The 57,671-nt window shown below is 32.1% G+C and carries 54 protein-coding genes (2 of these 54 running past the window's edge); 31 read left to right on the top strand and 23 right to left on the bottom strand.

Translation table 11 applies throughout. The features are described 5' to 3' along the window. From QBK95_RS15290 to QBK95_RS15270, 5 genes are all read left to right on the top strand, one after another. Positions 1 to 495 carry the 3' portion of an L-threonylcarbamoyladenylate synthase gene (locus QBK95_RS15290; RefSeq protein WP_280935340.1) on the top strand. It extends 75 nt beyond the left edge of the window, so only the last 495 of its 570 coding nucleotides appear in the window; the start codon falls outside the window, past its left edge; its stop codon occupies positions 493 to 495. 8 nt (positions 496 to 503) lie between these two features. Beyond that, entirely contained in the window at positions 504 to 1,928 is a 1,425-nt protein-coding gene (locus QBK95_RS15285) for a CCA tRNA nucleotidyltransferase (protein WP_280935338.1), read from the top strand. 25 nt (positions 1,929 to 1,953) lie between these two features. Next, positions 1,954 to 2,982: a COX15/CtaA family protein gene (locus QBK95_RS15280; protein ID WP_280935337.1), complete on the top strand. Its 1,029-nt coding sequence runs from the start codon at positions 1,954 to 1,956 to the stop codon at positions 2,980 to 2,982. 56 nt (positions 2,983 to 3,038) lie between these two features. Then, positions 3,039 to 3,548, top strand: a complete 510-nt coding sequence (locus QBK95_RS15275; RefSeq protein WP_280935334.1) for an IS1096 element passenger TnpR family protein — start codon at positions 3,039 to 3,041, stop codon at positions 3,546 to 3,548. 62 nt (positions 3,549 to 3,610) lie between these two features. After that, entirely contained in the window at positions 3,611 to 4,669 is a 1,059-nt protein-coding gene (locus QBK95_RS15270; RefSeq protein WP_280935333.1) for a nucleoid-associated protein, read from the top strand. A 25-nt stretch (positions 4,670 to 4,694) separates the two neighbouring features. Here the strand turns inward: QBK95_RS15270 and QBK95_RS15265 are convergent, their stop codons facing one another. Together QBK95_RS15265 and QBK95_RS15260 are read right to left on the bottom strand one after the other, a co-directional pair. Further along, positions 4,695 to 5,390, bottom strand: a complete 696-nt coding sequence (locus QBK95_RS15265; protein ID WP_280935331.1) for a hypothetical protein — start codon at positions 5,388 to 5,390, stop codon at positions 4,695 to 4,697. 94 nt (positions 5,391 to 5,484) lie between these two features. Beyond that, complete coding sequence (locus tag QBK95_RS15260; protein ID WP_280935329.1) at positions 5,485 to 6,552, bottom strand: hypothetical protein; 1,068 nt, start codon at positions 6,550 to 6,552, stop codon at positions 5,485 to 5,487. A 160-nt stretch (positions 6,553 to 6,712) separates the two neighbouring features. Here QBK95_RS15260 and QBK95_RS15255 point away from each other — a divergent pair, with 160 nt between their 5' ends. The 11 genes from QBK95_RS15255 to QBK95_RS15205 all read left to right on the top strand — a co-directional run bounded on the left by QBK95_RS15255 (position 6,713) and on the right by QBK95_RS15205 (position 18,590). Further along, positions 6,713 to 7,612: an ABC transporter ATP-binding protein gene (locus QBK95_RS15255; protein WP_280935327.1), complete on the top strand. Its 900-nt coding sequence runs from the start codon at positions 6,713 to 6,715 to the stop codon at positions 7,610 to 7,612. A 4-nt stretch (positions 7,613 to 7,616) separates the two neighbouring features. Beyond that, on the top strand, positions 7,617 to 8,456 hold the full coding sequence (locus QBK95_RS15250; protein ID WP_280935325.1) for an ABC transporter permease: 840 nt from the start codon (positions 7,617 to 7,619) through the stop codon (positions 8,454 to 8,456). Between the two features lie 26 nt (positions 8,457 to 8,482). Beyond that, complete coding sequence (locus QBK95_RS15245) at positions 8,483 to 11,896, top strand: T9SS type B sorting domain-containing protein (protein ID WP_280935323.1); 3,414 nt, start codon at positions 8,483 to 8,485, stop codon at positions 11,894 to 11,896. A 79-nt stretch (positions 11,897 to 11,975) separates the two neighbouring features. After that, positions 11,976 to 13,982: an excinuclease ABC subunit UvrB gene (uvrB, locus tag QBK95_RS15240; protein ID WP_280935321.1), complete on the top strand. Its 2,007-nt coding sequence runs from the start codon at positions 11,976 to 11,978 to the stop codon at positions 13,980 to 13,982. A 20-nt stretch (positions 13,983 to 14,002) separates the two neighbouring features. Continuing rightward, positions 14,003 to 15,022 (top strand): adenosine deaminase, encoded by a 1,020-nt coding sequence (locus QBK95_RS15235; protein WP_280935319.1) that lies wholly within the window; start codon positions 14,003 to 14,005, stop codon positions 15,020 to 15,022. Continuing rightward, positions 15,022 to 15,603, top strand: a complete 582-nt coding sequence (locus QBK95_RS15230) for a pyridoxine/pyridoxamine 5'-phosphate oxidase (RefSeq protein WP_280935317.1) — start codon at positions 15,022 to 15,024, stop codon at positions 15,601 to 15,603. Before QBK95_RS15235 ends, QBK95_RS15230 begins: the two co-directional genes overlap by 1 nt. A 375-nt stretch (positions 15,604 to 15,978) precedes the next feature. Then, positions 15,979 to 16,212 (top strand): thioredoxin family protein, encoded by a 234-nt coding sequence (locus tag QBK95_RS15225; RefSeq protein ID WP_280935315.1) that lies wholly within the window; start codon positions 15,979 to 15,981, stop codon positions 16,210 to 16,212. 66 nt (positions 16,213 to 16,278) lie between these two features. Beyond that, positions 16,279 to 17,010 (top strand): hypothetical protein, encoded by a 732-nt coding sequence (locus tag QBK95_RS15220; protein WP_280935313.1) that lies wholly within the window; start codon positions 16,279 to 16,281, stop codon positions 17,008 to 17,010. A gap of 55 nt (positions 17,011 to 17,065) precedes the next feature. Continuing rightward, positions 17,066 to 17,329, top strand: coding sequence for a DUF2024 family protein (locus QBK95_RS15215; RefSeq protein ID WP_280935312.1), 264 nt, complete (start codon positions 17,066 to 17,068; stop codon positions 17,327 to 17,329). 54 nt (positions 17,330 to 17,383) lie between these two features. Then, positions 17,384 to 17,989 carry a MarR family winged helix-turn-helix transcriptional regulator gene (locus QBK95_RS15210; protein WP_280935310.1) on the top strand — a complete coding sequence of 202 codons (606 nt, stop codon included), beginning with the start codon at positions 17,384 to 17,386 and terminating at the stop codon, positions 17,987 to 17,989. A 112-nt stretch (positions 17,990 to 18,101) separates the two neighbouring features. After that, complete coding sequence (locus QBK95_RS15205) at positions 18,102 to 18,590, top strand: class I SAM-dependent methyltransferase (protein ID WP_280935308.1); 489 nt, start codon at positions 18,102 to 18,104, stop codon at positions 18,588 to 18,590. 61 nt (positions 18,591 to 18,651) lie between these two features. Here the strand turns inward: QBK95_RS15205 and QBK95_RS15200 are convergent, their stop codons facing one another. Both QBK95_RS15200 and QBK95_RS15195 read right to left on the bottom strand, forming a co-directional pair. Next, positions 18,652 to 19,194, bottom strand: a complete 543-nt coding sequence (locus QBK95_RS15200; protein ID WP_280935306.1) for a DUF1569 domain-containing protein — start codon at positions 19,192 to 19,194, stop codon at positions 18,652 to 18,654. A gap of 24 nt (positions 19,195 to 19,218) precedes the next feature. Then, positions 19,219 to 21,603 carry a TonB-dependent receptor gene (locus tag QBK95_RS15195; protein ID WP_280935304.1) on the bottom strand — a complete coding sequence of 795 codons (2,385 nt, stop codon included), beginning with the start codon at positions 21,601 to 21,603 and terminating at the stop codon, positions 19,219 to 19,221. 245 nt (positions 21,604 to 21,848) lie between these two features. Between QBK95_RS15195 and QBK95_RS15190 the strand changes: the two genes are divergently transcribed. The 5 genes from QBK95_RS15190 to QBK95_RS15170 all read left to right on the top strand — a co-directional run bounded on the left by QBK95_RS15190 (position 21,849) and on the right by QBK95_RS15170 (position 26,124). Continuing rightward, the gene (locus QBK95_RS15190) at positions 21,849 to 22,925 is read left to right on the top strand and encodes a sensor histidine kinase (RefSeq protein WP_280935302.1); all 1,077 of its coding nucleotides are present in this window, start codon (positions 21,849 to 21,851) and stop codon (positions 22,923 to 22,925) included. A gap of 1 nt (position 22,926) precedes the next feature. Next, complete coding sequence (locus QBK95_RS15185) at positions 22,927 to 23,685, top strand: LytR/AlgR family response regulator transcription factor (protein ID WP_280935301.1); 759 nt, start codon at positions 22,927 to 22,929, stop codon at positions 23,683 to 23,685. Positions 23,686 to 23,708: 23 nt separating this feature from the next. Then, complete coding sequence (locus QBK95_RS15180) at positions 23,709 to 24,734, top strand: SDR family oxidoreductase (protein ID WP_280935299.1); 1,026 nt, start codon at positions 23,709 to 23,711, stop codon at positions 24,732 to 24,734. A gap of 10 nt (positions 24,735 to 24,744) precedes the next feature. Next, on the top strand, positions 24,745 to 25,362 hold the full coding sequence (locus QBK95_RS15175) for a DUF2306 domain-containing protein (RefSeq protein ID WP_280935297.1): 618 nt from the start codon (positions 24,745 to 24,747) through the stop codon (positions 25,360 to 25,362). Positions 25,363 to 25,653: 291 nt separating this feature from the next. Then, positions 25,654 to 26,124: a hypothetical protein gene (locus QBK95_RS15170; protein WP_280935295.1), complete on the top strand. Its 471-nt coding sequence runs from the start codon at positions 25,654 to 25,656 to the stop codon at positions 26,122 to 26,124. A 74-nt stretch (positions 26,125 to 26,198) separates the two neighbouring features. Here QBK95_RS15170 and QBK95_RS15165 read toward each other — a convergent pair whose 3' ends face one another. After that, the gene (locus tag QBK95_RS15165) at positions 26,199 to 26,630 is read right to left on the bottom strand and encodes an Hsp20/alpha crystallin family protein (RefSeq protein WP_280935293.1); all 432 of its coding nucleotides are present in this window, start codon (positions 26,628 to 26,630) and stop codon (positions 26,199 to 26,201) included. A 208-nt stretch (positions 26,631 to 26,838) separates the two neighbouring features. After that, positions 26,839 to 27,240, bottom strand: a complete 402-nt coding sequence (locus QBK95_RS15160) for a TerB family tellurite resistance protein (RefSeq protein ID WP_280935291.1) — start codon at positions 27,238 to 27,240, stop codon at positions 26,839 to 26,841. A gap of 107 nt (positions 27,241 to 27,347) precedes the next feature. On the opposite strand from QBK95_RS15160, the gene QBK95_RS15155 reads away from it, so the two are divergent. Together QBK95_RS15155 and QBK95_RS15150 are read left to right on the top strand one after the other, a co-directional pair. Continuing rightward, complete coding sequence (locus tag QBK95_RS15155) at positions 27,348 to 27,599, top strand: DUF1456 family protein (protein ID WP_280935289.1); 252 nt, start codon at positions 27,348 to 27,350, stop codon at positions 27,597 to 27,599. A 187-nt stretch (positions 27,600 to 27,786) separates the two neighbouring features. Continuing rightward, complete coding sequence (locus QBK95_RS15150) at positions 27,787 to 29,400, top strand: class I SAM-dependent methyltransferase (protein ID WP_280935284.1); 1,614 nt, start codon at positions 27,787 to 27,789, stop codon at positions 29,398 to 29,400. 42 nt (positions 29,401 to 29,442) lie between these two features. Here the strand turns inward: QBK95_RS15150 and QBK95_RS15145 are convergent, their stop codons facing one another. The 8 genes from QBK95_RS15145 to QBK95_RS15110 all read right to left on the bottom strand — a co-directional run bounded on the left by QBK95_RS15145 (position 29,443) and on the right by QBK95_RS15110 (position 38,337). Next, positions 29,443 to 29,955, bottom strand: a complete 513-nt coding sequence (locus QBK95_RS15145) for a PAS domain-containing protein (protein ID WP_280935282.1) — start codon at positions 29,953 to 29,955, stop codon at positions 29,443 to 29,445. Positions 29,956 to 30,029: 74 nt separating this feature from the next. Next, entirely contained in the window at positions 30,030 to 32,444 is a 2,415-nt protein-coding gene (locus QBK95_RS15140; RefSeq protein ID WP_280935280.1) for a TonB-dependent receptor domain-containing protein, read from the bottom strand. Next, positions 32,425 to 33,786: an HTTM domain-containing protein gene (locus tag QBK95_RS15135; protein WP_280935278.1), complete on the bottom strand. Its 1,362-nt coding sequence runs from the start codon at positions 33,784 to 33,786 to the stop codon at positions 32,425 to 32,427. Before QBK95_RS15135 ends, QBK95_RS15140 begins: the two co-directional genes overlap by 20 nt. Positions 33,787 to 33,805: 19 nt before the next feature. After that, positions 33,806 to 34,993, bottom strand: a complete 1,188-nt coding sequence (locus tag QBK95_RS15130; RefSeq protein ID WP_280935276.1) for an imelysin family protein — start codon at positions 34,991 to 34,993, stop codon at positions 33,806 to 33,808. Between the two features lie 20 nt (positions 34,994 to 35,013). Next, on the bottom strand, positions 35,014 to 36,246 hold the full coding sequence (locus tag QBK95_RS15125; RefSeq protein ID WP_280935274.1) for a DUF4856 domain-containing protein: 1,233 nt from the start codon (positions 36,244 to 36,246) through the stop codon (positions 35,014 to 35,016). Between the two features lie 181 nt (positions 36,247 to 36,427). Continuing rightward, the gene (locus tag QBK95_RS15120; protein ID WP_280935271.1) at positions 36,428 to 36,889 is read right to left on the bottom strand and encodes a heme-binding domain-containing protein; all 462 of its coding nucleotides are present in this window, start codon (positions 36,887 to 36,889) and stop codon (positions 36,428 to 36,430) included. An 84-nt stretch (positions 36,890 to 36,973) separates the two neighbouring features. Continuing rightward, a complete protein-coding gene (locus QBK95_RS15115) occupies positions 36,974 to 37,771 on the bottom strand; it encodes a hypothetical protein (protein WP_280935269.1) in 798 nt (265 codons plus the stop codon). Beyond that, entirely contained in the window at positions 37,771 to 38,337 is a 567-nt protein-coding gene (locus tag QBK95_RS15110; RefSeq protein WP_280935266.1) for an RNA polymerase sigma factor, read from the bottom strand. The genes QBK95_RS15115 and QBK95_RS15110 overlap by 1 nt, the downstream gene beginning before the upstream one ends. Positions 38,338 to 38,412: 75 nt before the next feature. Here QBK95_RS15110 and QBK95_RS15105 point away from each other — a divergent pair, with 75 nt between their 5' ends. Continuing rightward, on the top strand, positions 38,413 to 38,835 hold the full coding sequence (locus QBK95_RS15105; RefSeq protein WP_280935264.1) for a hypothetical protein: 423 nt from the start codon (positions 38,413 to 38,415) through the stop codon (positions 38,833 to 38,835). Beyond that, a complete protein-coding gene (locus QBK95_RS15100) occupies positions 38,825 to 41,674 on the top strand; it encodes a CHAT domain-containing protein (RefSeq protein ID WP_280935262.1) in 2,850 nt (949 codons plus the stop codon). The genes QBK95_RS15105 and QBK95_RS15100 overlap by 11 nt, the downstream gene beginning before the upstream one ends. Before the next feature lie 104 nt (positions 41,675 to 41,778). Here the strand turns inward: QBK95_RS15100 and QBK95_RS15095 are convergent, their stop codons facing one another. From QBK95_RS15095 to QBK95_RS15085, 3 genes are all read right to left on the bottom strand, one after another. Continuing rightward, positions 41,779 to 42,024 carry a hypothetical protein gene (locus QBK95_RS15095; protein ID WP_280935261.1) on the bottom strand — a complete coding sequence of 82 codons (246 nt, stop codon included), beginning with the start codon at positions 42,022 to 42,024 and terminating at the stop codon, positions 41,779 to 41,781. A 63-nt stretch (positions 42,025 to 42,087) separates the two neighbouring features. Further along, positions 42,088 to 42,315, bottom strand: coding sequence for a hypothetical protein (locus QBK95_RS15090; protein ID WP_280935260.1), 228 nt, complete (start codon positions 42,313 to 42,315; stop codon positions 42,088 to 42,090). Between the two features lie 483 nt (positions 42,316 to 42,798). Continuing rightward, positions 42,799 to 43,665, bottom strand: coding sequence for a hydroxymethylglutaryl-CoA lyase (locus QBK95_RS15085; protein WP_280935259.1), 867 nt, complete (start codon positions 43,663 to 43,665; stop codon positions 42,799 to 42,801). Positions 43,666 to 43,881: 216 nt separating this feature from the next. On the opposite strand from QBK95_RS15085, the gene QBK95_RS15080 reads away from it, so the two are divergent. After that, positions 43,882 to 44,061: a hypothetical protein gene (locus tag QBK95_RS15080; RefSeq protein ID WP_280935256.1), complete on the top strand. Its 180-nt coding sequence runs from the start codon at positions 43,882 to 43,884 to the stop codon at positions 44,059 to 44,061. Positions 44,062 to 44,116: 55 nt separating this feature from the next. On the opposite strand, the gene QBK95_RS15075 is transcribed toward QBK95_RS15080, so the two are convergent. Next, entirely contained in the window at positions 44,117 to 44,743 is a 627-nt protein-coding gene (locus QBK95_RS15075) for a LysE family translocator (RefSeq protein ID WP_280935254.1), read from the bottom strand. A 162-nt stretch (positions 44,744 to 44,905) separates the two neighbouring features. On the opposite strand from QBK95_RS15075, the gene QBK95_RS15070 reads away from it, so the two are divergent. Continuing rightward, complete coding sequence (locus QBK95_RS15070) at positions 44,906 to 45,817, top strand: spondin domain-containing protein (RefSeq protein ID WP_280935253.1); 912 nt, start codon at positions 44,906 to 44,908, stop codon at positions 45,815 to 45,817. Position 45,818: 1 nt separating this feature from the next. On the opposite strand, the gene QBK95_RS15065 is transcribed toward QBK95_RS15070, so the two are convergent. The 5 genes from QBK95_RS15065 to QBK95_RS15045 all read right to left on the bottom strand — a co-directional run bounded on the left by QBK95_RS15065 (position 45,819) and on the right by QBK95_RS15045 (position 52,107). Then, positions 45,819 to 46,847 carry a quinone-dependent dihydroorotate dehydrogenase gene (locus QBK95_RS15065; protein WP_280935250.1) on the bottom strand — a complete coding sequence of 343 codons (1,029 nt, stop codon included), beginning with the start codon at positions 46,845 to 46,847 and terminating at the stop codon, positions 45,819 to 45,821. Between the two features lie 120 nt (positions 46,848 to 46,967). Beyond that, positions 46,968 to 49,166, bottom strand: coding sequence for a PepSY domain-containing protein (locus QBK95_RS15060; protein WP_280935249.1), 2,199 nt, complete (start codon positions 49,164 to 49,166; stop codon positions 46,968 to 46,970). A 13-nt stretch (positions 49,167 to 49,179) separates the two neighbouring features. Continuing rightward, entirely contained in the window at positions 49,180 to 49,668 is a 489-nt protein-coding gene (locus tag QBK95_RS15055) for a DUF2271 domain-containing protein (protein WP_280935247.1), read from the bottom strand. 29 nt (positions 49,669 to 49,697) lie between these two features. Beyond that, positions 49,698 to 51,194 (bottom strand): ankyrin repeat domain-containing protein, encoded by a 1,497-nt coding sequence (locus QBK95_RS15050; RefSeq protein WP_280935245.1) that lies wholly within the window; start codon positions 51,192 to 51,194, stop codon positions 49,698 to 49,700. Between the two features lies 1 nt (position 51,195). Continuing rightward, a complete protein-coding gene (locus tag QBK95_RS15045; RefSeq protein WP_280935243.1) occupies positions 51,196 to 52,107 on the bottom strand; it encodes a DUF6607 family protein in 912 nt (303 codons plus the stop codon). A gap of 117 nt (positions 52,108 to 52,224) precedes the next feature. Here QBK95_RS15045 and QBK95_RS15040 point away from each other — a divergent pair, with 117 nt between their 5' ends. The 4 genes from QBK95_RS15040 to QBK95_RS15025 form a co-directional block, all read left to right on the top strand. Continuing rightward, positions 52,225 to 54,330 carry a TonB-dependent receptor plug domain-containing protein gene (locus QBK95_RS15040; RefSeq protein WP_280935241.1) on the top strand — a complete coding sequence of 702 codons (2,106 nt, stop codon included), beginning with the start codon at positions 52,225 to 52,227 and terminating at the stop codon, positions 54,328 to 54,330. Between the two features lie 10 nt (positions 54,331 to 54,340). After that, on the top strand, positions 54,341 to 55,090 hold the full coding sequence (locus tag QBK95_RS15035) for an HmuY family protein (RefSeq protein WP_280935239.1): 750 nt from the start codon (positions 54,341 to 54,343) through the stop codon (positions 55,088 to 55,090). 385 nt (positions 55,091 to 55,475) lie between these two features. After that, positions 55,476 to 56,711, top strand: a complete 1,236-nt coding sequence (gene pepT / locus QBK95_RS15030) for a peptidase T (RefSeq protein ID WP_280935237.1) — start codon at positions 55,476 to 55,478, stop codon at positions 56,709 to 56,711. Positions 56,712 to 56,840: 129 nt separating this feature from the next. Then, a protein-coding gene (locus QBK95_RS15025) for a mechanosensitive ion channel family protein (RefSeq protein WP_280935235.1) crosses the window boundary here: on the top strand, positions 56,841 to 57,671 show its 5' portion. Its footprint extends 48 nt past the window's final position; only the first 831 of its 879 coding nucleotides appear in the window; its start codon is at positions 56,841 to 56,843; its stop codon lies beyond the right edge, outside the window.

The following is a 57,671-nucleotide window of genomic DNA, read 5'->3' as shown; positions in this document are numbered from 1 at the left end:
GATACGGTTTGGGGAATTGGTTGTGACGCTACGAATGCAGAAGCTGTTGATAAAATATATGCGCTAAAACAAAGAGCTGATAGTAAAACTATGATCTGTTTGGTAAGCGATTTTAAAATGTTACAACAATATGTAGAAGAAGTTCCTGAAGTAGCTTATGATATCTTGAAATACGCTACAAAAGCAACTACAATAATCTATGACAGACCGCTAAGAGTAGCCGAAAACCTTATTGCAGCGGATAATACCTTAGGACTGCGAGTCGCTCGTGATCCTTTTTGTAGTAAGTTAATTCGAAAATTTAAGCGCCCTATCGTTTCAACTTCCGCTAATATCAGTGGAAAATCGACACCTCGAAACTTAAAAGAAATAAGCAAAGAGATTTTGGAAGGCGTGGACTATGTTGTAAATTTGCCACTGAAAAACAAGGATGCTAAGCCTTCCTCTATTATAAAAATTGGAGGCGATAGTACAGTGAAAATTATCAGGAAGTAAATTGATTCATGTCGGAAGTCAAAAATTATAAAGAAGCATTACAACATTCTGTTTTTAATACTATAACCAAAGCGGCAGCAAATCTCCAATTAGAAAGTTATGTAATTGGGGGATTTGTAAGAGATTTCATATTGCAAAGAGGTACTGCCAAGGATATTGACATTGTAGCAATTGGCAGTGGTATCGCCTTAGCAAAAGAAGTTTCAAAATTACTACCTAATAATCCAAAAATTCAAATATTTAAGACTTACGGTACAGCTATGTTAAAAGCTGATGATATCGAAGTAGAGTTTGTAGGTGCCAGAAAAGAATCTTATCAAGAAAATAGTAGAAATCCTATTGTAGAGAACGGAAGCTTACAGGATGATCAAAATCGACGAGATTTTACTATAAATGCGTTAGCTTTGAATCTTTCCAAAGAAAACTTTGGTGACATTCTTGACCCTTTTGATGGATTAGAAGATTTAAGGTCCAAAATTATCCGTACTCCATTAAATCCAGATATCACATACTCTGATGACCCTCTTAGGATGATGCGAGCCATACGTTTTGCTACACAACTGAATTTTAAAATTGAAGAGAAATCGTTAAAAGCTATTACCAAAAACAAAGATCGTATTAAAATCATCACTAAAGAGCGTATTGTTGATGAGTTACATAAAATTTTGCTCAGTGAAAAACCATCTATAGGGTTTTTGCTGTTAGAAAAAACAGGATTATTACCATATATATTGCCCGAATTAGAAGCCTTAAAAGGGATTGATGAAGTAGAGGGTCAGAAACACAAGGATAATTTTTACCATACCTTAGAAGTAGTTGATAATATTTCCCAAAATACAGATGACTTATGGTTGCGCTGGGCAGCTTTATTACATGATATCGGAAAAGCTCCTACAAAACGATTCAGTAAAAAAGTAGGATGGACATTTCATGGTCATGAGTTTGTAGGTTCTAAAATGGTATTTAAATTATTTAAGCGCCTTAAAATGCCTTTGAATGACAAAATGAAATTTGTGCAAAAAATGGTATTAATGAGCTCTAGACCTATAGTTATCGCATCTGATGTCACGGATTCTGCAGTTAGAAGATTAGTATTTGATGCTGGTGATTATATCGAGGAGTTAATGACGCTTTGCGAAGCAGACATTACCACAAAAAATCCAAAGCGTTTTAAAAAATATCATAATAATTTTAAGGTAGTTCGCCAGAAAATGGTAGAAGTAGAGGAACGAGATCATATTCGTAATTTTCAACCGCCAGTAAGTGGGGAAGAAATTATGAAAGCCTTTAATATAAAACCTTCGCGCGAAATTGGAATTATAAAAGAAGCAATAAAAGAAGCTATTCTTGAAGGAGAAATATCCAATGAACATGACGAAGCTTTTCAGTTTATGATCAAGAAAGGAGAAGAATTAGGGTTAAAGAATGATTAACATCTAGAATTTATACAATCATCATATGAAAAAATACTTCAGGCCACTTGTAATAGCATCTATTGTCCTTATCTATCTAATTATAATTGCTGGCGCTGTAGTTAGAATGACTGGATCTGGAATGGGATGTCCAGATTGGCCTAAGTGCTTTGGATACTACATCCCTCCTACTGAAGAGGCACAAATTCAATGGAAACCTAATCACGAGTATCAAAAAGGTTTTATCGTTATTTTAAATAAAGAATTAAGAATTGCCACCAACGATTTCACCTCTTCTACGGCATATAATTCTAGTAACTGGGAACCCTACACCAAACACGATTATGCCAAATTTAATGTGTGGCACACTTGGATCGAATATATCAACAGATTAACTACTGTACTTTCTGGAATACCTATTTTATTGATGTTTATTATATCATTATGGTTCTGGAAAGAAAAAAGAAAATTACCATTGCTCGCTGGTTTAACGATAATAGCTATGGGGTTTCAGGCTTGGCTGGGAAAAATTGTGGTAGATTCTAATTTACTTCCACTTAGAATTACTGTCCATATGCTAGTAGCCTTCATTATTCTGGCAATATTGTTATACATACTTTTCTTAACTCGAGAACGGATTACGTCTGTTAGATTCAATACCACATTCAAGAATGTTCTGTTGTTTTCGGCAATTTTTACTTTAATTCAAGTAGCCATAGGAACTCAAGTACGACAACATATTGATGAGCAACTAAAGATTGTGGCTGATTTGGCAAAATCCCAATGGTTAGATCCTCCTACCCTTACGTTCTATATTCATAGATCATTTTCTATTTTGATTGTAGTAATCAATGTATGGCTTCTATGGTATAACAAAAAAATGCAACTTGGCTTATCAAAACTAAATTGGGTCATAGGACTCATAGCCTTAGAAGCTTTAACAGGGATATTGATGTACTATTTTGATTTTCCATTTCTATCACAACCCCTACATTTGGTATTATCATCTTTATTGTTTGGAGTACAGTTTTATATCATACTAGAAGTGTTTAAAAATAAAGTTATTGAAGCTTGAAAATTCAAAATAGTCACAAACAAGTTTGTATCTTTGCCAATCCAAATTAATCAAGAATGATTTACCGCTTCAGAATTATCCTGGATACAGAAGAGGATGTGTTTAGAGATATAGAAATTGAACAAGACGCTACCTTAGAGCAGTTCCACAATGTTATTAACCAATCCTTTGGGTTTGATGGTATGGAAATGGCTTCTTTTTATACCAGTGATGAACAATGGAATCAAGGAGAAGAGATTTCTTTATTTGATATGAGTGATGGCAGCCAACCCGTTAGATTGATGAATGAAACTTCTCTCATTGACGTAGTTCATGAAGCTTCTCCCAGATTAATTTACATTTATGATTTTCTTAGTATGTGGACTTTTTTGGTAGAATTAGCAGAAATCGCAGAGTACGAAAACGGAATGGAGTATCCAAATGTGATGTTCGTGCACGGTCAAATACCTGACAATGCTCCAGATAAAGAATTCAAAGCTGATAATCTAGAAGAAAACGATGAAGAAGACGGCTTTCTAGATCTTGATGATTACGATGAATTAGGATTTGACGAAAACTGGAATTAAATCTAATAAGAATACATTTCAAAAGATCTTTAGTAGCAGTTTCATAACTTTAAAATAAAAACATGATTAACTTATATAGCACCCAAATAGAATCCCTTTCTATCCATAGAATCGGAAATAAAAGTAGAAATGAAAACATATTTCTTTCTGATTCTCCTTATGCGCTGAATGATGAGTTAACAGCTTTATTAAAAGAATATTTCTTTAAATCATTTAGAGAAAAAGAAGAGAATTATTTTCAATTCGTAAACGAGGTTGATGTAGAGTTCAATCCGCTATATAAAATTGTCACTGAAATATTTAATAATCCTGCATCGGCACACGAAAAATCTAAAAGAATTGCTTCTTTGTTGTACGAGCAATCACAACACCCGCATATCAAAAGTGGTGAAGTATATGTTACTTACTTAGAAAACCTTACGATTGACAATGAAAAAGTTGAAGCTGTAGGGATTTTTAAATCAGAATTAAAATATGATTTCCTTCAGTTTGAAGAAAAAGGAACTGATTTAGAATTATTACATCAACAAGGTGTTAGTCTTAACAAACTAGATAAAGGCTGTTTGATTTTTAATCACAAAAAAGAAGAAGGTTATAAAATACTTTCAGTAGATTCTAATCGATATGACACCAAATATTGGTTAGAACATTTTTTAGGAGTAGAAGCCTTTGAAGATGAAAACTTTTATACTAAAAAGTATATGAAGTTCTGTGAAGATTTCTCTAAAGATGTTGTATTGCCAGCAGAAGATAAGAAAGAACAAGTGATGTTTATGAATAGAGCAGTAAATCATTTTGCTAAAAACGATACGTTTGAAGAATCTGCTTTTTTAAACGAAGTAATAGACAATCCTGACTTAATCCCAGAGTTTAAACATTATAAGGTTGAAAAAGCTCCCAAATACCACATTGAAGATCTTACAGAATTCCCTATCGCCAATACTGCAGTATCCGCAGCTAGGAAAAAAATGAAAAACACTATTAATCTAGATACAAATATCCAGATCAAAATGGACTTCATTAATCCTGAATCTGCAGAGAAATTTGTGGAAAAAGGTTGGGACGAAGAAAAACAGATGTATTACTATCTAGTATATTTTAATAAAGAGCAGAAAGATTAATTTCACACTCAATTAGTTCATCACTTTATTTTTTACCTGTTATATCAAAAATAAGATTTGTGTTTACTTCTATTATTGATCCATTAGGATTTATAATAAAATTACTTAAGAAGATTTTTTCTTCATCTGTATTAATTGGTTTTGGTTCTTCTATTAAAGAATCCCCAACCTTTCTATTTTGATAATAAATTAATGGCGATAGTTTAATTATATTATCCTCTATTATGTATGTTCCTGTAGTTTTTATCAAGCGTTCACCATATTGAGCATAGTCTTCATATGTAAATATATTCTCTTTTAAATCTAGCGCTTTGTATCCGTTCGGTTTAGTATGTAAAAAACTTTTGGAAAAATTGGCCCAACGTTTTTTACTCGATACATTATGATAATAAATGATGGGATCTGTTCTTTGAGGATCATTCTTACTATATGTAACTAATAGCGAATCTCCAGTAATTTGAAATTGTCCAGTTTTATGAGCTCTATATTTTGAAATATAAATTACCTCATCAATTTCATATACAAAATTAACTATTTGATCAAAACCCCCTGCTCCAAAACCTGGTAATCTTGGTACAACTAATTTTGATTGAAATACTATAGCTTCAACCTTACCAACTCTTTCAAAAGGGTAAAATTTTGGGAGCTCAAAATTATTCCACATCCAAATACCAGATATCAATAAAAATAAGCCGCCAAAAGCCCAAGGATTTATTTTCATTCATTAACTTTATTTATTGGTGTAAAACATTGGAAAAAAGTTACACTTCTTAGAACGTAAAATTACTTTGGTTATTGATACTTTTGTACCATAATCAACCTTCTAACAACCGCTTCATATTTACATTTTCATAATTTCTTTTTACAAAATCCAATGCGGTTTTCAACACTTCTCCCATGGATTTACTTCTTCTAAACTTTAAGTCTAAAGTAAAATTATAGAGATGTTCTCTTAATTCTTTCAGATTTTCTTCTGTAGAAATAGTATCCTTACACATGCAATCTACAAGGGTCTCATAACGAGACCTAGAGTTCAATATTCGTTTGGCTAGAACCGAACGTTCTTCTTTTTTGTACTGCTCGATAGAACTTGGTTGTAGTTTATGCATTACTACATCCACCATATCAAAATTCTCTTTAAAGAATTGTGGTTGGTAAACTTTTAACTTTCCTTCGAAACATTGTTGATCAAAATCGATGGCTCTGATCTTATATTCTACATGATCAAAATCATGGATTGGAATGATTACATAATTATATGATCTCATATCTCCTAATAAACGCATCTGACAACGCTCATTAAATTTCACAAATTCTTTGGCAATCTGAGATTTTGCCTGATCACTAAGATCTGGCAAAAAATCTTTTATGAATACATCTCCAGGAATACCCGCAATATGCTCTTCAATCAATGTATTTTTATATACTAAAAAGTTAATCCGGTTTGGAGAAAACATATGCTCTAATTCCAATCCATAAATTCGTGAAGCATCTGCTTTTTTTACATAAATATAGGTGTAGTTATCATTCAGGATATTACGAACTCGCACTCTAAACGGTTTTGAATTTCCAAAAGTACAGTAATCAATGGCATCAATATTCAAGAACTCAATTGCATCTTCATTACCATCAGAATGTAATATCGTATATACTTTCTTTAAGCTAGATTCAATTTCTGGTCGCTCATGTTCTTCATAATACACACGTACCCATAACGTATCCTCATCATTACTATCATAGACAACTATAGAACCAGCAAATCTCAGCAAATCATCATAAAACACAGGGATTTTAATTTTTCGATTGCATTCTTTTAAATAAAGATCCAGACTATCATTAATCGGATATGTTGGTTTCTTCTTAGACATTAACTTTTCTTCCATATGCAGCAACTTTCAGATAGCAATTTACAAAAGAAAAAATTCCAAATAACAATATCCAAATATTAAAAACCTGAACGATCTTACTCCAAACACTAACTTTATTGTAACAAAAACCCATACTACTCGTCTAGTTTAATATAACCACCAAAAAAATATACAATTGGAAACCATTCTAACTTTGAAGAATCTTACCAAAAGATTCGGATCTCTAACAGCCGTCAGTGACCTTTCCTTTACTATTAATAAAGGAAACGTATATGGTATTTTAGGGCCTAATGGAAGTGGTAAATCAACCACCTTAGGTATCGTATTAAATGTAGTTAACAAAACCTCAGGAGATTTTACTTGGTTTGATGGCTCTACCTCAACTCATGAAGCACTAAAAAAAGTAGGAGCGATTATCGAGCGCCCTAATTTTTATCCATATATGACAGCTGCACAAAATCTAAAATTGGTTTGTCAGATCAAAGAGGTTCCTACAGATAAAATAGAAGAAAAGTTAGAACTTGTCGGGTTATTAGATCGTAAAGACAGTAAATTCAGAACATTTTCTCTTGGAATGAAACAACGTTTAGCAATTGCGTCTGCATTATTAAATGATCCTGAGATCTTAATTTTAGATGAACCAACAAATGGATTAGATCCACAAGGAATTCATCAAATAAGAGAAATCATCAAAGTAATTGCCGCTAGAGGAACGACCATTCTTCTCGCTTCACATTTACTAGACGAAGTAGAGAAAGTATGTAGTCATGTAGTTATAATTCGTAAAGGAATAAAATTATATTCTGGTCCAGTTGATGAGATGAATGCAAGTCATGGTTTCTTTGAACTCAATAGCAATCAAAACAGTGTGCTGAAAAAATGGTTAACAAATCATAGTACTTTTGGTAATATTAAAGAAGAAGACGATAAACTTATTGCTTTTCTAAATCAAGAATTAGATGCTGAAAGCTTAAATAAGCAACTACAGGAAGCTGGTATTACACTCACGCATCTAGTAAAACGAAAAGAAAGTCTTGAAGAACAGTTCTTACAATTAACCAACAACTTAAACTAAAGCAATGTTACGATTACTCAACATAGAATTTCAAAAATTACGATATAACAAGTCTGCCAAAGTACTAACTATCACGTATTTTGTATTAATCCTGCTCATTTCACTTATAGCATCTTATGAGTTTAGTTTTGGAGGTGTTAATTTTAGATTAGCGGATCAAGGGATTTTTAATTTTCCATATATCTGGCATGTTAACTCTTGGATTGCTGCTTGGTTGAAACTTTTTTTAGCCATTGTCATTGTTTCAATAATGGCCAATGAATATTCTAACAGAACATTAAAACAAAACCTGATAGATGGATTGAGTAAAAAAGAATTTCTAGCTTCTAAGTTTCTCACAGTTATTGTATTTTCATTAATATCTACCATATTTTTGTTTGTGGTTTCTTTGATATTAGGACTTATATTTTCTGATTATAATGAGGTATCAATCATTTTCTCGGATTTAGAATTCATCCTTGCATACTTTGTAAAACTCGTTGGATTTTTCTCTTTCTGTATGTTTTTAGGAATACTTATAAAACGTTCTGCTTTTGCATTAGGATTCTTAATATTCTGGCAACTCATTGAAGGCGCTTTCAGATTATTGTCTGGTTTGATTAAATGGAAATTTGATTCTGATATCATAGACAAATTCATCCCATTTTTACCATTAGACAGTATGTCTAATCTAATTAATGAGCCAATAACTCGATTAAATGTGATCCAATCTGCTGCAAACCAATTAGGAGAAAGTTTTCAGAGAGATTATGCTGTGCACTGGTATGAGATACTAATTGTATTAGTTTGGACCGTTATATTTGTAAGACTTTCATATTATCTTCTTAAAAAGAGAGATTTATAATATATTTGAGCTTTTGAACTCAGCTCATGAAATACATATCGATAATCCTTTTCCTTTTATTAGGTTCTTCAGTATTTGCTCAAGGAGAAGCTAATAATTGGTATTTTGGACAAAATGCAGGAATAAACTTTAGTACAACACCTCCTACTCCTCTTACAGACGGAAGAATAAATACATTGGAAGGATGTACTACAATCTCTGACGCCACTGGAGGTCTTTTATTTTACACAGATGGTTCTACTATTTTTACTAGAAACCATATTATCATGCAAAATGGAACAGATTTAAGAGGAGATACCTCTAGTACTTCATCTGCTTTGATAGTTCCACAACCTAATACTCCAAACATTTATATTGTTTTTACCGTAGATGAACCACATCATTTTAATGCGGATAACGATCCTGGAACGAATGATGGAGATGGAGTTAATGATGGTCTATTATATTCTATAGTAGATATGTCTCTTGATGGAGGAAATGGTGCTGTAATTTCTGGTCAAAAAAATCTTCCATTAATTACATATAATACATCTGATACATTAGAAAGTTTATATAAATGCTCAGAAAAAATAACCGCAGTAAAAAGTGATGATTGTGATTCTTTTTGGGTAATCACTCATTTTTCTGATACTTTTTATGCTTTTAGTGTAGATCAAACTGGAGTAAACACTACTCCTGTAACATCACAGGTAGGTGTAACAGTTCCTGTTTCAGGATATAGACGTAATGCTTTGGGATATCTGAAAGCATCACCTGAAGGAGATAAATTAGCAATTGTACATTTTGGGTTGACAAATGTAACCGCTGGTGATGGTCCAGGTAAAGTTTTATTCTATGATTTTGACAATACCAATGGAACCGTTAGTAATGAAATAGAGCTTTATAATGGAGATGCTCCATATGGAATAGAATTTTCACAAAGTGGTCAACGACTTTATACCACTATTGGTCTAGGAAATGGTGGTTTTGGAGATGGGATATTACTACAATTCGACCTTTCATTACCAGATCCTCAAATTGCAGCTAGCGGAACAAGAATTCTTAATGAGAACGGACAAGACAGTTCATCTTTTAGTGCTGGAGCATTACAATTAGGACCAGATGGTAGAATATATAGAGCGTTATATGATTTTAATGCAAACCAAGGAAACTATCTAGGGGTTATTGAAAATCCAGAAGAATTAGGAACTAATGTTACGTATAATGAACGAGGGCTGCTCGTTAATGTAGATGGTAATAGAGGTTCAAGAATTGGTTTACCTCCTTTCATACAATCTATTTTTGCTCAAACCATTGATATTATTAATGGTAGTGATCCTAATAATGTAAATCTTGTTTTATGTGATGGAGATACTTTTAGGCTAGAATACCTGGATATTCCCACAGCAACCTACACATGGTTTCTGGATGATGTTCTCATTGCGAACACCTCTTTCTTTCTAGATATAACTTCTACAGGAAACTATCGCCTTGAAGTTGATCTTAATGATGGTAGTTGCCCTTTAACTGGTGTTGCTAACGTAACTTTTTTCGAAGTACCTGTATCAAACACTCCTCCAGACGAGCGTATCTGTGATGATAATAATGATGGAATATCTGACCTGGATTTATCGGTATATGATCCTGTAATTATTGGAGCACAAGATCCAAATCAGTTTCAGGTTCGTTATTTTAGATCAATTGCAGATGCTAACGCAGATATGAATGTGTTACCTCAAAATTTCACTACAGAAAACAATCCACAAACTATAGCTGCAAGAATAGAAAATGTCGGAAATATAAACTGTTATGATACAACTAGTTTTCAGATTGAAATTTTCAATACCCCAACTGCTTTTACAACTAATTCGATAGTAGAATGTGATAATGCAGATGATGGTGATGACACCAATGGTATGATCACTTATGACTTATCAATGGCTACTGCGGATATTTATAACGGGCAAAATATTGCAGATTACACTGTGAGTTACCATCCTACATTAATTGATGCTCAAAATAACACAAATGCAATTCCAGACCCCACAAATGCAGTGTTATCAAATACAATAACTGCCATATATGGTAGGATTGAAAATAATATTAATACAGATTGTTTTGACACCATAGAAATCCCTGTTACTATTAACTTACTGCCTGTTGCCAATGCAGTATCCTTATCACAGTGTGATGAATACATGGATCCTAATGATAATATTACCTTATTTAACCTAAATGAAGCTATAGATCAAATTACAGGAGGAGTCGCAGATCGCTCCGTATTGTTTTTTGAAGACCTAGCTTTAGCTAATTTGGGAGTTTCTCCAATTACAGGAATAACTACATATCAAAATACATCTCCAACTCAACAGATTTTTACAAGAGTGATAGATGATCTTACTGGATGCTATAGAATTTCAACCTTAGATCTTATGGTAAGTACTACCAACGCTAGTGATGCTGTGTTAAATTTATGTGATGATGATGGTACTGAAGATGGTTTTAGAGAGTTTGATCTTACCCAAGCTAATGCTCAGGTTCTTCTAGGAATTGCCAGTCCTAATTTATCCGTTGTCTATTACGAAAGTATTGATGATGCTTTAGGTGAAATAAACCCAATAACTACATACACAAATACAACTCCAGGAACTCAAGGACAGGATATTGTATATGCTAGAGTAGAGAATTCTAATAATCAATGTTATGGAATAAATCAAGTAGCTTTATTTGTAAACCCTTTACCAGATATTGAAGAATTAGATGAAGCCTTTTTATGTGAAGGTGCTAATGTAACCATTAATGCTGGACTTCAATCGGGTAACCCTAATGATTTTAACTACCTCTGGTTACCAAATGGAGAAATTACAGAAAACATCGGTGTCACTCAAGAAGGAACATATACTGTGACTGTCACAAATCAATTGACAGGATGTATTAAAGATCGAACTGTCACAGTTACGCTTTCTGCACCTGCTATAATCCAAAGTATTGATATTAGTGATGCTTCAGATAATAATGTGGTTACTATAAATGTTACTGGACCTGGAGATTATGAATTTGCAATTGTTGTTAATGGCAGCAGTATCAGAACATATCAAGATAGTCCTACGTTTACAAATGTTCCTCCTGGATTTCATACGGTATATGTAAGAGACAAAAATGGATGTGGCCCTGAAGCAACAGAAGATATTTCAGTAGTTGGATTTCCCAAATATTTCACCCCTAATGGAGATGGTTTTCATGAAACTTGGAATGTAGGAGGAATATCCTCACAAGTATTAGGTAATTCTATTATTTATATCTTTGATCGAGCTGGTAAACTCATTAAGCAATTGGTGCCATCTGGAAATGGTTGGGATGGAACGTATAACGGTCAATTATTACCATCTAGTGAATATTGGTATCGTGTAGAATTAGGAGATGGAAGATTGTTAACTGGGAGTTTTTCTCTTATTCGATAAACTTTCCCTAAAACTTCCATTCAGTTTTAAAATCTATAGTAGTATTCTGTATCTTTATTCGGAAAAGAAAGAGAATACAATGAAGTTCGAACTTAAGTCAGATTTCAAACCTACAGGAGATCAGCCTGAGGCTATAAAACAGCTTGTGCATGCTATAAATGATGGTGAAAGATATCAAACGCTTTTGGGTGTAACGGGATCAGGAAAAACGTTCACAGCAGCGAATGTAATCACAAAGGTCCAAAAACCTACTTTGGTGCTTGCACATAATAAGACATTGGCAGCACAGTTATATTCTGAGTTTAAACAATTTTTTCCCGAAAATGCGATTGAGTATTTTGTCTCTTATTATGATTACTACCAACCAGAAGCTTATATCCCAACAACTGGAACCTATATAGAAAAGGACTTATCTATTAATGATGAAATTGAAAAGTTGCGATTAAGTGCCACTTCTTCGCTACTTTCTGGACGAAGAGATGTATTAGTAGTAGCCTCTGTTTCTTGTTTATACGGTATCGGAAATCCTGTTGAATTCCAAAAGAATGTAATTTCAATTGAACAAGGGCAATTTGTTTCTAGAACAGCCTTACTACACAAATTAGTGCAAAGTTTATATTCCAGAACCGAAGCAGAATTTAATCACGGTAATTTTAGAATTAAAGGAGATACTGTGGATATTTATCCTAGTTATGCTGATGATGCTTTTAGAGTACATTTTTTTGGTGATGAAATCGAAGAAATTGAAGCTTTTGATGTACAAACCAATGCAATCATTGAAAAATATGATCGACTAAATATCTACCCTGCCAATATGTTTGTTACCTCTCCAGAGGTATTACATGGAGCTATTGATCAAATTGCATTAGATTTAGGAAAACAAGTCGAATATTTTAAAGAAATTGGCAAGCATCTAGAAGCCAAAAGATTACAAGAACGTACTAATTTTGATTTAGAAATGATCAAAGAATTAGGGTATTGTTCTGGAATTGAGAATTACTCTCGTTATCTTGATGGCAGAGAACCTGGAACAAGACCTTTCTGTTTATTGGATTATTTCCCAGATGATTATCTAATGATTGTTGACGAAAGTCATGTAACCATTCCTCAGACACATGCGATGTATGGAGGTGATCGTTCCAGAAAAGAAAATCTGGTAGAATATGGTTTCAGACTTCCTGCAGCGATGGATAATAGGCCATTAAAGTTTGAAGAGTTTGAAGCACTTCAAAATCAAATAATTTATATCAGCGCCACACCTGCTGATTATGAGTTACAAAAAAGTGAAGGGACATATGTAGAACAGATCATTCGGCCAACTGGATTACTAGATCCTGTAATAGAAGTACGTCCAAGTCTTAATCAGATTGATGACTTGATAGAAGAAATCCAGAAACGTATCGAAAAAGATGAAAGGATTCTGGTCACTACTTTAACCAAAAGAATGGCAGAAGAACTGACCAAATATCTTACTAGAATCGATATTCGATGTAGATATATTCATAGTGATGTTGATACGCTAGAACGTGTAGAAATTATGCAAGATTTGCGAAAGGGGCTTTTCGATGTATTGATCGGTGTAAATTTACTTCGTGAAGGATTAGATCTTCCAGAAGTATCCCTTGTTGCTATTCTGGATGCTGATAAAGAAGGTTTTTTACGTAATAACCGATCCCTTACTCAAACTATCGGGAGAGCAGCAAGAAATGTAAATGGTTTAGCAATAATGTATGCTGATAAAATAACTAAAAGCATGCAATTGACTATTGATCAAACCAATTATAGACGCGAAAAACAAATTGCATATAATACAAAACATGGAATTACACCTACAGCGATCAAAAAATCTCTGGACAATGCCTTAGCGGGAAAAAAAGTAGAACCTTATCAGTTTGAAACGGCACCTTCGCTTCAGGCAGCAGAAGAAGAAACGGCATATTACACTAAAGATCAACTAGAAACCCGAATCCGAAATGTACGGAAGGAAATGGAAAAAGCAGCTAAAGAATTAGACTTTATTACTGCTGCACGGTTACGTGATGAAATTAAGATGTTACAAGCTAAAGTTCAGGATCAGAAAGTATAAAACACTAAACGCTCATTATTATGAACACTGTTTCCATAGAAAAATTTATAGAAGGCATTCCTAAAACGGAGCTGCACTTACATATTGAAGGAACTTTTGAACCCGAATTGATGTTCGAGATTGCAAAACGAAACAATAAAAAAATTCCTTATAATTCTGTCTCTGAATTAAAAAATGCATACAAGTTCAATAACCTTCAAGAATTTTTAGACATCTATTATGCGGGTGCTAATGTATTGATTACAGAACAGGATTTTTATGATCTCACTTGGGCATATTTAACCAAAGTACATGAGCAAAACGTAATACACGTGGAAATTTTCTTTGATCCGCAGACACATACAGATCGCGGTATTTCTTTTGACACAGTTATCAAAGGAATTCGTAATGCGCTAGAAGATGGAAAATCTAAGCTAGGTATTACATATAAATTAATCATGTCTTTTCTAAGACACCTAGATGAAGCCTCTGCTTTTAGAACTTTAGAACAAGCATTACCATATAAAGATTGGATTAGCGCAGTAGGACTGGATTCATCTGAACTTGGTAATCCTCCTTCTAAGTTCGAACGTGTGTTTGCCAAATCAAGAGAAGCAGGTTTTATTACCGTAGCACATGCTGGCGAAGAAGGACCTGCAGCATATATATGGGAAGCACTAAATGTATTAAAAGTAACAAGAATCGATCATGGCAATAGATGTTTAGATGATCAGAAACTAGTGGATCATCTGGTCGATTTACAGATACCACTTACACTATGCCCCTTATCTAATCTTGAGTTAAAAGTTGTACTTGACCTAAAAGATCACCCTATCAAGAAGATGATGGATAAAAACTTATTAGTTACTGTCAATTCTGATGATCCTGCTTATTTTGGAGGTTATATGAATGAAAATTATTTAGGAATTGCACAAGCGCTGAACCTTTCTAAGCAACAAATTACTACACTAGTAAAAAATAGTTTTAAAGCTAGTTGGCTATCCACAGAAGAAAAAGAAAAAATAACAACAAAACTTGATAAATATTTTCAGGAGAACTAATGAACATAGACCCTTTTCAATTATTTAATGACTGGTATGCTGAAGAACTCAAACAAAGTAAGGTTAGAATACCTTCTGCTTGCTGTATTTCTTCTATCGGACTTGATGGATATCCTAATGCTCGATTTGTATCCCTAAAAGAAGTAAAAAATAATACTTTTATTATCACAGGACCATCAAAGTCAAGAAAAGGGCTAGAAATAGAACAATCATCCAAAGTGTCTTTGACTTTTTGGTGGGAAACCACAGAAAAGCAAATACGAATTCAAGGTGATGCTATTAAAATTTCAGATACAGAAGCTATCAGGTATTTTGACCAACGAGGAAAAGATTCTAAAATTATTTCAATTATTAGCGAACAAGGAGCTCCTATTAAAAATATAGATGTTTTAAAACAGAAGTACATTGAAACTGAAATAATATATAAAAATAAAGACATTGCCAAACCTGAAAATTGGAGTGGGTATGCAATCCAGCCCATTAGAATAGAATGCATGGAATTCGAAAAAAGCAGGTTTCATAAAAGAACCTTATTTCAACTAGAAGGAAAAGATTGGATTACCTCCACATTACAACCGTAACTAATAACCTACTAATCTCTTAAACAGAGATCATATTTTATCATAGGCTGTTCTGAACAAATTTTAGAACAAAAAACCCTCAAGCAATTATACAAGAAGTATGTAAAACTGCTGTCGTAACTTATTTATTTACTAAAAGTGATACTTGCACCCTATCTACCTGAATACAGAGAAACACTAAAAAAATAGTAAAAAATGGATATCCACTTCCCTATCCTTAATAAGGCTAAAAGTAAGCTATAAAGGAGCTTAACGCGTTATTTTTTTGTTTTCTATTAAAATAACAATTAAAAAAAAACTTTGAATATTTTTATTAGTTAGGATTCCTTACTATATTTGCTTTGCAATAATGCAAATAAATCAAATTATAACACAATGAGTAAATCAATTTTCTATCACGCAGGTTGTCCAGTTTGTATCAGTGCAGAGCACGATATTATAAACCTAATAGGGCAGAATAATATCGAAGTGGTAAACATCGGTGAAGATCGCAAACGTATTAATGAAGCAGAAAACGCGGGAGTAATATCTGTTCCTGCATTACTAACTCCTAATGGTAATGTATTACATATTAATTTCGGTGCTTCTATGGTCGACGTAAAAGGCTAATTTTTTTTAATAATATAGTTAGGATTCCTTTCTAAATAAAGGAATCCTTCTAAAAATTTTAATAACATGAAAACAATATTTACAACTGTATTTACAATGATGACGGCTATCCTTGTCTATTCACAAGGTAATAACGAAGGTTCCTCTTTTAAAACTTCACCCGATTTGATCATAGAGCAGACTTCTGTTATCTACTCACAAGAACTCGATCAATTAATTTTTACAATTCAGGTAAAAGGTATTGCAGGAAACACAAAACCTAAAGCTATAGGTCAAATGGACGGAGCACCTGTGTTAGGATATGTATTTCCGACTTCTCTTTCACCTACAGATGTAGGTTTTAATGACACAGCTGGAATTGTTGCTATGGCATTAACCTCTCATCCAGATTTTGATGACACCCCTTTATGGGATGAAAATTCAGATAAGAATTACTTAAACGACGGAATTGTTTGGCATGCGCATTGGGTAATTCTCGTAGAAAACACTTCTGTTCCAGGTGGATTAGCAGTGAAACAATTTAAAACTAACGACCCTTCGGTTATACTACCTCCAACAAATCCTGGAATGCCAATGTATATGGATTCTCCTGGACATTCTGTAGTGACAAAAAAGAATACAATAAAAGTAATTGTACCTGCATATCGAATGAATAATAAGAAAAATTTCAATTTTGATGCTGTCACTGCTTATATGGAAGTTAATCCATCCAATCCGAACTTACCATTGTTAGGAGTATACGCAGTATATAGTATCGCTTCTGGAAATTTATCACTACCATATACTGTTAAAAAATAATTACAATAAAACAGTGTATGGATAGTCTATTAATAAAATTTATAAAAAAACAATTATGAAAGTATCCGTTTGGGACACCTATGTAAAACGATCAGATGGCAAAACAATGCATTTTGACATTCTGGTTCCAAGTGAATGTAATGATGAAGCACAGGTTTTTATCTATGGAAAAAACTACCTGTCTGGTAAATCCTTTAACACTGGAGCTTTATCTGCTAAAGAATGTAATTTTTGCCATATAGCTGTAGCACCAGAAAATGTAAGAAACGAAATAGAACAAAAGGGATATTCTATCATCGAAATGGAAAATTGTAATTAATTTAATTAGGATCACTAACTTTGTCTGCCGAACAAATTTCGGCAGATTTTTTCTATGATACACAAAAGTGATTTCAATCCAAACCAACAGCAAAAAGACATTTCAAGTAAAATTGTAACTGGTCTTGAACGGATTTCTGAAGTGTTTAAAGTATTACTTTGGGAAAAAGCTAAATTGGTTGGTCTAAGTCCTATCCAAATTCAAATATTAATCTTTATTACGTTCCATAAACAAGAATTATGTAATGTAAGCCATCTGGCAAAAGAATTTAATGTTACTAAACCTACGATAAGTGATGCTATCAAAGTTTTAGATAAGAAAGCAATGATTATTAAAGATTATTCTTCTTCGGATAATAGAAGTTATACCATCCAATTATCAGAATTAGGAAAAGAAATAGTTTCGAAAACTAGTGATTTTACGCATCCATTAAAAGATCAAATCGATCATATTGAACAAACTGATTTAAATAATTTGTTCCATAGCTTGAGTGAATTAATCTATAAATTAAATCGAAAAGGAATTCTTACTGTGCAACGAACTTGTTTTGGTTGTAAATTTTATAAAAAAACAAGTACCGCTGATTATTGTAATTTACTGGAAAAAGAATTATTAAATGAAGATATCCGATTAGACTGTCCAGAATATGAAGAAAGGTAATCTTCATCCTAAAAATAGTTTAAGAAAATACAGATACCCCTTTTCCAGAACATTACCACAACGCATTGGTTTGCTTATTCGAAATAGATTTATATCTTTAAGAATATAAATTATGATGCATAATTCCTTTATACCTGTCAACGATCCTTACTACCCTACTCCTAATGAGGTTGTTCTACATAAATTAGATCTATTAGCATTAAAAGATGGAGAGACTGTTTTTGATCTTGGCTGCGGAGATGCCATACAATTAATTATGGCATGTACAAAGGCTAATGTGCAGTGTATTGGCTATGAAATCTTTCCTGAAGCTATTAAAGATGCCAAGATCAATATCCAAAAGGCAGATCTGTCAAATCAAATAGAAATCAGAGAAGAAGATATCTATAAGGCGGATATTTCTAATGCTAATGCTTTGATTCTATATTTTTCCAGAAGTGTCCTTGGCGCATTATCACTAAAATTAGAAAAAGAACTACCTGTAGGAGCTAGAATTGTAACACATCAATTTGATATACCAGGATGGACAGAAGAACTAAAGAAAGAGGTTATGCAAAAAAACGGTGCATTAGAAACAATTTACCTCTATCGTAAAATCTAGTCTGTCACGAATTATCAAAAAGTATATATAAGCTTGACAAATAACTTAGATAGTAAGCACTCTATTCTTTCCCTAAAATATCCCGTATAATTTTTAAATGATGCTTTGTATGTACCTTTAAAAAACGTTTAGATTGTCTTGTATTTAATTGTCCAAAAACAGGGTGAACAAAATTAGAGTTTGGGTCAAGAACTTCTAATTCTTTAATATTATTTCTAGCCTTTTCCAGTTGCGCTAATATATCTTCTGTTCGAATTTCTTTTGGAGGTAAAACGGCCGCTGGAGATCTTGCTTTACCTCTAGGTATGTAGCCCAAAGTAAACGAAAAACTGCGTGCTAAATTAAAACGTTTTTCATACACCATAGGATCCGAGTTTTTTAATATATCATGGATTCTATTAATGACTTTAAGACTATGATCAAGATGCCAAGCAATCGGTACTTCAGAAACATGAGTTTTAATACTGTCTCTAAACTGAATTAAATATGCGATATCATATAATTGGCTTTCCATAAATGCTTTCTTACTATCATTATCACCTTGCCCATATCCCCAGAAAGCCAAGTTGCAGATAACAAACAACGTAGATAACCCTCTTCTCATTGTGTTCAAACCTTTTTTTTTATGTTAAAATTCAAAACGATATCCAAAATCAGGGAAAAATCCAATCTGATTTACTTCATCAATATTATTTGTCAATCTATTATATCGTCTGGCAAAAAGATTTTCGTTACCCGTTACATTCTGCAAATCCACATAGAATTGATGAGATCTTTTCTTTTTGCGACTATTGATCTTATATCCAAACTTAACATCCCATCTAAAATATCCATCATTCTGCTCACTAAACGCAATATCTTCTTGTAATACTTCAAATCCTGTAGCTTGAGATGCAGCCAAATCAACGGGTGTATAATATCTTCCTCCAGAAAAAGTTAATCTTGTATCAAAAAACAACACATTCTTTCTAGTTTTTCCTATAGCAAATTCTTTCCCAGCTAATAGATTGACCACATATCCATTATTAAAAGGTGTATTACGTTCGATGCCATCACTCCCTTCATATTTACTCTCGAATAATGAAGTCGTTAATAATCCATAATATCCCTTATTAAAAAACCTTTCTAGAGTAAACTCAATTCCTTGATTGTATCCAGTTCCCTCATTAATCAATGAAATTCGATCATTATCAAATCCAAAATCTGCACCTTCTGTCAAAGATGAATAACTTGACGGAAAGGATTCTACTGCTGCATTATCAATATCCTGGTAATAGATTTCTACCTTACCTCTCCAACTGGTACCAAGTTTCACATCATACCCCAAAACATAGTGATTACTTCTCACAAAATCCAAAGTTTTATTGGTTTGCACCAACTCCCCATTCACTTCTTCATTTAGGAATAAGAGGGGTAGCGGAACAGGTTGATGATGCAAACCATACCCAAAACTCAACCGGTGATTTTGAGATATTTTATAATTTAGCCCAGCTCTTGGTTCTACCACAAATTGTTCATTAAGAGAACTATATTGACCATGAACTCCTGCATTTAATGTAAGTTTTTCAGTTATTCTAAATTGTCCCTGCACAAAGGGCTGTATCACGTTTAGATTTTCATCTATATCCCTAAATGTAAATAAGTCAGGATCACCATCACCATCAAGATCAGGTTGCTGTTCTCTATCTTTTTCAAGAGATTTCACACCAATATTTTCCCATAACACCCCTGTTCTTATTGTACTTTTACTACTTAACTTAGCATTATAAAGGGTAGAAAAAGTAAATCTATTTTCAGTATTATCAGCCTCAGTATATCGAATAGTACGTTCTTGTGAAGTATTTTTATCGATAAAACGATCCGCCATAAAATCATTACCTGTAAATGAACTTGATACAATTGTTCTTATATATGATTTATTGGTAATATTAATTCTATGTTTTAAACCGACAACACCAAATCTGGATTCTACAAAAGTGTTTTCATCTTCTGCTGCAAATAGATCATCTTCGTCAATATCGTCTCCTAAAAAATCTATATCAGAAAATCCAATAATCCCAAACAAAGAAAAATTACCTAGCTTGCTTTTACCAAAATCAAGATTAAAAGAAACATCACTATAATTTGGAGCAGCTGAAGTGCCTCCTGCTCCAACACCCAATAAACCAACCAAAGAGTATCTTCCTGCAATAAGAAAAGAACCATTATTTTTACCTACTGGACCTTCTGCCATAGCTTCGATCCCTGTAAAAATTCCTACTTGTGCTGTATATTCGTAATCATCTCTGTTTCCTTTTCTAAAACCAAGATCAAAAACTCCTCCAATGGCATTTCCATATTCTGAAGGAAAAGCAGATGTAATAAAATCTGAATTCTTTAATAGATTAGGATTCAGCGCAGATACAGGCCCTCCAGTGGTTCCTAATGTACTATAATGATTAGGGCTAGGGATTGGAATTCCTTCTAATCTCCATAACAATCCAGTTGGAGAGTTCCCTCGAATCACCACGTCATTTCTACTATCATCTGGAGCTGAAACTCCCGCAAAATTGGCAGCCAATCGCCCTACATCACTCCTACCTCCAGAAAAACGAGTTACCTCTTCTAAACTAAATTGTCGTGCTGACACAGAAGCTAGTTTATTTATTGCCTTTGCTTTATTGGTCTCTGAAGTGATAATTACTTCATCTAGTCGATCAAAAGCCTCAATCAATTGAACATTCACTACAGCGTCTTTACCAGAAGTAACAACAACGTTAGGTAAGGTAATAGATTCAAATCCAATATAACTCACTCTAATTGTTTGCCTTCCAAATGGAACCTTTTTTATAGTAAAATATCCATCTATATCTGTAATCACTCCATTGACCTGATCCATATTTAATAATTCCACAGTAGCTCCAACTAAAGGAGTTTCGGATTGCTTATCAATGACAATTCCCTTTATAATACCAGTTTGAGCATTTCCGATGCTAATACATACTAATGCTAATAGCAGAACATATTTCTTCATAAGATTGTAGATTTTATCCAAATCTGCGACCTTCATTCAAACCCTCAAAATCAAAATAGAAGAGTTGTTTAATTTACTATTGAAGTGTTTAAAATTGTATTTGAATCTTAATTGAGCATTTTTAGCAGTTATTTTCAAGTAAAACAGCCTATGATACAATTCAAATCATAATTCGACAATTGAGGGAAATCCAACCTGCAAATTGCCTCTTAGTTATGTATCTTTATCAATACGATTCACTATATATGTTTAAAAAAGCTACTTTAAAAAAATTAGGGATACGTATTATCATTATCAATGTGGTATATCTCTTAATAAAACTTACCATCGCTCATGATGAAGATGATAATCTTCTTGATGCGACTAGTATCTTTTATTATTGTAGTGCCTTTTTTCTATTTATGCTTGCTTGGGAGAGTAATGATTGGTTGGTAAGATGGCAACAATCAAAAACTAATGGTGGTCTTGATCTTGCCAAAGGAGTAAAGATTTTAGTAATAAACATGGCAATTTGTCTTCCAGTTTCAGCATTGGTATATTATTTAGCAATTTTTCAATTTGATCATATCTGTCAAATTGATGTAAATGATCCCTGGTTACGTTTTAGAATTGATTTTTTTAGAGCTGGTATACTAGGTTTTGCCGTGATCATCTTCAATTTATTTTATCATTCTTTACAACAGAAAAAAGAAATAGAGAATAAATTAAATGATATGCAAAAAGAAATTATGACTTCTAAGTATAAATCTCTTAAAAATCAGATAAGTCCTCATTTCCTTTTTAATAGTTTAAACACACTAACTGCTTTAATGTATGAAGATAGAGATTTGGCGTCTGATTTTGTCTCTCGATTAGCAACTTGTTATCGATATATTTTAGATAATCGTGAGGAAGATTTAGTGAGTTTGGAAAAAGAGTTAAGCTTTCTAGATTCTTTTATTTTTATGATGAATATCAGGCATAAAGGTGCATTAAGCATTACAACTCATATTTCTGCAAATCCTGAGGATTATGTTATTCCTACACTTTCTCTACAAATGCTGGTAGAAAATGCATTAAAGCATAATTACTACTCTAAAGAAAAACCTTTAGAGATTAGCATTCTTTCTGTGGATGAAAAAAGTATAATAGTTCAGAACAACTTGCATATAAGAAAACAAAAAGAAAGCTCCACCAAACTGGGGCTTAAAAACATTGAGAAAAGGTATTCTTTTTATTCGAATCAAAAAGTAACTATAGCTACAGAAAATGGATATTTTAAGGTAACAATTCCGTTGCTTCCTAAGAATATAAAAGAAATTACAATTGTAAAAGTATCATAAGATGACAGCAGTAATTGTAGAGGATGAAAATTTTGCTTCCAAGCGCTTAGCTACTCTTATTAAGGAGCTTGCTCCTGAGATAAAAATAACAGGACAAATTACCTCTGTACAAAATGGACGACAATGGTTTGATAACAATCCAATACCAGATTTAATATTTCTAGATATCCAACTTAATGATGGATACGGGTTTGATATTCTTGACACATTAGAAGATCACCCTCCAGTTATTTTTACTACCGCATATAATGAATATGCCATCAGAGGTTTTAAATATAATGGCCTTGATTATTTATTAAAACCGATTGACAAAAGTGATCTTAGAAATGCATTAAGTAAGTATCGAAAATCTAAAGTAAGCTCTGATACAATTCTGGATGAACAAAAATTAAAAAAGATTAAAAACCTGTTTACCAAAGAATATAAAAAACGATTCATGATCAAAGTAGGGAATCAGTTCAACACTTTTAATGTAGAAGATATTGCATATTTTAAATCTAATGAAGGACTCATTTTTTTATATACTCATGCAGGCCAACAATATCCAATTGAATATTCTATTGATCAATTAGAGGATATACTAGACCCTGTTCATTTCTTTAGAATTAACAGAAAGTTTATGGTATCTGTTAAATCTGTCATAGAAATTCATAGTTATTTCAATAGCAGATTACTATTAAAATTAAAACCACAAGAAGAACAACAAATTATTGTTTCCAGAGAACGCACCTCTAATTTTAAGAAGTGGTTGGATCTCTAAAATTGTAAAAATCATCTCAAAAAATGGAAAATAAAAAAGTATTACTAACTGGAGTTACGGGTTTTTTAGGCTCTCACACTGCAATTCAATTACTTAACAAAGGATATGAAGTTATTGGTACCCTAAGAGATTTAAATAGAGTCAAAGAAATCAAGCAAGTTATTACCAAAAATACAACCAACATCGATAAGCTAACGTTTGCTCAAGCGGATTTAATGGATGAAGAAGTATGGAATGATATTATAAGCGAAGTTCAGAATGTAATACATATCGCCTCTCCTTTTCCACGAGAATTACCAAAACACGAAGATGATCTCATTATCCCAGCAAAAACAGGAACTTTAAATATTTTAAAAGCAGCTGCTAGACATGGGCTTAGAAGAGTAGTAATCACTTCTTCTTCTGGTGCGATCGCATATGGAAAAGAGAAATCAAATCGGATCGGTATTTTTGATGAAAACGACTGGACTGATGTTACAAACACTAAGGATTCTACTCCTTATTTCAGAAGCAAAACAATTGCCGAAAAAGCAGCTTGGGACTTTATTAAAAATGATACCAGTGGATTAGAATTAACCACAATTTGTCCTGGAGCTATTTTAGGACCTATATTGGAAAAAGATTTTGGTACTTCTGCCAATATCATAATCAAAGCTATGGATGGAAGTTCTCCTGCTATTCCAAAGATCGGTTTTGATATGGTTGATGTTCGTTCTGTTGCTGATTTACATATTCGCGCAATGGAAGCTCCCGAAGCCGCAGGTGAAAGGTTTGTAGGATCTTCGGGATATATGACTTTTAGAGATGTTGCATCTATTCTAAGATCTCATTATCCTAATAAAAAGGTTCCAAAAATTTCACTACCTGACTTTGCAGTTCGTCTATTCTCCAATATTGATAAAACAATAAAACCAATTTTGATTGATCTTGGAACAGAAAGAAAAGTAAGTAATAATAAAGCTATAAAACTACTAGATTGGAAACCAATCCCTGTAAAAGAAGCCATATTAGCTTGTGCAGAAAGTGCTATTAAATTAAGTTTGATTTAACTGCTATCTTATGAAAAAGATAGGCAAAGTTATAGTAGCTATACTTAGTATCTTAATAGGTTTGTACCCTTTTGTATATTTTTTAGTCGATGAAAAATTTGGGTTGCTCAATTCTAAAAGTAATGACCTTCTTACTAATACTGTATGGAATACTGCTTTTTATACTCACATCACATTAGGAGGTATTGCACTATTAGTTGGCTGGACACAATTTAGCAAACGTATCCGTTCTACTAGATTAAAGTTGCACAAATTACTTGGAAAAGTATATGTAATCACTGTTTTAATTAGTGGTGTTTCTGGAGTTTACATTGGATTATTCGCTACTGGCGGGATAATAGCTTCGTTAGGCTTTATAGGCCTAGGTATGACATGGTTATATTCAACTATAGCTGCCTACAGACAAATAGTAAAAGGTCAAATTAACAAGCATCAAATTCTAATGCATTATAGTTATGCTGCATGTTTTGCTGCCGTAACATTAAGAATCTGGTTGCCTGTACTAACAGTTTCCTTTGGAGATTTTATAATTGCATATAGCATTGTGGCCTGGTTATGTTGGATTCCAAATCTTATCGTTGCTTATTATTTGACAAGAAATATTAGATCTAGTACAAGGTATCTATAACACTTCAAAAACAACAAAAAAACACCTACATACAAATCATTATCAATAAGTTATTGAATTTTATTCTAAAAAATTGAGGGGGAATTCTCACAAATTTATCTAGATAAAAAACGTACAACTTTAGAATTAAATTCTTAAATTCGTGTTCTTCACAATTCATCTGGACTATAATTTGGAATAACTTGTTATAAGTAATCCAGTTTCTTGTCATCTTATTAGGGCTAAAAAATCTTAATTCAACATTTCTATAATTTGTTGCAATGTTGATATAACTTTAAAATAACGCCCTAAATGAGAATAATATTACTATCCTTATTCACTAGCGTATTTGCTATGGATACATCAAAAATCAAGTCAGAAGTTAGTACCGATGCTATTTTTATAACCTCGACAGATCCAATTTCTGGTAGAACATTAATGATTGAAGAAGATGAATACTCTGTATGGGTATACCTCTTAAACCCAGATATGCAAGGAATTGATTTTGACGGTTTTCTTTGTTCTGTAGTTGACCCTGAATCTATAACCATTAGTCCAAAGGAAGCTACAAAAAATGGAAATTCACCACCACTTACTGCTGCGTTTTCTAATAAATACAGCTACATCAAAGATCTTAAACCAAAGGACATTAAGGTATCTTGGAAACAAAATAGGATAGAAATAAAACTTAAAAAAGAAATGTACCTGATTATGGATCTAAAATCTAAAACTAGCTATTCTAAGGCTCTTTCTGAAGATTGTTATTACGGTAATACGTTATAGATATATAAAAAACGCCCTTTATTAAAAGGGCGTTTTCGTAACATTAACTAACTAACTCAAATCTCACAATCAGCTTATGAAATTTCTATCGATCGCTTAGGCTGCACTTTTGCTTCTTCTTTTTTAGGAAGTTTTACGGATAAAATTCCATGATTATAAGAAGCTAAAATATCAACACTGTTTACAGTATCTGGTAACGTAAATGAACGCTTAAATGTACTGTAGCTAAATTCTTTTCTAGTATAATTATCTTTTCCTTCTTTACTTTCTTTTTTAACTTCAGAAGAAATAGTTAATACCTCATTATCTAATTCTATTTTAAAATCTTCTTTAACCAAACCTGGTGCAGCAAGATCAATCACAAAATCATTATCGTTCTCTTTTACATTAACCGCTGGTGTATTAAAGCCTATTTTACTTTCTCCACTAATCCCTCCAAACCAATCGGTATTAAAAATATCATCAAGAATAAAAGGTAATCTGTCTGTTCTTTTTACTAAACTCATTGTATTTATTTTTTTGTTATTTATAATTCAAATTCAATGAGTATATAGCAATTAGGATTCCAATGTTATTTTTATGACATTTTGACATTACCATACTGTTATTTAATGACATTTTGTCAATAACATCCGTTTTATAATGACAAAATCGCACAAAAAAGAACCCCTAAAGATTTACTTAGGGGTTAAATTTTCGGATCGTATTTCTATATTAATTATAAAATCTAGTAAAAATAGCTATCAATTCCTTTGGCGGAATCACTTTATTCGGATAGTTATGCATTTCTTTCAAAACAACGTCTATTGCTTCTGGACGTAATCCCATCTGCAATCCCATTTCTCTAATTTTATGAATTTCTGATTGTGCAGTTTCCTGATCTACATTCATCAACAAAACCAATCTATGAAACTGAAGTATTCTTTGAGATTCTGGCTGAAGATTTTTCTTCTCTGCGGTATTTCTTACCAAATGACCGATTTCCTCTTCTGTAATACGAAGTTGTGAAGCTACTGCAAGGATAAAATTATATTCTTCATCTTTTATGGTCTTATCAGCCTTTGCAAATTCAATCATCTCTGAAAGTAAACTTAACTTTTCTTCTTTTGTATACATCGATTTATTTTGAAATTTTAAGTATGCAAATATCTTATAAACATCTTAGCTACGGAACATAAACGGTATTTTTTTCTTCAAATCATTTAAAAAAGTACCTTTGTCATATGGGACTAACCAATAACGACATTTTCAAGAAATTACGAGTGGCACACAAATTACGTGATGACGAAATCGTAAAAATTTGTGCACTAGTAGATTTTAAAGTAACTAAAAGTGAACTAGGGGCTATTTTTAGAAATGAAAATCATCCTAAATACATGGAATGCGGAGATCAAATTCTACGTAATTTCTTAAACGGATTGATTATACATTTAAGAGGTCCTATGCCAGCTAAAAAAACTCCTCCTAAAAAATAACAAATTCTCAATTTTTGGTATTTCGATATTTACAAAACATACGCTTTGTAGTTATTCGATTGTCATAAAATTAAACTGGTAAAATAATTGTATTGGATTTAAAACTATAGTTCTCTTCAAAAATAAATGCTTATTTTGGGAGGACTAATCAATTTGTTCACTCAACAACCAAATCAATTAAGTATTCATGCTTACAAAACAGGAAAAAAAAACCTTCCGAGAAGAGTTATTTAGACATTTAGATGGCATTGTAATAGCTCCTGTAGCTTATGCTCTTTTCAACAAAAAAATAACTAACTACCTTCTTCTGCATAAAACTGCATCCATATCAGAAATCGCTAAGGAGTTTCAAGCAAATGAAGGTTACCTTAATGTGGGGCTAAGAATGTTATCTTCTCAAGGATGGTTAGATTATTCTATAAAACAAAAAACAGCGAGTGTCTCTATAAACGAAAAGACAAAAGTAGCTTTTGATCATTTCCATCTCTATGAAGGTGTTGTACATCTTCTCGAATATTCAGGTAAATTTCATCCAAGAAAATTCGAACTAGAACCCTTTCAAAAGTTAGAAAAACTATTTATTCCATACCTGAACAGGTTTGATATAGAAAATCCTGAGAATCAATTAACAAGTATCATACAAGAGCAAATTTTAAAACATATAGAAGGAATACTTGTAGGACCTACTATTGTTCATTTAGGAATGGGTGGTATGTTTCATAAGTATTTTATGGAAGCTTCATTTAGTGCAGATGAATATCATCGTTTTCCAAAAAGTTTTGATGCTATTCTAACATTCTTAAGTCATTTAGGATGGTTTAGTAAAAACAATGAAAATTATACTTTTACTAATAAAGGGTTGTTTTTTGCAAAAAGGGCGACAGCATATGGAGTAACCGTTTCTTATATTCCAATGTTTAGGCAAATGAATGAACTCTTATTCGGCAATTCAAACATTTTATGGAATACCGAAAACAATACAGACGAAACTCATGTAGATAGAGAAATGAATGTTTGGGGAAGTGGTGGTGCGCATGCTACATATTTCAAAAAGATTGATGAGATTATTATTAGAGTATTCAACAAACCATTGGATGAACAACCTAAAGGAATACTTGATATGGGTTGTGGTAATGGTGCTTTTTTAATTCATCTTTTTGAAATTATTGAATCTAAAACACTAAGAGGAAAACACCTTGACGATCATCCTTTGTTTCTTGTTGGTGCTGATTACAATAAAGCGGCACTTAAAGTTACAAGAGCGAATCTAATTCAGGCTGACATTTGGGCTAAAGTAATCTGGGGTGATATTAGCGATCCCGATCTCCTAGAAAAAGATTTAAATGAAAACTATAGCATTGAACTTAAGGATCTATTATCCGTTCGAACTTTTCTTGATCATAATAGAATATGGAGCGAACCAATAACGACATTAGAAGCACCCAGTAATTCTACAGGAGCATATGCATATAGAGGAAAATTACTAAACAATGATGATGTAGAACGTAATTTAAAAGATCATTTCAAAAAATGGGCTCCACATATTGCCAAATTTGGATTGATAGTTATAGAATTACACACCATTCCACCAGAATTAACCGCAGAAAATATTGGAAGCACCGCCGCAACGGCATATGACGCTACTCATGGCTTTTCTGATCAGTACATTTTAGAAATTAGTTCATTTCTGAAGGTGATTAAAGAAGTAGGCCTACAGAGTGATCCTAATTATTTTTCTAAATTTCCAGATTCTGAATTAGCAACGGTAAGTATTAATTACATTACTGGAAAAGCAACTTAATAAAATTTTCGGCACTTTATTCAATGAAGTGGGTACGTTGTATTATGCCGCCTTCTCGAATGCAATATAATTAATCAGTTTCCCACGTTTATCACAAACAGGAAAGCCTTTAATCTCACATATATACGTAGAATTATCTTTTTTATAATTTAGAATAGAAGCTTCAAAGGGTTGTTTTTTGTTGATCGCATTTCGAATAGCCTCTGATGTTTTAGGATCAGTGTCTTTTCCTTGAAAAATTTTTGGTGAACTCCCAATTACTTCCTCAGGAGCATATCCCGTCATTTTCTCAATATTATGACTGGCAAATACTATTTTTAGATCCGCAGAAGTAATCACAATCACCGACTTTTTATTCACAAGTTCATGATGATAATCATTATTAAAGTTCCATTTTTTGGTAATCTTTTGTAATGAGTCGAGGTCTTGCTTAGAACTATGCAAGAACGCATTATGTTCTCCGTAAAACTCCCAAGAGGAAAGTGGTAAAAATTGTGTTGTAATGGATTCGTAATATTCCGCCATCATTGTATCATACACTTCTAACTCTTTCATCTTTTAGGTTTTATTCAAATGTATAGATTAAATTCTTAATTCGTAATTGAACAAAAGTTAAATCCTTATATGATCTACCACTTAAATTGCAAAGTTGTATACCACGTTAAAGGATCTGAAGGTATAATTCCTGGTCCAGGATATCCGCTTGCTCTTTGAGTAAAATAGCTTTCATCCAATACATTATTAATTCCTGTTTCTAGTTTAAACTTTTTGTAAGAATACGACAAAGAGAGGTCTAGAATAGAGTATGCAGGAATTTCTCCAATAATACCGCTAGCACTAGGAGTTGTAGAATTTTCAGCATCAGAAAACTGATCAGATAAATAAGAATACTGTATGGATCCTAAAAGGTTTTTCCATCCAAACTTAAGGCCTGTTTTAATATTAACATTAGGAACAAATTCTACTTCTCGCTCAGTCCCGTTATATTTAGAATCTACTAACGAAGTGTTTAAAAACCAGTTAAAACTTACATCAGAATTATTTTTAAGAACTAACTTATTCAGGTTTATATCAATTAGAGATTCTAAACCATACATCGTTGCATCTCCCACATTGGTTCTAAAATTCTTAACACTACCATCATCTTGTGCTTGCTGTATCACTCCGATTCGATCATTATAAAACAATCCAAAAAACCCGATATCATATGAAATCAAATCGTTGATTCTTCCTCTAAACCCAATATCAGCTGTAAAACCTGATTCATCTGTAATATCAGGATCAACTCTAAATGATGGGTTAACAATATTAATATCAGAAAACGTAACTGATCTATAATTTTCGGATATATTACCATAAATCTCCAACCCATCTAAAGGCTTATAACTACTTCCCAAACCTAGTAACACAAACGACCTCTCGAAGGTACGATTATCAGGAGTTATCTCGTCTCTAATCACATTACCTGCCAAGTCGGTAACGATTGTTCTTGATGCTCCTGCTACTTCAGTTTTTATATACTCGAATCTAAAACCAGGTGTAATAGAGAATTTATTAGAGAGCTTAAATATATTTTCTCCAAAAACCGCAATATTTTGATTAGGATAGTCAAAATCAGATTGATTCGGATATGTAGGGAATTGATCATTCACAAACTCAAAATCAGGTCCTGTTCCATTCGATCCTGGTCCTTGTCGCTCTCCATTTTCAGCTTGATAATACTTTGCTCCTATCAAAAAAATTGACTCTTCACTAAATAAATTATATCTTGACAATAATCTAGCTTCTGCTCCAAAATTTCTAAATTTTCCTTCTATCAAGTCTCTTGGAGCATCTAGTTGATCTGGTTGATCTACTCTATTGGTTCTAAAACCTAAAGCTGTTCTTGAGGCATCTAACCCAAATACATTTAGACTTAGATCTGTTTTTTCTGAAAATGTATGATCAAGACGTAATGAAAACAATTTCCAATCTACCTTAAACCAATTACGCGTTCTATTACTTTGACTAGGATCTTCTTCAAATCTGGTATCAGAAAGTCCTCCTGGTTGTTGCGCCAAATAATTAAGGTACGTAAACTCGCCTGTTAACTTAGTGTTTTTGGTAAGTTGGTATCCCAAATGGCCATAAAAATTTCTTGAATCGAATTGAGAGTTTGGACGAAAACCATCACCTTCTTTATAATTGAAATAGGTGTAATAACTAAACTTTCCTACTGTACCACTTAGACTATTAAAACTATTAAAGAGATTGTATGAACCGATAGTTTGACGAGAAACTAATTCTATTTTCTTATTTGGATTAGGTTGCTTCATTTTGAAATTAATTAACCCACCAAACTGTGTTCCGTATTGCAAAGAAGCTGCTCCACGAACTACCTGTATTTCCCCCAACGCTTCTGCTGGAGGTGTATAATAACTTTCTGGATATCCTAACACATCAGCACTGATATCATATCCGTTCTGACGTGTATTAAAATTCGCCGTACGATTAGGATCTAATCCTCTACCCCCAATATTCAGTTGTAATCCTCCTGTACTATTCTCATAAATATTCAAACCCGCTACTTGTGCATAAATCTGTCTGGCATTATTAGAGGCCAAATTACCTTGCACATTACTCAATAACACAACCTCGCTTTTCTTTCCCGCATAAATAGCAGTACCTTCTACTTCTTTTAATTGTTTTAGCCCAAATACTTTTTCTTTTCGTTGTGTAATAATCACTTCAGATAACTCTTCACCTAAAGGCATTAATACAAGATTTAATTCTGTATTTTTTTCAACATTAATTTGTTGTTCTAAAATTTCATAATCAAAACTAAACACAGCGATTAAACAATTTCCTTTCTCAATATTAGTAAACTCAAAACTCCCATCGACATCACTAATCAATTGTTGTCCTGTATTTCTATTATATATTTCAGCACCAGAAACAGGTTGATTATTTTGATTTTTTACAACACCCGTAATACTATATTGTGCCGAAACGATGGTAGTTATAAATACAAAAAAGATAACTACATTACAATCCCTTAATCTCATCTTTAAATGGAATAATCCACGTTTTATGTTTAAATGACTCTTTTTGTTTTCCCAGATCCACATTGGGATCAATATATTGACTACTTAATCTCCCATTAAGCGTTACATAACTCTCTACAAATACTTGAACATTATTATGCCCTTGATTCTCGAAATGTTTTTTAAGATAATGTGCGTATTCTAATATAAAATCTGGCTGTGTCGCCATTTGTTTTTGTTGAAAAGAAGTTAAAAAATCATCATTATCTACATAAAACCTCTTCCCTGTTTCCTTATCTACAATCTTAAAATTAGCATATCCTGCTTTTTCCATAAGCATTACTCTCCAGGAAAAACGATACCCTTCTTCCGTCCAAAACAGCTCTCCTGGATATAATATATTTCGAAATGGCAAAAGTAATTGAATCACAAAAAACGACACCAATATTGGTCTAACAATTTTGATATGACTTTGTAAGAAACTTAATGATTTATTGGTATCAAAACTTGCCTTTCGTATTCTAAATATTTTAGCAATAAGCTCTAATATTTTATGATGAACAGTACTATCAAAAAATATAAGTGTTCCCACAATCATAATGTAAGGAAACATACCAATAGGAAAAAGTACTCTGGTTAAGATATGGAACACTACCACCATCACAAAAGCAAAACCTCTCGTTTTTCGGTGTAATAGCAAGAAAGGAATACTTAAATCATAAATCACACCTGTATAACTAAACATATAATGTAGCCACTCCTCGTTCATAAAACCACCAATTAGTGGTATATCATATTTAGAAGGTAACCAAATTTTAAGTGGCATTGCTTTTAATAACCAATCAGAATTTAATTTTGCCAAACCTGCATAAAAATAGACGATACCTAACAATAGTTTTAGAGTATCGATCGTCCAGGCAGGAATCTTCTGAAAAGAAATTCCTTTTAACTTAGCATCAACAGAGTAATATGCATTTGCTGGTAAAAAAATGAGTAAAAAACTAAGGATACTTATAAAATAATAATGATTTAGATATGTAGTTTTATCCATTAATTCTATATAAGTAAAACTCAGAAAAAATGTAATAATCGCAATTCGATATTTATATCCAATAGTAATACATATAGCAGAAATTCCGCAAAGAATAAAAATGAAATATGTATATATACCTATTGGTTTAACAAAATCAAAACCATAGTAAGAAAAGAAAAAGGTAGGATGAATATACAACTTATGTATCCATCCATAACTCCAAAAACGAATAATACTCAGTAACATCAATACACCAAAAAAAATACGAAAGACTGCAAGTGGTGCAGCCTCAGTATTTTTTTTTAGATATTCGTTTAGATTATAAATCATGTAGTATCAAAAAACAAATTTAATCTCCATCTGCATCTACAAAATCTACATTAACAGATATAACTGAAAGCATGTCTACTTTAAGGAAAACTACATTTTTCTGAAGTTCATTATATGTTTCAAGCATTAAGTTATTATTTGTACGAACTTGTTCTGAAAAATCATCATTCAATCCAGCAGCTGCAGTTCTAGATAAATTAAACTGATTATTAATCATCACGGCCAACTCTTTATTATCTCTATTATCAAGATATGTTTTTAAGCTTTCTCCATTAACACTACCATTAAAATGCTTACCATTAAAGAAATCTTGCAATGCACTAAGGTTCGCATTAAATAGGGTTTTTGATAAGTCTTTTTTATACAGTGCTTCAACTCTATCATCTAGAGGATTCCCTGAAAACACACCTGCAGGAATACCAATTTTTCCTGCACGTAAATGTTTCTCATAATGAAATATAAAATCATTCACTAATTTATCTAATGAACTAGTTGCAGAAGAACCACTGTTATTAACAAAAGTATCTCTATAATTTCCAGTCCAATCACCTACCACTTCAGATGTTAAATTGCTTATTCTATCCACTACATCTACAAGATAATTCTCGTAGTTACTTCCGCTTGTAGGATTCGTATAAAAACCAACAGTGCTAGCATCAGAATCAGACAAACCGTTAAGCAAATAATCCAAGGCTCCAAATCCTTGTTCATCCTGCAAGGATACCGAACTTAAATCATAAGTTCCTGTAGAAATATTAGCTTCAATATTGGTTATATCTACAGGATATACATTTAAAAAATCTCTATAAAGTAATTCTTCAGCTTTTCCTATCTCAAACATACTAACCGATTGCCAAGAAATGTATGCGGTAGACCAAGCCTGTCTTAAAGAAACCAAATTAGCTTCATCTGTAGTACTCACAAAATTAGAAGTTGCTGTTTTCAATGCTGCTAAATCAGTAGAAAATTTTTGATATGCAGGAATAATAATATTATCTGCTAAATTTTCTAACATAGCTTTTCGATCAAAATTATCAACTGTTCCTGTACCATCATCACTTGAAGAACAGGAAGCTATAACAAGAACTAATACAATGATTAAAAACCGAAACTTCTTCATCTTATTTTTATTTATTCTTAATAAATTTTTTGCAAATGTAAAAAAAGAGGTCGAAATGCTATAACTTCCTTCCTCTTTTTTTATCATTTTATGTTTTGTTTATTTTTTTAGCTTCCAGCTTGTTCTACTGTAAAATCAAACTTAGCTGCAATAGTTTCTGACAATGTCTGTAAAGTTGCAGGAGTAACATCCCATAAACCATTTGTTCCACCCATTAGGTCATCAATCAAATCCTGAACTTCAGTTCTTGTAAAATATGGTGTATTGCTATCTGATCTTCTAGTAAATTGTAAGCTATATACAAACCCAAACCCTTCAGAAAGGTCGTGGAATGCACTTGCGTAGTCGATTGTACCAGCTTCTAAAGCTGTCTTACCTTGTTGTAAATAATATACAGCTCTAACCGCAATTACCTGAGATATTTTTTCTCTAATAATAGCCGCCTGTTGATCTCTTACTGTATAATTCTTAGCAACAATTGCTGCTCTACCTAATTTGAACGCATTATAAATATCTGCAGCAATACCAGCAAAATCAGCATCATCTTCTACTCTACCAATATATTTATTAAGGAAACTATCATCATCTCCTATGGTAGCATTAGGACTAGCAGTATTAGCAGAAGCTCCGTATAAATATCCATAAGCTTCATCCCATTTATGCTCCATTGTAGTATAAGATTCTCCATCAGCTACAACTTCATTATTATTATTATCTACATTATCAGCTTCATCAAGAACGGCTGTTCCTAAATAATTATTTAACGCCTGATCTGTCATTAACCCTCCGATTAAACTTTTTGCAAAGGCTTGATTTAGCTCTAATCCTTTTGCATTTACATATCTATTTGCGCCATTTGCTCCTCCTTCTTGTAAAACTCCTGGATTACCTGCTGTAGCAGTTATTGCCCAATTAGGGAATACCTCATCAACTTGACTTTTAATCCATCCGTCAAAATCAGCTTTGATTGCTGCTGCATTTACGGTATTCGCAGAAAAAAAATCTCTACTTGCTGCTGTTTTGTTACGTACACTTTTAGTGGATGCATTAAGATCTACATCTTCAAAATCATTAGCTCCTTCTTGATGATCAAACATTGCGTCCAGAACTGCTTCGGTTTGCATATTATCTTTTAATTCATCGATAATCACTTCGGCCATTGCAATTCTAGTAGTTTGTCCACTAAAGCTTACCGTACTTTCTCCATTACGTTCGAACACATATGTAGCTGGTTCATCAATATTTGGCGCACCTGCATCATCATCTGATGAACAAGAAACCATTAGGGTAGCTCCTAAAAATAATAAAGAGTTAATTTTGATTGTGTTCTTAAATTTCATTGCTTTTTTATTTAGACTTATTACAAATAGTTGTTCGGATGCAAATATATACATCAAAATATATTTGACAAACTTTATTTGTAATAAATCTAAATAAAATTAAGACTCAAGGATATTTAAAAGAAAAAACTTTGGATAAAACCCTGTTACATCGTACCTAAAGCAAAAAAGTTCTAAGTGTTTATTCTTTAGAAGTGTATTTTTTTCTTAATTCTTGTGCCCATTTGATCAGTAATTCTTTGTCTGATTCTTCCAAATTACCATGAATCCAGGTATAAGAATCCAAAGGCATCTCTCCTTCTTCTACTTCTTCAATTAGCTCTTCTAATTTATGATCTTTCTTTTTATCAGAATATTGTTGCCAATCTGATACATTAAAATGTTCCTTGCCTTCATCTACATGATGCGCTAACCAATAGGATACTGGTGCCACTTCTGCATACCATGGATATACTGTTTGATTACTATGACAATCGTAGCAATTACTTTTCAGTAATTCTTTTATTTCGGGTGTTGGTTGTACCTCATTTTCAAAAAAAGCAACAGATTCATACCCTGATTCATTCTTATCTGGTCTTATAAATTGCATTACAATTAATGCTAATAATACTAATAATCCAATTTTTTTAAATACGCTTTTCATTTTATTTAATCGAGGTTATATAATAATATGTAATTAATTAGGTTCTTTGATTTTTGCAAAAAAAATATTTTCTGGAGTGAATTTTTATATTTTTTCCAAAAGCTCTTTTGCTTCATTATATTTAAAATTGTTTGAATCTTTCAAAATTAGATGCAGCATATTTTCAGCTTGAATTTTCTTTTCAAATTTCAAAAAAATAAGTGCTTTATACCATAAAGATCGAGAACTGTCTAAAGTATCGGATTTTTCTAGTAATGTTAATTGCTCTAAAGCTTTTTTTAGATTATTTTTTTCTGCATAAATAAGACCCGTATATATATACACAAGAGGATCTAAATCTTCTGTATTAGCAGTTATATATTCATTAAAATTCAATAAAGATTCTTCAAAATTTGCTTTTCTAAAATTGGTTCTTGCTGTTGATAATAATGTGGGTTGAGCAGATCTACTAGCAAAAGAAGGAAGTTCTTCTACCTTATAATATTCAGCATACAATTCTTGCTCCGATTTTTTCATAAATAAAAAAATAAAAACAAAAACTATAGCGGCAGCGGTGGAAACCAAAAAGTATAGAAAACGTTTGTTTGATTTACCTGGTTTTAGGTTATATTGTTGTTCTGTTCTAGCATTCAATAAATTTTCTTTTATTTTCTTTCCTTCATTACTTTTTATATACTTTTCTAATTCACTTTTATACTTTGTACTGTATAAAGTATCTTCATCCACAGTATTTGATAAATGTAGATTAATTGCTCTATATAACCCAACCTCCTCATCTAAACTAGGGTTGACATTCATTTCTTCCTGAAATTGTATAACTTCTTCTGTAGACATGGAGCCACTAAGATATTTTTCAATTCTCATATACATTTCTTCTCCCATCACATCTTTAGTTTTTTATAACTACTATCTTTCTTTATTAAATCTGCCAGTTGTTTTTTACATTTAAAAATACGTTGAAAAGCTACATTATCTGATGAATAATTAAACCTTTTTATAATCTCAGCGTATGGTATTTTTTTGAAATATGCTTTTAACAATTCTCTGCAATTAGGAGATAATAACTCTATTTTTTTCTCGAATAACTCCCATCTTTCTTGTGCAATAATTGCTTCACTATGATCATATTCTTCAGCTTTAAGTGTCAGGAACTCTTCTTTTCTTACCCATTTTTTTCGAACATTTAATTCTTTTCTCCATAGGTTTTTACACACCGTAAACAAATAAGCTTCAAAAGATGATTTTATTTCAATATTACTTATTTTCAATCTAATTGTTAATTGAAATAGTGCATTATGAAAAACTTCTTCGGCGTCTTGATGTTTTCCCCTATTATTAAGAATAAAATCCCTTACTTTTGGAAAAACAACATTATAAATTGCATGAATGGTTTTTGTATTGCCATTTCGCAATCCTTCGAGGTATTCTAAGTCTTTTTGTTTAATCATTAATAACTAAGGGTAAGATTATGAATCTTATAGAACATAGGAGCAAAATAACATATTAATATCAAATTTTTAATTATGAAAACAGATAAATTAATCTTAATTGTATGCATAGTATTTATGTTGGGGTGTTCTACTGATAAAAACGAAGTATACATAGAATCAAATAATCTAAAGACTACATTGGTTCCTATAAATACATTCAATACCATGACAAAAAACATCCGTTTTGACCAAGACTATTGTGGTCAACAACAGTTCACTGTGTATTGGAACAGAAATGCGCAAGAAGATTTTGCTCGTAGAGAACAAATACGACAAGAATTCTATCGTGATCACGGTTTAGATGAAGTATTAGGGATATTTCCTGAATCAGTAGAAAAAGATTATGAGGTATGGTTCTTTTTTTTAGGAGAGGATAATTATCCATGCCACACATCAGGTGTAATGGCTAAAATAAATCATGAAGGTAATGGAGAAGTAAGCACTGATGATGACTAAATTTATTGTTAATAAGAAATCAATCATTCTTTTATTTTTATTCTGTTTTATCTCGGCATATAGTCAAAAAGAGATACAACAAACTGCCAAGATATTATCAATTGCAGAAAAGGAAAAAAGGAAAAATATTGATTCTTTATTACAAAAAAATGTGGAGATATATCAATCCATTAAAAAGTTATCTATTTCTGAAGGTGAAAAGATAAAAAAGATCGATTCTTTATTACAGAAAAACGTATTAAAAAAAGATTCTGTAGTTGTTAGTACTATCGCTAGTAAATATGCTAATTGGAATTGGAACTATAAAAAAAGATATAATAACATTGACATTAAGAATTATAATAAGAGAGCATCTAAAGCCTTAGTTGCTCTCTCCCTTTCTATAAAATATCATAATGGAACTAATGCTGCGTTACAAGAAAAGTTATATCGACTTGCATTTTTTAACTTTAAACTAGAAAGGTATAAAGAAAGCCTTTATAATTATAAAAAAGTAACCGAAATACCGCTTAAAAATAATTGGTTTAATAAATCCTATACAGAAATAGGGAATTGCTTATATTACTTAGGAGATTATGCTCTTTCTGTAAAAAACTATGAAATAGCTGCCAGATTATTCCAGGAAAAAAAAGAGTATTCCAACCTAATTAGTAATTATATAAAATCTTACGATTCTTATACCGAATTAAATTCTAAACTTTTTGCTCAAAAATCTCTAAAAAATTTATTATTCGCAGATAGTTTATCAAAAGAAATAACACTAAGAGATTCTCAATTAATAGATCTTAAAAGGGCAATCGGACAATACTACTCTAATTACATCACAAGAAATATTGAAAAAGGGCAGAGATATCTCAATGAAGCTAAAGAATTAATTCTAAAGACTGGAGATTCTGCTTTATTAGCCAGAACATACATAGATTTAGCTAGATTACATGATGAGGTTTCTCCCAAAAAAGCTATAGAATATGTTCGGAAAGCATCATTAGTATGCCCTAAAAATGATACTTACACAGCTTCTATAATACAGGCAAATTTTGGTCTTAATTATGCACATTTAAAAAAGATAAACCTGAGTTTAACAAGTTTAAAAAAGTCTTTATTTTCCCTAACAGGTCATCGTTTTGATAGTTTATCTGAATCAGAAAAAAAAGCTATCATACAGGAAAATTTAAAAAACGATAATTTGTGGCCTATATTAAGATGGGTAGGAGAAGCATATGAATTAGATTTTGAAAAAACTAACAATAAAAGCTCTATAGATAGTGCACTTGTATATTACAAATTAGTAGATTATACTTTTGATCAATATCAATCCCGAAGCACACTTCAAAACTCCAAATTCTTATGGCGTAAAGAAGCTGCAGAATTATACACTAGAGCGATACGAGCTGCTAAATCATCAAAAAACAATGATTTAGTATTTGCTTTTATGGAAAAAAACAAAGCGTTGTTACTTACAGAAGAAATCCATAACCTCAACTCTTTTCAAAATTCAAAATTACCATTAGAACTTATTAATACGGAAAAAAAACTTCAACAAAAACTTTCTTTATTAGAATTAGAAAACGAAGTAGATCAAATAATTTCTACAATTGATTCTATAGAAATCTTACAAAGAAAAATGAATCAATTGAAACCTTTAAAATTTCAATTAGATCAAAAAAATACGATTAAAGATCTTCAAAAATCATTAAAACCAAACCAAGCTGTTCTAGAATATCATATTAACATTGACGATGGTTTTGGAGTTTATCCGAATAAAAACATCGGATATGGAATATTAATTACTAAAAAAGAAAATAAAATATTCGAATTACAAGACTTGAATTCTTTACAAACTACAGTAGAAGAATATCTATTAGGAGTATCTAAACCTTTAAAAAAAATAGATACTAAGGTTTCTAACAATAAATTATCTCATCAAATTTACACTACCTTATTCCCTATAGAGATTCGGCATTTTCTAAAAAATAAGGAAGTTATCATTATACCGGATAACTATCTTAACAAGATACCTTTTGAGAGTTTGATTGTTTCACAAGACGTTGGCAAAGATGATTATCTCATATACCATAATCAAATAAGTTATCGATATAGTTATATTTTTCATGAAAGAAATAAAAATAAGCATACAATATCAAATCAAAAATTTTCTGCTTTTGCTCCTGTATATTTTGACGATCCAGAACTACAAGAATTAACAGAAAGTATAACAGAAGTTAATATTCTTAATAAGTATTTTAATGGCCAATCGTTTCTAGAAAAAAAAGCAACTAAAAATTCTTTTTTTGGTATTCTAGGGAAAACTAATATTATTCACCTTGCAACTCATGCAGATGCTAATGATTCTATTGCTCCTTGGATCGCGTTTAGTGATCAAAAAATGTATGTAGATGAACTAAGCTTATATCCAAATAATGCTTCTTTAGTAGTTTTAAGTGCTTGCAATACCACTACTGGAAAAATAGAAACAGGAGAAGGAGTTATGAGTTTAGCTAGAAGTTTTTTTTATGGAGGAGCGCAAAGCACGGTGTCTTCTTTATGGAATGTTGATGATAAATCTTCGCAATTTATTATACGTGACTTTTACAAAAATATAAACCTAGGAGCTTCTAAATTGGAAGCTCTACATACTGCAAAAATCAATTATTTAAAAAATCATTCCGGATCTGAAGTATCTCCATATTATTGGGCTTCTCTTATACTTATAGGTGATACAAACCCATTATTTAATCATAAGTGGAACCTAAGTTATACCATAACAATTTCACTACTGATTTTCTTAATAATTACTATTATATTCATGTTTTTACGAAAGCGTATTTACAAAAAGTAACTTGATAAATTAAAGAGAGCAAGTTAAACTGCTTGCTCTCTATTTATCTAATATTATGATTTAGATTTTAACCTAAATCAATTCTGATTTGCGTAATAAATGATTTAACCTATAACGCCAAAACCACTTACTCTACATTCATAAGTTCCTGAAATTGGATTATTGTCGGCGCAGGAAGCACAAGTTTTTCCAGAACCTGTACACACATTTAAACAAGAAGCCAATGAATTAAAATCGCAAGTAGAACCAATAGGTACACCTCCTATATTAAATCCTCCTCCATTCACTTTTTTTTGCTGATTTCTACTCAACTTTTGAGCTCCATCCAATTTTAAAATGTTATTAATCATACTCTTGAAAAATTTGAAATTAATTGTATTATAGTACTATTTTGAAGTACTTACAGTTTGTGATTATTTATGACCAATAACAACTTTACAAGCAGTACCTTGTGTAGTGCTTCCAAAAGGACCATTTGGACCACAAAATATAGCAACACACTCTTCAAAAGGCTTACAAACACCACACTGACCGCAACTATCATCAGGATGAACCCCTATTAGTCCACCACCATTAACTACCTTTTGTTGATTTCTATTTAATTTCTGAACTCCATTTAATTCTAAAATGTTTTTTAACATAATTATAAAATTTAAAAAATTGATTTTACCACGAACAATTAGAGACACTCATAGCCTATGTCTATTCTTGCAAGAATATTTTTAAAAAAGCTAATATTTTATAAGCTTCTTTTATTTTCTAGTATTGAAAATTACTTCGGCAATTGAAATGTAATAACCACTGAGGTTTATCCATCACAGTACCTACCATCTAAACACAACCTAATGTTTCCGTGGTTTTTTAATACCTAAATAATTTTCAGAAGAAAGTAATCGAAAATTCATTTCATTCTTTCCAAAAGAGAAAATAATAGATTGTATTAGTGCGTAAAAAAGTAATTCATTCATATATCTGTATTAGTAAACACTTATATGTATGAATCAAAGAGAATTCTTACCCTAAAAAATAAAAAAAAGAAAGGTTTTGGATCTTAAAAAATCATAAGTTTCTTAAAATCAGTTTTTTACATTTAAAAAATAATAGAAAGTTTATTGTATCTAATTTCAATGATACATTGAGAATATTTTGGTAGCTTCATTATGAGAAGATTCAAAACTCATCATTTTAACATTAGTATCTGCTTTTACCGTTGTAAAATATGATAGCATTTGCTCGGTTGGCATATTACCTGTAAGTTCATCTTTTGCCATAGGGCAGCCACCAAATCCCTGAATGGCTCCATCGAATCTTCGACAACCTGCTTTATAAGCAGCATCCACTTTTTCGTGCCAGGTTGTTGGTGTGGTGTGTAAATGTGCTCCAAATTCGATTTCTGGGTATTTTGGGATCAGATTAGCATATAAATAATCTATAATTTCAGGATTAGAAGTACCTACCGTATCGGATAGAGATAAAATCTTCACTCCCATATTACTAAGTTTCTCCGTCCAATCCCCAACGATATCTACATTCCAAGGGTCTCCATAAGGATTACCAAAACCCATAGATAGATACGCTACTACTTTTTTATTATACTTATCCGCAATGTTTAAAATCTCTTGCAGTGTATTGACAGATTCTGCAATGGTTTTGTGTGTATTACGCATTTGGAAATTTTCTGAGATCGAAAAAGGGTATCCCAAATAATCAATCTCCTTATGCTGTACGGCATCATTGGCACCACGCACATTAGCTATAATTGCTAATAATTTACTTTCTGTAGAAGATAGATCCAATCCATCCAAAACTTTAGCCGTATCTACCATCTGCGGAATTGCTTTGGGAGACACAAAACTTCCGAAATCTATCGTATCAAACCCACAACGTAATAGAGATTGTATATACTGAATCTTTTTTTCTGTAGGAATAAAGTCCTTGATACCTTGCATAGCATCTCTCGGACATTCAATAATTTTTATTTTTTCTGTCATTTACTAGCTTCTGTCTAAAAGAAGTTCAATTAAGAGTATAAAAATATGATTATTTTTCAGAAAAGAGGACAAAAATTCTTATTCCGAGAAAGACTACAATTCCTATTATTTAAAATAAGTTTTTTTTTGATAGTAACATTTTACTTTTTGTTGAACATACTTATAAAGATTCAATACTTGAATCATAATACATATTAATAATTTAAAACAAAAATTATGCTGAAAAACATTTTAAAATTGGATGGAGTACAAAAATTGAATAAAAATGGATTAAAATCTATTAATGGTGGGAATCTTGCTGCAGCAATAGAATGTGAACTTGCAGGACATACTTGGAGTGGATTAGGTTGTATTTACGATGAAGAATACGATGATTCTGATAGTAATGTTCTATAAACTTCATAAAAAGGCTACTTAAATTTAAGTAGCCTTTTTATAATTAAAATAACTTTTATTTTTCTGAAAAGAGTACAAAAATTCCTATCCCAATAAATACGACAATCTGCAACCATTTTAAGAATACACCTACCTTAGAATTCGTTTTAATATAATCAGATATATATCCTGCTCCCAAAGCTATCAAACCAAATACCAAAAAAGATACACTCATAAACAAAAAACCGAGTACATAAAACTGTGTTGCATTACTTAATGTTGTACTGAATAAAAAACCTGGGAAAAAGGCTAGAAAAAAAATAGACACTTTGGGGTTTAATACATTCATAATAAATCCTTGCCTAAATAATTGCCCTAAGCTTTTTTTCTCCACAGAATTGGCAGAAAGTTCTATTGCCGCACTATTTTTCCAAACCTTATAAGCTAAAAAGAATAAATACAAGGCACCCAATAATTTTATAATAAAAAACAACACTTCACTTTGTTTAATAATAGCAGATACCCCAAAAGCAACCAAGGTAGTATGTACCAGGCAACCCGATATTAAACCAGCAACAGTAGCAAGTCCATATTTTCTACCATTAACAATACTTTGCATCAACACATATATATTATCTGGCCCTGGAGAAATAGATAATGCAGTTGTAGCAATTATAAAAGTGTACAGGATTTCAAAATTCATTCTTGTTTTTTGTAAGGTTTTGTATATATAACCGACAGCTCAAAAATATACATATCATTTTAAAATCAATTCATATTAAGATTATTATCACAAATTAGGGAAAAGTCAATGTTAACTGTTTTAATTATATAACACCAATCAATACACTTAATAACCACACAAATGAAAAAGCTTATTCTAAAAACTACGTTACTGTTATTCTCATTCACAACATTTAGTCAAACAACAGCGGTATATGATATTGTATTTACAAGCAATTGGGATGCTCATGGAGCCTTACCTGGCAGTGCTCATTTTACTGAACTCGTTGGAGCAGCTCATAATAATATGGTCACATTCTTAGAATTAGGTGGTTTTGCTACTCCAGGAATTGAAGATGTTGCTGAATTAGGACTTTTTAGTGACTTCAGAGATGAAGTGAATATAGCAATTGCAGCAAGTAATTCAGATCAATTCATAGAAGGTTCTAATTTATTCCCTACACCTTCCAATAAAACGATTACCATTAGTGACCTTACTATAAGTTCAAACTACCCTTTAATCAGCCTTGCATCCATGATTGCTCCTAGTCCAGATTGGATGATAGCTGTAAACAGCGTATCCTTGATTGATGGTGGAGGTCAATGGATTCCACAAATCACTATGGATTTGTTTCCATATGATGCAGGGACCGAAGAAGGAACTGGATACAGCCTTGACAACTCCTCTACTAATCCACATGAAGCTATTTCTATGCTTTCTCCTTCAAATTCGCCATTTAATTCTGCAAAAATAGGAACCATTGTTTTTACTCAAAAAGTGCTTAATGTTCAGGATTTTGATACTGAAAATGATAAGATCACTGTTTCTCCTAATCCTAGTAATGGAAACATTACTATTTCAACAGCTAAATCATCTATAATCAAAGAAATAGAGATCTATAATGTTTTAGGAAAACAAGTTAGAAAATATGATTTTAAGCAAAGTAATTCTAATATAAATCTGAACCTTACCAACCTAAATTCTGGTATTTATTTAGTTCGACTACACACAAATCTTGGAAACACAAAAACTCAAAAAATAATCTTGAGGTAGCTTATAAACCTCTTTTGATTACTTCTTTATTAATATCCTTAATCAGTTTTGGTCCTTCGTAGATAAAACCTGTATAAAGCTGTACCAAACTTGCGCCTGCTTCTATTTTTTCTATTGCATCAGAAGCTGTATGAATACCACCTACCCCAATAATCGGGAATGCTTTGTTACTTTTTTCTGATAAAAATCTAATGACCTCCGTAGATCGGTTGGTTAAAGGTTTACCACTCAATCCACCTTTTTCATTAGTCAATGTTATATTTGATTTTAATCCTTTTCTTGAAATTGTTGTATTGGCAGCAATGACTCCTGCTATGTTAGTTTCCTTTACTATATCAATAATATCCAGAAGTTGTTCGTTTGTAAGATCTGGAGCTATTTTAAGCAGGATCGGCTTAGAAATTTCCTTTTCCTTATTTTTTGTTTGCAACGTATTTAATAACGCTGTCAACGGTTCTTTATCTTGTAATGCTCTTAAATTAGGAGTATTGGGTGAGCTAACATTCACTACAAAATAATCCACATAATCAAAAAGCGCATCAAAACATATCTTGTAATCTTCTACTGCAGTTTCATTAGGTGTTACTTTATTTTTACCAATATTACCGCCTATTAAAACTCCTTTGTTTTTCTTCAGTCGTTTTACTGCATCTTCTACTCCACCATTATTAAACCCCATTCTATTAATAATTGCACTATCATCCTTTAATCGGAATAGCCTCTTTTTGGGGTTCCCATCTTGCGGTTTTGGTGTAAGCGTCCCGATTTCTACAAAGCCAAATCCAAAATTAGATAACTCATTAAATAATTTAGCATCTTTATCAAATCCTGCTGCTAAACCTACTGGGTTTTTAAATTTTAATCCAAAAACTTCTCTCTCCAAATTAGCATTTTCTACTTGATAAATGCTTCTAAAAATTCCTGAAACCAGCGGGATTTTTGACAACGTTCTGATCATTTTAAAAGTAAAATGATGCACCTCTTCAGGATCGTATTTAAATAAAATTGGACGAATTAATGATTTATACATTGGAAGATTCTTTTGGATGGCAAAAATACGTGATACAATAATTTTACCATACAAATATTTGATATTTATAATAACTCTTCCTGATGTTAGCAACTATCTAATGATCATTCTTTGTTATGTTTAATAGCAATCCATTCTGATCTGTTCGTTATTGTGGAATATTTGCAGTGGTGTTTTTAGTTTATCTTCTGTTATATTTTCTAGTACAGAAAGTACTGCTTTTTGCATGTTAGTAGAACCACATATCATAATTACTCCATCTTTTTGAAGAGTCTCTGCTATAAAATTAGCTTTATTCGCAACTATATTTTGAATATAAACACAATCGTTTTCTTGAGAGTATGCGATATAACCATCAGAAAATTGGCTCTTAACAATATCAGATTTTATAAAACCATCATAAATAGCGAGTGATTTTTTAGTTCTTACTCCCCAAAACAAATGAGCGTTGCTGTGTTTACTTTTGTTTTCTATCATGCCCAAAAAAGGAGCAACACCTGTTCCATTTGCTATCAAAACTACTGTATTTGCTGAGCTCGGAAAATAAAATGCTTCATTTCGTTTAATTCTAGCGTTTATTACATCTCCTTGATGTAACTGTTCTAAATATGAAGAACAAACACCCATTTCATGCCTTTTTATGCTTAATAAAATTGTTCCATCTACTTTTCCTATCGAATACAATCTATCTACTGTATTTTCATTAGGACGAATAGCCAATAAATCTCCAGAGCAAAATTTCATTGAAGATTTTAAAGGTTGTAAACGCAGTAAAAATGTATTATCCGAATTTACAGCTGTCCTATCAACAACTGTAAAATCTTCATAATCCAACTTCTCTGTTTCTTCAAGAGTTTCTGTTGTTATAGGCAACCCAATAGCGTTACCCCATTTCTTCATCCATTCTTGAAACTCATCGATAGCTTTATTATTTATTTTTTGTAACGGTAAAATAGAAGTAAATTTAGAATGCGACTCGAGTATTTCTTCAATATCTTCTGCATATTTACAAAAATCAGGATATGCCCTCGATCCCAAACCAACTACCGAAAACTGAAGTTCATTGATAGGTTGAATTTTCTTAAACAAATGCATAAACTTCTTTGCATTTGTGGGAGCCTCACCTTCGCCATAAGTAGCAGTGATAACAATAATCTGTTTTGCTTGTTGAAACGTAGTATATGAATTTAGTTCTGAAATAAATACGGTTTTATTTACCGCTGAGATTACATTTTTTAACAGATTTGCAAAAGTAAATGTGGAACCATTTTCTGATCCTACTAAAATAACATACTCACATGAATCCTTATTTTCGTTATTGTAAACAAGTTTACTTTCGCTTTGACGCTTAACAGTCATATAAAATCCTGAATACATAAAAAACAGCATGGATCCACAACTGATTAACAAAATAATCGACCATAATACATTACCTCTTCCTGTATGCAACAAGAGACTATAATAGGATACTATTTTCACAAAAGGATATTGCTGTTCACTAAGAACAACACCACTAAATTGATGAACCAAAAGCTCCTTATTTATTAGAGCTACGGTAAAATAATCTTCTACGTCCTCAGAAAATGGAAAATCTATATTTTTAACTTCTTTAAGAGAAGTGTTCTTAAAAACTGGGAAATCTACAATAGCTATGACACTACTCGTTTGACTCTTGTCAAAATTTGCTTGATTAGAAAAAGAATGTTTTGGCAATAAAGAAAACTTTTCTAAAGACAAGTACACTCCAGTTACCGCAATAATGAGTATGGGTATTAAAAACCACCTTCCTAAAACAATATGATAATACTGGTTTGAATATTCCTTATTTATCTTTGAAAAAAACCTCGAAATACCACCTTGCCTTTTAAGAATCAGAAGGATCCCAGTAATAACTATAATAACCAATAAAAAGGAAATTAAACCAACAAAAAAACGTCCTAAACTTTTTAAGAATAAGGATCGATGAAGGTTGGTAGCAAACTCAAAAACATTAGACTTATTTCTGGGTTCTCCTAATTCTTCACCAGTTCTAGGATCAACATATATCCTTTTGCTTTTTCCTAAGTGTGTTACAACCGTAGCAACAACGAAATTGCTTTCCTCTACATTAATTGCAATTATATCTTTATATTCTTTTTGTAATACATCAATAGTCTCTGCTATCGTTATATTTTCAATATCATCAATAGCATAAGGCTTTGTAGCATTAGCTATTGGCTCAAAAGCAAGAATAACTCCTGTAATTGAAGCCAAGCATAAAAAAATAGCAGAAGAAATCGCCAGGATTAAGTGACTATATCTCCATAATGAAATTGTCATTTTACACTAAAGATTATTGCGGAAGCATTCGTATATACCTAATAAAACCTTTTCCTTCTATTTTGGATGTTATAGTTTCGGTGGTCAACTCAAACTCGACATCGTCTTTGTAATATTCCTGATCTTCAACTGCGGTCTCAAAACGGATTTTATATCCAGTATCAATTTTATCTTTGGGGATTTTAATAATGTTTACCGTTCTTTCTCCTCCACTTATAGTTGCTCCAGAAATTGCATCAATATCAGTTCGTCTTTTTCCATAAAAATTCCACCACTCTGTAATATCGCTATACCATTCGCTATCCGTTCCTTGAACATATAAAGTTTGGTCATATCCACCTTCTGGTTTCATCAGAGAAATCACTACATAAGCGCCTTCTCCAGTGTAATTCACCATTTGAATCATACATTTAAGATTGGTGGTATCTGCTTCTTTAGTAAAAGAAAACAATAGAAAAGTAGTTACTACTGCTAATGGAAATAATTTAAAAAATGTTTTCATGTGTTTTATAATATTTTTAATAATCTATCTTATTGTAAGAAGCGTAACTTGACATTTTGTTTTTGTAATAATTCATTTTCTGTTGCCAAATCAAAAACCGTTTCCTCAAAACTTGTCTGTATGTTTTTATCCGCTCCCTGTTTTAAAAGAAATTTTAATATCTCTGCACTATTAGCTTTCATAGCGGCAAGATGCAATGCTGTATTTCCTTCATTGTTTTTACTATTTATAGGAATATTCAATTTAGCAATCCTTTGCAATAGCTCCATATCATTTTCTTTTACCGCCAGATGCCACAAAGTATGACCGTGACCTTGCGGTTTTGTAAAATCAATTCCTTTTTCTTGAAGTAATGTTATTTTCTGATCAAACTCTTTTAGTTTATCTTTTTGATAAGATTTCAACACATAATATGCAAGTGTATTTTCGGTTGAATCTTTTACTAATGGGTTTGCGTCATGCTCCAATAATAGCTTAACAACATCTAAGCTATTTCTTTGAACTGCTCTCATAAGTGGTGTTACACCATTTTTATTCGAATCATTAATATTCTTTACGAACTTGATAAGATAATTAATACTTTCCTTTTTATTTCTGGAGACTGCATTCATAAAAGGGGTATCACCTTTATTATCTGGCTGATTGACATCCACACCTCTCTCAATAAAATAATTGAATATATCTAGTTCTTCATTTTTAAAAGCTATCGCATGCAAAGCATTTATTCCTCTATTTGTTACAACATTTGGTTGAATTCCTAAGCCTTCTAGGTAATTATATACTTCTATCTTATTGACGCTATTACGAGTACTTTGACTTGCAGATATAAATGCGTTTCCTCCTTCTCTATTTAGGTTTTTATATGTTACACCTTTTTTAATGAGTAGATTTAACACATTTATATTTCCTTTTTTTGCAGCATAATTAAAAATACCATTACCATAATTATCTTGACTATGTAAATCGACTCCTTTACTAACAAAAAACTCAATCAGTTTATCATTTTTCAAAAACGGAGCAACGAGCAATAATGCATTGGCACCATCATTATTTATCTCTGTGAGCAGATTTGCCCCATTACTAATACAAAAATTATATAATTGTATATTCTGTTGGCCAGTAACAGCTATAAAGTTTAGTAGTGAATATCCATGACTATCTATAACATCTGTCTTTGCTCCTTTGTCAAAAAGGTATTGCATCATCTCTAAATTATCCCTATAAGCTGCCCAAAAAATGTATGTTCGTCCATCATGAGTTTTCTTATTTACACCATTTCCTTTTTTAGTTAAAAGATATTTAATCGTTTGATTATCTACTTTTTCTAAAAGTGCGAATGCAACTGCATCAAAAGCAAATCTATTGAGTTCTGTAGGGTCATTACCACCTACTATGTCCTTATCTATCTGCTGTATACTAGGATTTGATTTCCAATAATCTCTTTCTAAAAAAACGTTGTTCTGCGCTGATACATTTATATATATCAGAACTAATCCAATTACGAGTATTCTGTGAACTCTCTTCATGCTATGGTTTTTTTACAAAAGATTCTATTATAGTATCGATATCGTTCTCTGCCTTATAATCATCCGTAAAAAGGTGTTTATACAATGCTTTGTTATCAACTTTTTGCTCAAGAGACAAATCTTTATTTCTGGCAAATACTTCCGTCCATTTACTTCTTACTAAAGCCCACTTATCACTATGTTCTTTCCACCAATTAGCAGCCGTTTCACAACGACTATTGTCTACACGCTTATAAACATTATACCCTTTTTCCTTAGCAATGATCAAATCTTCCTTACCTATTTCCCTTATGACTTTATCATTATCTTGGTCATGAATCCAACCTGTCTCAGTAATTTCATGGCGATTTCCTCGAATAGTCACATTATAATCACTTCTGATTGTATACTCACGACGTGGTAAAGGTGCTGTTGTATTATTTTCCCAAAAACTCTTTCCATCAACATGTACCCAACTGGCAGAACCTTCATAACGTGGACTATCATCCACCTGATATACTTTTTGAGACCATTGGCCTTCTACTTCTTTTTTAGTTTTTTTAACATACTTCCAATTGTTATCTCCATTGTACATATAAAAATCTTGATTTTCGAACACCCAATCTTGTCGCCAATGTTTAACAATATGTGGTTTAGCAGGGTTACCAACCTGAAGTATATGTTGGATTGATATTTTGTTTTGCTTATCAACTACTAATTGTGCCCACTCTAACCCTTTATCCGTTTTTGTTTTAGACGGCTGATACAAAGAGTCATTGGTATAATTAAATGTTTCTGCAAAATTAAAAGTGACTTCATAGCAACCGCACATAGATTTTATTGCCGCAAGATCATTTTCTTTTTTACCTATTTGTCCTGCTACTACATTGAATATAAGTAGTGATACAATAGACACGAACTGACTGATTTTCATTTTGAATGATTATTAAAAAAGTTACAATATAAAAATTAACTAATCTTATTTAGACTGAATTAAAATAAGATTATATATTTGCCAAAATTAATCATTATTTTTAATTAATCTAAATAAATGTATAAAATCATTATTTTGATATCATTCTTCTGTTTCAACATTTATAGTCAGGAAAATGTTACAACCAAAGAAAATGACACTATAAAAACAGAGAATTTAGACGCTGTATTTATTAGTGCAACTCGTACCCAAAGGCAATTATCTTCTCTCCCTTTAGCTGCGCAAATTGTATCTAAAAAAGAAATCCAAGCGGCAAATTCGGTTCGTTTAACCGATATTCTTAATGAACAAACAGGTCTTATCACTGTTTCGGACTTTGGTGGTGGTGAAGGAATTCAACTTCAAGGGTTAGATAGTCAGTATACCTTGATATTAATTGATGGTGTTCCTCTTATTGGAAGATCTGCAGGAACCTTTGACCTAAGTCGTATTACTACAAGCAACGTTACACAGTTAGAAATAGTTAAGGGTGCTTCTTCTAGTCTATATGGTAGTGAAGCTTTAGGAGGTGTTATAAATATAATTACCGAAAATCCTAAAGAAGGGTTTAAAGGAAATCTTAGTCACCGTACTGGTAGTTTCAATTCTCAGGATGTAAGTACAGCTCTTAATTTTAAAAAAAATAAGCTTGGCATCAATGCTTTCTTTAACAGATACAGTAGTAATGGTTATGACTTGATTGATACTGATGAGCTCAATACAGTAGAACCTTTTAGCAACTACACTATTACTTCTAAATTATCATATGACATTAGTGAGCATACTCAATTTCTATTATCAGGGCGTTATTACACTCAGAAACAAGACAATGTTGCGCCAAATAACCTACTAGGAGAAAGTACTATAACGGAATGGAATACACACTTAAAATTCAATCATACATTTAGTACAAAATGGGCTACTTATATTGAATTCTATACCACTCAATATAAGGCAGAAGAATTTTTGGATGATACATCAGGTGTAAGATTCTCTGACAGTGATTTTGATCAACGTTTTTTGCGCCCTGAAATCCGAACTTCTTATACTCCTAACAAAAAACACTCAATTGTAGGAGGTGTTGGTCTAACAAATGAAACCTTGGACAGAACAGATTTTTTCGAAAAACCTGAATTCAACGCTCCATACATTTTCGCACAATATGATGTTCACCCTATAGAAAAGTTAAACATTATTTTAGGTTTTCGTTATGATGATCATAATGAATACAAATCACAGTTTAGTCCTAAGATTGCTCTTAGATATGAAATTACAGACAAACTATCTGTAAAAAGTTCTGTAGGTTATGGATTTAAAGCTCCCGATTTTAGGCAATTATATTTTGATTTCACTAACGCTACTGTAGGATATACTGTTCTTGGGTATAATGCGGTTCCAACCCAACTACAGAACTTAGCCGATCAAGGGCTGTTAACAGCAGAATCGGTTAATAACCTTCCCTCTATTATAGCACAATTTAACGGTGCACTAAAACCAGAAAGTTCTATAAGCTATAATTTCGGGATCGATTTTGAGCCACTTACAAAGCTAATACTACATATAAATTTCTTTCAAAACGACATTAGCAATCTAATCGATACCAGAGTAATTGCAAGAAAATCAAACGGACAAAATGTGTTCAGTTACTCAAATGTAGATGAAGTTTACACACAAGGATTAGAGTTTAACACAAGTTGGGAACCTATCCAAAACTTTAAAATATCAGCAGGTTATCAATTATTATACGCAAAAGACAAAGAAGCAGAAAGAATATTCCAAAATGGGGAGGCTTTTGCCCGAATACCAAATACCAATGGACCAGGAACCACAACTATTGAGCTAGATAAAGAGGACTATTTTGGTTTACCTAATCGTTCCAGACATATGGCTAATATTAAATTGTTTTACAAAATACCTAATTGGAACATACACACTAATATAAGAGCAACATATAGAAGCAAATTTGGATTATCCGATACCAACGGAACCATTAACGGATATATAGATTCTTATGATCAATTTGTAGGAGATCATACGATTTGGGACTTTGCTGTACATAAAACTTTTTACAAAAACTATACACTAGGAATGGGGGTTGACAATCTTTTTGATTTTACCGACCCAACAAACATAAGCAACATTGCTGGTCGAATATTATATGGAAAACTAAATATTAAATTTTAAATACATAATGATGAGAACACTTAGATTTTTAACTTTTGTAATACTTGCTATTGGATTTTTTTCTTGTAGTAGTGATGATGATTCTTGCGTACAAAGTTCTTTTTTTAGAGATGCAGACGGAGATGGTTTAGGGAATGCTACTGAATCACAACTTGCGTGCACAGCACCAGAGGGATTTGTTTCAAATTCTGATGATAATGATGATACGCAAACATTAGCAGACCTTATTTCTAATACAGTCACTAATTTACACGCTCCTCAAGAAGGTGGGCAAGGGCAACCAATATCAGGATTATTTACCAAGTTTGATTTTGAAACAGGTCAGATTACTACAAATGACAATGATTGGGATATTGCCTTTAGAGGAACCACAATTATTATTAACGGAGGAGTTTCTCAAGGAACTACAGATGAACCAAGCAGAACAGCCAACGCAGCAGCGTATATCGCTACAGGAACTATGAGTAGTATTACATCTATTGAAACAAATAGCTTTATACAAGACGCTGCTTCTACCCTTGCTATTCCTTCTGGAAGCGATAATGGATGGTATAATTATTCTGGATCTCCTAATTTCTTAATTACACCTTTAGCAGGAAAAATATTGGTAATAAGAACCAGTGAGGGAAAATATGCAAAGCTGGAAATTCTTAGTTATTATAAAGATGCTCCTGCAAATCCTGATGCATTTACTGACGAAAGTAGGCATTTTACTTTTGACTATATCTACCAACCAAATAACAATGTAACCGTATTCTAAAAACTATAGATTAAGTATTAAAATCGATTAGCCCTTTTACTAATTTGTAATTCTTTTGCAAGTGTTTCAGAGGCTGTCAGAAAAGTCACAAATCACGGAAATTGTCCGTTTGAACTTACTCAAAAAGCTGTTCAAAAATTAGAAAGACAAACCTAAACAAGCTCATTTTGAGAACTATTTATATACTTTTCGGGCAGCCTCTTATACTCAAAAACCAATTATTCTACTCTTTTATTTTTATCCTAAATGCAAATAAAGCTTAATGTGATAATCCATTTATTTATCTAGCACATACATTACTAAAGAACACGAATAAAAGAAGATTAAAAAATTACTTTTTGCAATAAAACTGTATTTTTGGAAATCAAAAAAACACTTCATTGTTATGATTCCTAAAAAACACATTATAGACAGATTCGTAAGTTATGTAACCATTGACACAGAAAGTGATCCTAATAGTGACACAACACCAAGTTCTACAAAACAATGGGACCTAGCTAACAAATTGGTAGAGGAATTAAAATCAATAGGTTTAGAAGAAGTTACTATTGATGAGAACGCCTACATCATGGCTACGCTTCCTTCTAATGTAACACAGGAAGTACCTACAATTGGTTTCATTTCGCATTTTGACACTACACCTGATTTTACGGGAGCAAATGTTAAACCTCAAATTATTGAAACGTATGACGGAAAAGATATCATTCTTAACAAGGAAGAAAATATTATTTTATCGCCTGATTATTTTGATGATCTAAAACAATATAAGGGCCAAACACTAATTACTACAGATGGAACGACACTTCTGGGAGCAGATGATAAAGCTGGGATCGCAGAGATTATTACCGCCATGGAATATCTCATCCAACATCCCGAAATTAAACACGGAAAAATACGCGTCGGTTTCACTCCTGATGAAGAAATTGGTCGTGGTGCTCATAAATTTGATGTTGCAAAATTTGGAGCAGCTTGGGCATACACTATGGACGGCAGTCAGATTGGGGAACTAGAATATGAAAATTTTAATGCAGCAGGAGCTGTAGTTACTGTAAAAGGTAAAATAGTACATCCAGGATATGCTAAAGGAAAAATGATCAATAGCATGTATATTGCTCAAGACTTCATCAATTCTTTACCTAGATTAGAAACTCCAGAACACACTAGTGATCGAGAAGGTTTTTTCCATTTACATAATATTGAAGGAGACGTAGAACAAACCAAGTTACAATATATTATTAGAGATCATGACAAAAAGCATTTTGAAGCTCGAAAAGAGATCATGACAAAACTTGCACATGAACTCAACACACAATATGGAGCAGATACAGTTGCAGTAGATATCAATGATCAATACTATAATATGCGTGAAAAAGTAGAACCTGTAATGCACATTGTGGATATAGCAGAAGAAGCTATGAAGGATCTTGGTATTACACCTCTAATAAAACCAATACGTGGTGGCACTGATGGATCACAATTAAGTTATATGGGATTACCTTGCCCCAATATTTTTGCTGGAGGTCATAATTTTCACGGTAGATACGAATATGTGCCTGTAGAAAGTATGATCAAAGCAGTAGAGGTTATTGTAAAAATTGCAGAATTGACCGCAAAAAAGTAATCAACGATTCGTCGATGAATCATAACTTTTAACGATTTTACTCCGTTTTGTATTATAGAAAATAATGCCTTCTACAAGTTATCTGAGTAGATTTATGTAATAACCATTTAATCATTTAAAACATAAATCATGCAAACTACAGACAAGGTTGTAGATACTGCTGTATCAGCAACTACAGAAACAGGTGGAACCATAATGAGTTCGTTAGGAGGTTTTTTTAATTCTATACAAGAAGGAGTAGGTCAATATGGACTTAAAATAGTGGGAGGAATTTTTGCACTCATTATTGGATTATGGATCGTAAAAATGATTATGAAAGCGATCAAAAAAACTTTTGATAAAAGTAAAGTAGATACTACGTTAAAACCATTTCTTGTCACCTTAGTCAATTTCTTACTAAAGGTACTATTATTCATTTCGATAGCAGGTATTGTAGGGATTCCCACAGCCACTTTTGCGGCTTTATTAGCTGCAGTAGGATTAGCTATTGGCGGTGCATTTAATGGATCTTTAGGGCATATGGCTGCTGGTGTAATGTTACTAGTTTTTAGGCCTTTTAAAGTTGGTGATCTTATAGAAACGGGAGGAAAACTGGGGTTCGTAAAAGAGATTTCTGTATTTGTTACTATTTTAGAGACTTTCCAGAATAAAACAGAAATTATACCTAATGGGGCAATTACTGCGGGAACAATAACCAACTTAACTACAATTGGGAATCTAAGAGTGGATATGCCTTTTGGTATTCAATATGGTACTGACATTGAAAAAGCAAAACAAATTGTAATGGATGTTATGAAAAATGATTCACATGTAATGAAAGATCCTGCACCAAGGGTTGCTGTAAACAACTTAGGAGCAAATGGTGTAGAATTATTAGCACTTCCCTATTCTACTTGTGATGATTACTGGGATGTATATTGGGATACTAGACAAAAAATTGTGGAAGCATTAGGTCAGGCG

The sequence above is a fragment of the Aquimarina mycalae genome (assembly GCF_029906345.1).
Classification (GTDB): Bacteria; Bacteroidota; Bacteroidia; order Flavobacteriales; family Flavobacteriaceae; genus Aquimarina.
Note: the sequence above shows the minus strand (reverse complement) of the source record. Positions and strands in the feature narration are given on the sequence as shown.

What these genes read in the sequence shown, in the direction of transcription:
- QBK95_RS15285 (WP_280935338.1), top strand. Translation starts at nt 504, where the DNA reads ATGTCGGAAGTCAAAAATTATAAAGAAGCATTACAACATTCTGTTTTT.
- QBK95_RS15280 (WP_280935337.1), top strand. Translation starts at nt 1,954, where the DNA reads ATGAAAAAATACTTCAGGCCACTTGTAATAGCATCTATTGTCCTTATC.
- QBK95_RS15275 (WP_280935334.1), top strand. Translation starts at nt 3,039, where the DNA reads ATGATTTACCGCTTCAGAATTATCCTGGATACAGAAGAGGATGTGTTT.
- QBK95_RS15270 (WP_280935333.1), top strand. Translation starts at nt 3,611, where the DNA reads ATGATTAACTTATATAGCACCCAAATAGAATCCCTTTCTATCCATAGA.
- QBK95_RS15265 (WP_280935331.1), bottom strand. Translation starts at nt 5,390, where the DNA reads ATGAAAATAAATCCTTGGGCTTTTGGCGGCTTATTTTTATTGATATCT.
- QBK95_RS15260 (WP_280935329.1), bottom strand. Translation starts at nt 6,552, where the DNA reads ATGGAAGAAAAGTTAATGTCTAAGAAGAAACCAACATATCCGATTAAT.
- QBK95_RS15250 (WP_280935325.1), top strand. Translation starts at nt 7,617, where the DNA reads ATGTTACGATTACTCAACATAGAATTTCAAAAATTACGATATAACAAG.
- QBK95_RS15245 (WP_280935323.1), top strand. Translation starts at nt 8,483, where the DNA reads ATGAAATACATATCGATAATCCTTTTCCTTTTATTAGGTTCTTCAGTA.
- uvrB (WP_280935321.1), top strand. Translation starts at nt 11,976, where the DNA reads ATGAAGTTCGAACTTAAGTCAGATTTCAAACCTACAGGAGATCAGCCT.
- QBK95_RS15235 (WP_280935319.1), top strand. Translation starts at nt 14,003, where the DNA reads ATGAACACTGTTTCCATAGAAAAATTTATAGAAGGCATTCCTAAAACG.
- QBK95_RS15230 (WP_280935317.1), top strand. Translation starts at nt 15,022, where the DNA reads ATGAACATAGACCCTTTTCAATTATTTAATGACTGGTATGCTGAAGAA.
- QBK95_RS15225 (WP_280935315.1), top strand. Translation starts at nt 15,979, where the DNA reads ATGAGTAAATCAATTTTCTATCACGCAGGTTGTCCAGTTTGTATCAGT.
- QBK95_RS15220 (WP_280935313.1), top strand. Translation starts at nt 16,279, where the DNA reads ATGAAAACAATATTTACAACTGTATTTACAATGATGACGGCTATCCTT.
- QBK95_RS15215 (WP_280935312.1), top strand. Translation starts at nt 17,066, where the DNA reads ATGAAAGTATCCGTTTGGGACACCTATGTAAAACGATCAGATGGCAAA.
- QBK95_RS15210 (WP_280935310.1), top strand. Translation starts at nt 17,384, where the DNA reads ATGATACACAAAAGTGATTTCAATCCAAACCAACAGCAAAAAGACATT.
- QBK95_RS15205 (WP_280935308.1), top strand. Translation starts at nt 18,102, where the DNA reads ATGATGCATAATTCCTTTATACCTGTCAACGATCCTTACTACCCTACT.
- QBK95_RS15200 (WP_280935306.1), bottom strand. Translation starts at nt 19,194, where the DNA reads ATGAGAAGAGGGTTATCTACGTTGTTTGTTATCTGCAACTTGGCTTTC.
- QBK95_RS15195 (WP_280935304.1), bottom strand. Translation starts at nt 21,603, where the DNA reads ATGAAGAAATATGTTCTGCTATTAGCATTAGTATGTATTAGCATCGGA.
- QBK95_RS15190 (WP_280935302.1), top strand. Translation starts at nt 21,849, where the DNA reads ATGTTTAAAAAAGCTACTTTAAAAAAATTAGGGATACGTATTATCATT.
- QBK95_RS15185 (WP_280935301.1), top strand. Translation starts at nt 22,927, where the DNA reads ATGACAGCAGTAATTGTAGAGGATGAAAATTTTGCTTCCAAGCGCTTA.
- QBK95_RS15180 (WP_280935299.1), top strand. Translation starts at nt 23,709, where the DNA reads ATGGAAAATAAAAAAGTATTACTAACTGGAGTTACGGGTTTTTTAGGC.
- QBK95_RS15175 (WP_280935297.1), top strand. Translation starts at nt 24,745, where the DNA reads ATGAAAAAGATAGGCAAAGTTATAGTAGCTATACTTAGTATCTTAATA.
- QBK95_RS15170 (WP_280935295.1), top strand. Translation starts at nt 25,654, where the DNA reads ATGAGAATAATATTACTATCCTTATTCACTAGCGTATTTGCTATGGAT.
- QBK95_RS15165 (WP_280935293.1), bottom strand. Translation starts at nt 26,630, where the DNA reads ATGAGTTTAGTAAAAAGAACAGACAGATTACCTTTTATTCTTGATGAT.
- QBK95_RS15160 (WP_280935291.1), bottom strand. Translation starts at nt 27,240, where the DNA reads ATGTATACAAAAGAAGAAAAGTTAAGTTTACTTTCAGAGATGATTGAA.
- QBK95_RS15155 (WP_280935289.1), top strand. Translation starts at nt 27,348, where the DNA reads ATGGGACTAACCAATAACGACATTTTCAAGAAATTACGAGTGGCACAC.
- QBK95_RS15150 (WP_280935284.1), top strand. Translation starts at nt 27,787, where the DNA reads ATGCTTACAAAACAGGAAAAAAAAACCTTCCGAGAAGAGTTATTTAGA.
- QBK95_RS15145 (WP_280935282.1), bottom strand. Translation starts at nt 29,955, where the DNA reads ATGAAAGAGTTAGAAGTGTATGATACAATGATGGCGGAATATTACGAA.
- QBK95_RS15140 (WP_280935280.1), bottom strand. Translation starts at nt 32,444, where the DNA reads ATGAGATTAAGGGATTGTAATGTAGTTATCTTTTTTGTATTTATAACT.
- QBK95_RS15135 (WP_280935278.1), bottom strand. Translation starts at nt 33,786, where the DNA reads ATGATTTATAATCTAAACGAATATCTAAAAAAAAATACTGAGGCTGCA.
- QBK95_RS15130 (WP_280935276.1), bottom strand. Translation starts at nt 34,993, where the DNA reads ATGATAAAAAAAGAGGAAGGAAGTTATAGCATTTCGACCTCTTTTTTT.
- QBK95_RS15125 (WP_280935274.1), bottom strand. Translation starts at nt 36,246, where the DNA reads ATGAAATTTAAGAACACAATCAAAATTAACTCTTTATTATTTTTAGGA.
- QBK95_RS15120 (WP_280935271.1), bottom strand. Translation starts at nt 36,889, where the DNA reads ATGAAAAGCGTATTTAAAAAAATTGGATTATTAGTATTATTAGCATTA.
- QBK95_RS15115 (WP_280935269.1), bottom strand. Translation starts at nt 37,771, where the DNA reads ATGGGAGAAGAAATGTATATGAGAATTGAAAAATATCTTAGTGGCTCC.
- QBK95_RS15110 (WP_280935266.1), bottom strand. Translation starts at nt 38,337, where the DNA reads ATGATTAAACAAAAAGACTTAGAATACCTCGAAGGATTGCGAAATGGC.
- QBK95_RS15105 (WP_280935264.1), top strand. Translation starts at nt 38,413, where the DNA reads ATGAAAACAGATAAATTAATCTTAATTGTATGCATAGTATTTATGTTG.
- QBK95_RS15100 (WP_280935262.1), top strand. Translation starts at nt 38,825, where the DNA reads ATGATGACTAAATTTATTGTTAATAAGAAATCAATCATTCTTTTATTT.
- QBK95_RS15095 (WP_280935261.1), bottom strand. Translation starts at nt 42,024, where the DNA reads ATGATTAATAACATTTTAAAATTGGATGGAGCTCAAAAGTTGAGTAGA.
- QBK95_RS15090 (WP_280935260.1), bottom strand. Translation starts at nt 42,315, where the DNA reads ATGTTAAAAAACATTTTAGAATTAAATGGAGTTCAGAAATTAAATAGA.
- QBK95_RS15085 (WP_280935259.1), bottom strand. Translation starts at nt 43,665, where the DNA reads ATGACAGAAAAAATAAAAATTATTGAATGTCCGAGAGATGCTATGCAA.
- QBK95_RS15080 (WP_280935256.1), top strand. Translation starts at nt 43,882, where the DNA reads ATGCTGAAAAACATTTTAAAATTGGATGGAGTACAAAAATTGAATAAA.
- QBK95_RS15075 (WP_280935254.1), bottom strand. Translation starts at nt 44,743, where the DNA reads ATGAATTTTGAAATCCTGTACACTTTTATAATTGCTACAACTGCATTA.
- QBK95_RS15070 (WP_280935253.1), top strand. Translation starts at nt 44,906, where the DNA reads ATGAAAAAGCTTATTCTAAAAACTACGTTACTGTTATTCTCATTCACA.
- QBK95_RS15065 (WP_280935250.1), bottom strand. Translation starts at nt 46,847, where the DNA reads ATGTATAAATCATTAATTCGTCCAATTTTATTTAAATACGATCCTGAA.
- QBK95_RS15060 (WP_280935249.1), bottom strand. Translation starts at nt 49,166, where the DNA reads ATGACAATTTCATTATGGAGATATAGTCACTTAATCCTGGCGATTTCT.
- QBK95_RS15055 (WP_280935247.1), bottom strand. Translation starts at nt 49,668, where the DNA reads ATGAAAACATTTTTTAAATTATTTCCATTAGCAGTAGTAACTACTTTT.
- QBK95_RS15050 (WP_280935245.1), bottom strand. Translation starts at nt 51,194, where the DNA reads ATGAAGAGAGTTCACAGAATACTCGTAATTGGATTAGTTCTGATATAT.
- QBK95_RS15045 (WP_280935243.1), bottom strand. Translation starts at nt 52,107, where the DNA reads ATGAAAATCAGTCAGTTCGTGTCTATTGTATCACTACTTATATTCAAT.
- QBK95_RS15040 (WP_280935241.1), top strand. Translation starts at nt 52,225, where the DNA reads ATGTATAAAATCATTATTTTGATATCATTCTTCTGTTTCAACATTTAT.
- QBK95_RS15035 (WP_280935239.1), top strand. Translation starts at nt 54,341, where the DNA reads ATGAGAACACTTAGATTTTTAACTTTTGTAATACTTGCTATTGGATTT.
- pepT (WP_280935237.1), top strand. Translation starts at nt 55,476, where the DNA reads ATGATTCCTAAAAAACACATTATAGACAGATTCGTAAGTTATGTAACC.